Raw genomic sequence first — 57003 nt, 5'->3', positions numbered from 1 at the left:
ATCAATTGCAACAAGAGGTCGCACAACTGCGCCGGATGTTGCAGGCCCAGGCTCAAGGCCCTGTCGCCGAGCTGCACCTTCCCTCCGCGAGCTGAACTCGCCCCTGGACGCAGGCCCGGCCTGCGCTGGCTGTCCGACGGTGCCCCCGCCGCAAGGCCGCGACTGCGGCTAGACGGACAAAAATCCCACGTCGGCCTCACGAACTTTTCACACTTGCCACTCGATACTCCAGGCCATTGTGGCCGTGTTGTTATCGACGGCGGGTTTCATTGGCGGCGCGCCACCTGCGCCCAATGATCATGGAATTGTGGGGAGCACCGAATGGCTTTGTTCAAACGCAGTAACTCATCTGCGGCGGGTTTCGACTGGATGGGCCTGCTCTGGCTATTCCTGTTCTTCTGGTATTTCTCCGGCATCACCCAACTGCTGATCCAGCTGACCGACACGTCCGGCTTCGCCGGTTTCCGCCAGGCGTTCTTCATGAGTGCCATCTGGCTGGCGCCGATGCTGCTGTTCCCGGCTCGCACCAAAGTCATGGCGGCGGTGATCGGCGTGGTGCTCTGGGCCTGTTCCATGGCCAGCCTGGGCTACTTCTTCATCTACCAGCAGGAGTTCTCGCAAAGCGTCATTTTCATCATGTTCGAGTCCAACCCCTCGGAAGCCGGTGAATACCTGACCCAGTACTTTGCCTGGTGGATGGTCGCGGCCTTCCTGGCCCACACGGCCTTTGCCATCTTCCTCTGGACCCGCCTGCGCCCGGTCTACCTGCCCCGGGGCCAGGCACTGCTCGCCGCCGTGGCGATCCTGGTGGCGATTGTCGGCTACCCCCTGGTCAAGCAGATCTCGCGCGCAGATACCCTGGCCGACGGCCTGGAAAAATTCGAAACCCGCATCGAGCCGGCCGTGCCATGGCAGATGGTGGTCGCCTATCGCCGCTACCGTCAGCAGCTGGACGGCATGCAAGGCATGCTCGACAGCGTCAGCAAGATCCCGCCCCTGACCAACCTCAAGGACAGCATGGCCAACCAGCCAGCCACCCTGGTGCTGGTGATCGGCGAATCCACCAACCGCCAGCGCATGAGCCTCTACGGCTACCCGCGCCAGACCACTCCGGAGCTGGACAAGCTCAAGGACCAGCTGGCGGTGTTCAACAACGTCATCACCCCGCGCCCCTATACCATCGAGGCGTTGCAGCAGGTGCTGACCTTTGCCGATGAAGAAAACCCCGACCTGTATCTCAAGACCCCGTCCCTGGTCAGCGTGATGAAGCAGGCCGGCTACAAGACCTACTGGATCACCAACCAGCAGACCATGACCAAGCGCAACACCATGCTCACCACCTTTTCCGAACAGGCGGACGAGCAGGTGTACCTGAACAACAACCGCAACCAGAACGCCCGCCAGTACGACGGTGACGTGCTGGAGCCCTTCTCCAAGGCCCTGGCCGACAGCGCCCCGCGCAAGTTCATCGTGGTGCACCTGCTGGGCACGCACATGAGCTACCAGTACCGCTACCCGCCGACCTTCGAGAAATTCACCGATCGCCAGGGCGTGCCGGCCGGCGTGCACGACGATCAGGTGCCGACCTACAACAGCTATGACAACGCCGTGCTGTACAACGACTTCGTGGTGTCCAGCCTGATCAAGGACTACGCCAAGACCGACCCCAACGGCTTCCTGCTGTACCTGTCGGACCACGGCGAAGACGTCTTCGACTCCGCCGGGCACGACACCCTGGGACGCAACGAAGGCAAGCCCACCGCGCCGATGTACACCATTCCATTCATGGCCTGGGCCTCGCCGAAATGGCGCGAAACCCATGACTGGAACTTTGCTTCCGACCTCAGCCGGCCCTACATCAGCTCCCAGCTGGTGCATACCTGGGCCGAACTGGCCGGCCTGAGCTTCGATCAGCTGGACCCAAGCCGCAGCCTGATCAGCGACAGCTTCAAGCCGCGCCCCCTGCTGATTGGCAACCCCTACTCGCGCCAGAGCAAGCCGCTGATCGACTTCAGCCTGATGAAGCCCAAGCCCCCGGCCGATGCCGCCGTGGTACAGCAGTAAGGCTCCGCCTCGGGGGCCGCCACGGCCCCCATCCCGCAAGCCCCGGCTGACTGGCGCAAAGGCCATCGCGCCTTGCGCCAACCTCACCGACGCCTTCTCCGACACGCCACTACGCAATAGCCCCCTCCCCCCCATAACCGGCTTGCCAGCGCCTCTTGCACCGAGCTGCCCCGAGCCGCCCCACGCCCTGGCCGGCACAGCGGTTCATAACGGCCTGCACTTCGCCACGGACACATGTTGTCAAGAATGCAATTGAGCATTCCGGCTGACGTTAACCCTCACTTAATACACTTCGCTGAAACTTGCCCCATCACTTCTTGTGCAGGGACGAAACAAGTGACCGAACACTCTTAAGTAGGAAACGCAGTATGAAACTTGCAACTTTGGTATTTAGCGGTTTGCTTCTAGCCACTTCCAGTGCAGCCTTTGCCGAAGGCGGAGCCGAGCATATGCAACGCTTCTACGAGAACTTCCGGGTCAATCAGCAGCAGATTCACGGCGATAAGAACCACAACCTCGCCAAGACCGAGCAAGATAAGGCCGGTACTCACTATTCCGCGCCGGACGCCAAGAAACAACAGCCCGACGCTTGATCCATGTTCGACGCAATACCCACTCTGGACATTGTGCTCCTATGACAGAGATGGACGTTTGGCGCCCTGTTGGGCGCCTTTTTTATATCCGCGTTAAACAACTCGCTGTCACCACAATGACCCTTGCATTACAACTCTGTCATCTGCCACTGCGCGCGCGTCGATTGAATTAGGATGCCTGGGGCCGATCACCTTCCACTCATCGAATCAGCGGCTAATCATCTGAATTTATTGATCATTTTTATTGACCCTGTAGCTACTACAGACTTCATCCTTCCCCCATTCGCTACTTCCCAAGCACTTTGAAGAGAATCCGGCAATGCGCATCCTGGTGGTTGAAGACGAACCCAAAACAGCCGACTACTTGCACCAAGGCCTGAGTGAAAGTGGTTATGTGGTCGACCGTGCCAACAATGGCGTGGACGGCTTGCACCTGATTCAACAGCAGCCTTACGAGTTGGTCATCCTGGATATAAACCTGCCGGGCAAAGATGGCTGGCAAGTGTTGCAGGATATGCGCGGACAATCTCAGGCACGGGTCATGATGTTGACCGCTCGTGGTCGTCTGGAAGACAAGGTCAAGGGACTGGATATGGGCGCCGATGATTATCTGGTCAAACCCTTTCAGTTTCCCGAGTTGTTGGCGCGGGTGCGCACCCTGATACGTCGCGCTGAACCCGCAACCCCCTCGCAAGTATTGCAAGTGGCCGACCTGCAACTTGATCCACGACGTCACCGGGCTTATCGCGGTGCTCGACGTATTGACCTGACCACCAAGGAATTCACCCTGCTACATGTTTTGATGCGTCATTCGGGAGAAGTACTGACCCGCACGCAAATCATTTCCCTGGTCTGGGACATGAACTTCGACTGCGACACCAATGTGGTGGAAGTGTCCATCAGCCGCCTGCGAGCCAAGATCGACGAGGCCCACGAGGTGCGCCTGATCCACACCCTGCGCGGTGTCGGTTATGTGCTGGAAGTGCGCCCATGAAAACCCCGCCGGCCCCCGCCCCCAACAGCAGCCTGTCCATGCGCCTGGGGCTGACCGTCAGCCTGATGGGCGCGGCGCTGGTGCTGCTCCTGGCGACCCTGGCCTACCTGGCCCTGAACCACGAACTGGACAACCTGGCGCGCAAGGGCCTGGACAGCAAGCTGGAGCAGATCCGCCACAGCCTGACCAGCGACCTCAAGAGCAGCGACCTGGCCGCCCGCCCCCATTCCCTGCTGGACCTGGTGCTGGGCCATGACAACCTGCAATTGAGCATCCTGGGCAGCAACCCGTTGGCCGAGCCCCTGCTCAATGTCGGCGGTGATCAGCAATCACTGCCCGAGGCCTTGCAGCAAGTGCCCGACAGCGGTTACTTCGACTGGCGCGACCAGCGCGGCACTCAGCTGCTCGGCGCCGCCCGAACGATGAGCCTGCGCAACGGCGAGCAGGTGCGGGTGATCCTCAGCCTGGACCGCAGCAACGATCAGGCCCTGCTCAGCGCCTATCTGCGCTCCACGGTGATTGCCCTGCCGCTGTTGCTGCTGCTGATCGGCATTGGCGCCTGGCGCCTGGTGCAGCGCGGCCTGCTGCCCCTGCAGCAGTTCACCCGGGTGGCCGCCAAGGTCACCACCCAGGACCTGACCCATCGCTTGAACCTGGAGCGGTTGCCCCGGGAACTGGCGGAACTGGGCCAGGGCTTCAACGTCATGCTGCAGCGCCTGGATGGCGGGGTGCAGCGCCTGTCGCAGTTCTCCGACGACCTGGCCCATGAACTGCGCTCGCCCATCAGCAACCTGATGGGCAAGGCCCAGGTGACCCTGTCCCGGGAACGCCCGGCGGAGGAATACAGGGCCGTGCTGGAATCGAGCATCGAGGAGCTGGAGCGGGTCACCCGGATCGTCGCCGACATGCTGTTTCTGGCCCAGGTCAGCCAGCCGGCCTCCCAGGCCCGCTTCACCCGGGTGTCCCTGGCCGAGGAGGCGCGCCGGGTCATGGATCTGTTCGCCCTCAGTGCCGAGGACAAGCGGCTGGCACTTGAATTGAGCGGCGACGCCTGGGTACAGGGGGATCGCCTGATGATCCAGCGGGCGATTTCCAACCTGCTGTCCAATGCCATTCGCCATTGCCCGGAACAGGGACGCATCAGCCTGCGGATCGAACGCCAACTGCAAGACGTCAGCCTGAGCGTGGGCAACCCGGGGCCGAGCATCGCCGCCTGCCACCTGCCCCATCTGTTCGAGCGCTTCTACCGGGTCGACAGCAGTCGCACCCGGGCCGAAGGCGGGACCGGACTGGGCCTGGCGATCGTTCGCTCAATCATGAACCTGCATCAAGGACGCACCGAGGTCGCCAGCGCTCCAGAGCAGCTCACCGAGTTCCGCCTGGTGTTTCCCAAGCCCGATCCGGCCTTGCACGACGTCTAGAGCAGCCAGCCCCCGGGTGCGCCAGAGAGGCCACACGGCGAACACCCGCGAACAGCCCCAGGCGCAGGAACAGCAGGAAAACCCGCCAGGGGCTTCGAGGTGACAGCAGGCATTACAAGGCTTTGCTCCAGAACAGCATGCGGCCATGGGCCGGATCGAGCTGGGTATCGGCGAAACCGCAGGCCTGGTAGGCCGCCTGAGCCCGGGCATTGCCCTCCAGCACTTCCAGGGTGATCTTGCAGCAGCCCCGTTGCCGGGCGATGTCCTCGACCTTCTGCAGCATCCGCTTGCTCAGGCCCTGACCACGAAAGCCATCGAGCACCAGCACATCATGGACATTCACCAGGGGCCGACAAGCAAAGGTGGAAAAGCCTTCGAAGCAGTTCACCAGTCCCACCGGCTGCCCCCCGGCAAAGGCCAGCACACTGAACGCCTGAGGTCGCTTGGCCAGTTCCGCCGGCAATTGCCGGAGCAGGTCCTGCCCTAGCGGGCGACCACCGCCCATGGGGTCCTCGGCATAGTGATTGAGCAGTACAGCTATGGCTTCGGCATGCACCGGATTGCTGTAACTGGCTTGCAGCACCACGACATCGGCAACGTCCATGTTCATCCTCGATCAACGCATTGGAAGAGAGCGCTCAGGGCTCGGGCAGCCTGGATTGTAGGTCGGTGGCGTTGACCAGACGAAGATATTCTCGCCACTGACGTGCGAAAAATCCTAGGCAATGGAAACCACTCCCATCAGCGGCAAGCACTTCCCTTTCAAGCACCCGGCTGCCGGGCAAAACGCTGCAGCTGCATTTCCTGCAGGCGGCTAAGGGTGCGGCGGAAGGCAAACTCCAGGTAGCCCTCGGTATACAACTGCTCCATCGGCACCCGGGCCTCCAGGTACAGCGGCACTCCACGGTCGTAGCATTCATCCACCAGGGCGATGAAGCGCCGCACGCTATCGTCGTGGATCGACAGTTGCGGCAGTTCCCGATCTCCCGCCACCACTCGCTGGGCTCCATCCTCGGTGCCCCGGGCAATGCGCCCCGGACGTTGCCGGGCACTGAGATTGGGCACCTCGCTGAGGAGGATCGCCCGGTAGCGGTCGCACAGGGCCATGAAATCCATGGCCGAGAACGGCTGCTCGCAAAGGTCGGCAAAGCGGCACCAGATCACCGTGGTGGCCGCCTTGACCACCTGTACCGTCCGATAGCCGAGCAGCAGCGGCTCGCTGGACACCGCCTGCCCGCCACTCAACTCGCGAAACAGCGGTTCCAGGGCGCTGGGCTGGCCCTCGACGCTCAGCCAGTAGCGCTGCGCGGCGGCGCCGGGGTGCAGGCGATGGTCCTGCTCGCCGTCCACTGCCAGCACCTGCAGGTGCTGGCGAATGGCGTCGATGGCCGGCAGGAAGCGCTCGCGATTGAAGCCATCGGCATACAACTGCTCGGGAGGCTGGTTGGAGGTGCAGACCATCACCACCCCCTGTTCGAACATCACCTGGAACAGGCGCCCGAGAATGATTGCGTCGCCGATATCGTTGACGAACAACTCATCGAAACACAGCACCCGTACCTCTGCGGCAAGCTCCCGGGCCAGGGCCTGCAAGGGATCGGCAGTACCGGTGAGCTGGAACGAGCGCTGGTGCACCCAGCCCATGAAGTGATGAAAATGCTGACGCCGGGCCGGCACCCTGAGGCTCTGGTAGAACTGATCCATGAGCCAGGTCTTGCCGCGCCCGACCGCGCCCCACAGATAGACTCCCTGCACCGGCTTGCGCCCCTGATGCAGCGCCTCGTGACATTGCTGCAAGGCCTGCACCGCACGGGCCTGGGCCGGATCGGCGACAAAGCCGTCCTGCTCCAGGGCATGCCGGTAAGCGCTCATGGGTGAATCGAATGGCATGGGCCGCTGGCCTCCTGGCAAAGAGCCGCAGTATGCCACCACACGCCGCTCCAGGCCTGATCCGAGGCCGCGAGGCTGCACAAGAAGCGCCAGAGCCTGCGGCGCGCCCAAGCCCTTTGCGTGCCTGCCGGCCGTTGGCAGCCCGCGCCGGCGGCTACATCAGCGCGAGATGTCCAGGCGCTCGATCCGGCCCTGGTCGTCCAGGCGGAAAGTGTGGCGCAAGGCCTGGGAGCTGCCGGGGAAATCACCGCACACCCGGCTGTCGAGCAAGATCTTGCCGGTACGCTGCTGAACCCCGAGGACCTCCAGGCGGCGTGCGCCTGCGCCCATCCAGCGGGCAATCTGCTGGGGCCCCACGCAGTGCTCACGCTCATCGAAGATCTGCGCCCGGGCGGCGAAGATCGACGCCACCACTGTGCTGTCGCCGCGGTTGACGGCGGCGACATAGGCGGCGATGGCCGGGGCCAGGGAAGGGTCTGTGGCCGACATGACAAAAGCTCCTTGCTGTTGAATGAGGGAGGCATGCTAAAGCCTGCTTGCGTCATTTCCTGTCAGCAGTGAATCGGCCCTGCTCATCGCTCTGCATGCATTTGCGCCAGGCTCGCAGCCAGTCGCTGCGCCGCCCAGGATAGGCCTGCCCCTGCTCCTGGGCGGCGGCAATGCGGTCGGTGCGAAAGGTCCGGTAATCGCCCCGCAGCTCACACCAGGCGACGATCACCCGGGCCTCATTGAGAAAGCCCAGGGCCAGCGGCCAGATCAGCCGCTGGCTGGGGTTGCGGTTGACATCGGCATAGTCGATCAACAGCTTGGCCTGATAGCGGATCGCCTGGCGGAACACGTTCAGCGACACCGGGTTGTCCGGGAAGCCCCAGCCCGCCGGGCCCGGCAGCAGGGTCGGGTTGCGCAGCGCATCCTGGGCCGCCGGGGCCAGTACTGCGGCGATCTTGGCCATGGCATCGGCCGCCGCCTTGCTCAGCACCTCGTCACCGCGCTGATCGACATAGCGCAAGCCCAGGACCACGGCCTCGGTTTCATCGGCATTGAGCATCAACGGTGGCAGGAACAGCCCGCTGCGCAACACATAGCCGATGCCGGCCTCACCGTAGATCGGCGCCCCGAGAGAGGTCAGCTCGGCAATGTCGCGGTACAGGGTGCGCTCGGACACCTCCAGCTCCGCCGCCAGGGTGGCCGCGGTAACGGGACGGCTCTTGCCCCGCAACATCTGCAACAGGGTGAGTAAACGGCTGGCTCGCGACACCTTGGCAGGCTCCAGAAAAAATTCCGGCGCAGAATATCAGAGCCTCCTGACAACCAGTGTCAGGAGGCTGGCAGGCCCGTCCGGCAGCGAATCAGCAATCGACCTTGTGCCGGGCGGCGTAGAGACACAGCATCTCCATGGCCAGGGTCGCCCCCGCCAGGGAGGTGATCTCGGCATGGTCGTAGGCCGGGGCCACTTCCACCAGGTCCATGCCCACCAGATTGATCCCGCGCAGGCCGCCAAGGATCTCCAGCGCCTGCGCACTGCTCAGGCCGCCACACACCGGGGTGCCGGTGCCGGGTGCGAACGCCGGGTCCAGGCAGTCGATGTCGAAGGTCAGGTACACCGGGTGATCCCCCACTCGCTGGCGAATCGCCGCGACGATCGCCTCGCAGCCCAGTTGATGCACCTGGCGCGCATCCAGCACCTTGAAGCCCTGGTGATCGTCGTTGGTGGTGCGCAGGCCGATCTGCACCGAGCGCGCCGGGTCCACCAGCCCTTCCCGGGCGGCGTGCCAGAACATGGTGCCATGGTCGATGCGCTGCCCCTCTTCGTCGGGCCAGGTGTCGCTGTGGGCATCGAAGTGGATCAGCGCCAGCGGCCCATGATGGCGATGGTGAGCCTTGAGCAGCGGGTAACTGATGAAGTGGTCGCCGCCCAGGGTCAGCATCGCGCAACCGGCATCGAGAATGCGCCGGGCATGGGCCTCGATGCGTTCGGGCACCGATTGCGGGAGGCCTGGATCAAACGCGCAGTCGCCATAGTCGATCACCGACAGGTGATCGAACGGATCAAAGGTCCAGGGCCAGTGGCGTTCCCAGGCGATCGCGGTAGAGGCCGCGCGAATGCCCCGCGGGCCAAAGCGCGCGCCGGGCCGGTTGCTGGTGGCGGTGTCGAACGGCACGCCACTGACCACCAGGTCGACGCCCTGCAAGTCACGGCTGTAGCGGCGGCGCATGAAGCTGGTGATACCGGCGTAAGTGGCTTCGGCCGCGGTGCCGTACAGGCTGTCGCGGGTCAGCGCCTGGTCGTTGTGGTCAGCGATATCCATGGGTGTCTCCTCAGGGTTGGCGGCTACGGAAAGTGGTCCAGATACGCGTGCGTTGACGCATATCCTTGAGGCTCATGCTGCGGTCGGCGTACAGCCGGGCACGCATGTCGGGCCCCGGGTACAGGTTGGGGTCGTTGCGAATCGCCGCGTCCACCAGGGGCGTGGCCGCCTGGTTGGCGTTGGCAAAAAACAGCGTGTTGCTCAAGGCCGCCACCGATTCGGGGCGCAGCATGAACTCGATGAAGGCCCGGGCCGCCTCGGGGTGCGGCGCATCCTTGGGGATCGCCAGGTTGTCCTGCCAGATCAGGGTGCCGTCCCGTGGGATGCGATAGGCCACCTCAAACGCCTTGCCGGCCTTGCGCGCCTGGTCCGCGGCCATGCTGGCGTCGCCGTTGTAGGTCAGCGCCAGGCACAGGCTGCCGTTGGCCAGGTCATTGAGCTGTCGGCCACTGGCCACATAGCGCACCGACGGCTGCAGCTGGCGCAGCAGCGTCTCGACTTCGGCCAGGTCCGCCGGGGCGCTGCTGTAGGGGTCCTTGCCGAGGTAGTGCAAGGCCAGGCCGATGACCTCCTGGGGCGAGTCGAGAATGGCGATTCCGCAGTCTTTCAGGCGCTCGGCATATTCGGGTTTGAACAGCAGGTCGAGGCTGTCCAGAGGTGCATCGGGCAGCCGCTGGCGCAGCGCCTGGACGTTCACCGCCAGCCCCAGGGTGCCCCAGGTGTAGGGCACGCCGTAACGATTGCCGGGGTCCACCACGGCCAGCTTGGCCAGCAGGTCCGGGTCAAGGTTGGCGTGACCCTTGAGGCCGGCAAGGTCTATTTCCTGCAGCGCGCCCGATGCCAGCCCGCGAGCCAGGACACTGGAGGACGGCACCACCAGGTCATAGCCACTGCGGCCGGTCAGCAGCTTGGTTTCCAGCACCTCGGAGGTATCGAAGATGTCGTAACGCACCTGGATGCCGGTCTGCTCGGTAAAGCGCTGCAAGGTTTGCGGCGCCACGTAGTCCGCCCAGCTGTAGAGGTTGAGCACCGGCTCTTCGGCCCACGCCTGCGGGGCCAGGACCAGCGCCGGTAACACCAGGGGAACGCACAAGCCAAACAATGAACGCATGACAGGCACCTGCTCAAGGAAGTAGCGGCAGCTTGCCCGGATCGCTACATTAGAAAAATTCCACGTTTGTTACGCTGACATGCGCCAGAGGTAATGTTTGATGTTGGGTCAATTGCACGATCTGGACCTGCAGCTGTTGCGGCTGTTTGTCACTGTGGTGGAATGCGGCGGCTTCAGTGCCGCCCAGGGCGAGCTGGGCCTGAGCCAATCGAGCATCAGCCAGCAGATGGCCCGCCTGGAAACCCGCCTCGGCTATCGCCTGTGCAGCCGTGGCAAGGCCGGCTTCAAGTTGACGCCCAAGGGCGAGCAGCTGCTGAGCGCCACCCGTCCGCTGTTCGATTCCATCGAGCTGTTCCGCCACCAGTCCAACGGCGTGGCCGGACGCCTGATCGGCGAGGTGCGCCTGGGGCTGTCCGAAGCCCTGGATCGCTCGGTGCTGGAAAAGGTCGCCCAGGCCATCCACGACTTTCGCCAGCGTGATGAGTCCGTGCGCATCGAGTTGTTGAGCGCCATGCCCGGGGATATGGAACGCCTGCTGTTGCAACAGCGCCTGGACCTGGCCATCGGCTATTTCTCCAAGGTCCAGCGCGCCTTCGACTACCGCCAGTTGTTCAGCGAGACCCAGCACCTGTACTGCGCCGTTGGCCACCCGCTGTTCGAAACCCCCGATCCGGACCTTGGCGCCCTGTCCCAGGCCGACCGGGTCGACCACCCCTATCGGTTCCTTGGGCCGGACGAGCCATTTCAGGGCCAGCGCTGCTCGGCCCGGGCCGAACAGGTGGAAGGCACCCTGGCCTTTATTCTGTCCGGGCAGCACGTCGGCTACCTGCCCAGCCATTTCGCCCGCAGTTGGGAGCAGGCCGGCCAACTCAAGCCGCTGGGCGCGCCACATTTGAGTTTCGAGGTGGACTTTTACCTCGCCCGACACCGCGCCCAGGTGCCGGGCGAGGCCCAGCAAGCCTTTGAAGACGACCTGCTGCGGGCCTTTGCCTGAGCCTGAGGCCGGCACAAGCGCCGCAGGCGCCCGGAGCATGGGCAGGCCGACTGGCGACGAGGTGCCAGCGGCGAAGTTGGGTTTTTCCAGCGCTTTGCCCTTCTGACCGCGGCGCCTTTCTGGCATCCTGCGCCTCCTTTTTTCTGACCGGGTGCGCAAGTCTTGTCCATGCCATGGCTGTGCGACCCAAGTCCCGTCCACTTTCCGACGTGTGCCCCCGTTGTTTTCACACGCCACTGGCAGGCCTTTTCCCATGACCGCACCTGATCGCTCCCCGCCCCGCTACAAGTCCGACCTGATCTACGGCCTCGACGACCGTCCGCATTTCAGCGCGGCGATCTTCGCCGCACTGCAGCATGTGCTGGCCAGCTTTGTCGGCATCATCAGCCCGACCCTGATCTTCGGCGGCGTGCTGGGCCTGGAGAGCGAACTGCCGTACCTGATCAGCATGGCGCTGTTCGTCTCCGGCCTGGGCACCTTCGTCCAGGCCCGGCGCCTCGGGCCGATCGGTTCCGGCCTGCTGTGCGTGCAGGGCACCAGTTTTTCCTTTATCAGCGTGCTGCTCAGCGCCGGGTTCATGGTCAAGGGCCGGGGCGGCAGCACCGATGACATCCTCTCGACCATCTTCGGCATCTGTTTCGTCGCGGCCTTTATCGAGATGTTCCTCAGCCAGTTCATCGGCAAGCTGCGCAAGCTGATCACCCCGGTGGTGACCGGCACCATCATCACCCTGATGGGCCTGTCGCTGATCAAAGTGGCGGTCACCGACATGGCCGGCGGCTACGGCGCCAGCGACCTGGGCGCGGCGAGCAACCTGGGGCTGGCGGCACTGGTGCTGCTGACCATCGTCGTACTCAACCGTTTCAACCACCCGATGCTGCGCCTGGGCTCGATCGTCATCGGCCTGACCCTGGGCTTCGTGGTGGCCTGGATGCTCGGCCGGGTGGACCTGGCGGCCCTGCCAGAGGTGCCGCTGGTGAGCGTGCCGGTGCCGTTCAAGTACGGCTTCTCCTTTGACTTGATTGCCTTTATCCCGCTGGCGGTGATTTTCCTGATTTCGCCCCTGGAAGCGGCCGGCGACCTGACCGCCAACTCGATGATTTCCCAGCAGCCGGTCAAGGGCCCGCTGTACATCAAGCGCATCAAGTCCGGGCTGCTGGCGGACGGCTTCAACTCGGCGGTGGCGGCGGTGTTCAACAGCCTGCCGATGGTCACCTTTGCCCAGAACAACGGGGTGATCCAGCTGACCGGCGTGGCCAGCCGCTACGTGGCCTACTTCATCGCCGGGCTGCTGGTGCTGCTGGGCCTGTTCCCGGTGATCGGCGCGGTGCTGCAACTGATGCCCAAGCCGGTGCTGGGCGGCGCTACCCTGATCATGTTCGGCACCGTGGCGGTGGCCGGGATCAAGATCCTCGCCGAGGCGGGCCTGCATCGACGCAACGTGCTGATCGTGGCCATTTCCCTCGGCATGGGCCTGGGCGTGGCGGCGGTGCCGGAAGTGCTGCGCGAGCTGCCCAAGGCGCTGCACAATATCTTCGAGTCGCCGATTACCGTGGGCGCCTTCTGCGCGATCTTGCTCAACATCTTCCTGCCGGAAGAATTCCTCGAACTGGAAGAAGATGAATTCGACCCGGAAGCCGCGACCCTCAAGGTCATGCAGGATCCGGACATGAGCGGCAAAGCGAACTCCTGAGGCTGGCGGGCGTCTATGCTGCGTGCGCGACGCCCGTCGTCCCCCGTCCTTTTTGCAAGCAGGTGCCTCATGCGCAGATTTTTCGTCCTGATCCTGGTGTTCCTGAGCCTCAGCGCCTGCGCGCTGTTGCCCAACCGCGATCCGCTGGCGATCAACGTGGTGGGCATCGAACCGCTGCCGAGCCAGGAGCTGGAAATGCGCTTTGCGGTGAAACTGCGCCTGCAGAACCCCAACGAAACCGCCATCGACTACAACGGCGTGGCCCTGGACCTGGAAGTCAACGGCCGCCCGCTGGCCTCCGGGGTCAGCGACCAGCGAGGGCATATCGGCCGCTACTCGGAGGACATCCTGGTGATTCCGGTCAGCGTCTCGGCCTTCTCGGTGCTGCGCCAGACCCTGGGCCTGAGCCAGACCCAGACTTTGGACAACCTGCCCTATGTACTGCGCGGCAAGCTGGCCGGCGGCCTGTTCGGCACCCAGCGCTTCATCGATCGCGGACGGATCAGCCTGAGCAATCCGGACGCCTGGTAAGCCCTGGGCTCTGTACGAAAAGTTTTGAGACGAAGGTCAGGCAAGGCGAAAACGGTCGAGGAAGCGGAGTTTACGGGCTGTAAATGAGCATTCCGAGACCGTTTTCAACGCAGCATCACCGAGTATCAAGGCTTTTCGTACAAAGCCTAGAACACTGACCAGCCTATGCGCTGGCTGAGCAACTCCAGGGCCGCCATGCCCACCAGGGAGTTGCCGGCGCTGTTGAGTTCCGGCGACCACACGCACACCGTGAACTGCCCCGGCACCACCGCGACAATCCCGCCGCCCACGCCACTCTTGCCCGGCAAGCCGACCCGATAGGCGAAGTTGCCGGCCTCGTCGTACAGGCCGCTGGTGGCCATGATCGAGTTGACCTGCTGGGTCTGGCGCCGCGTGAGAATCTGCTCGCCGCTGTGCTTGCAGAAACCGTCGTTGGCCAGGAAGCAGAAGGCCCGGGCCAGATCGACACAGCTCATGCGCAAGGCGCAATGGCTGAAGTAGCTGCGCAGCACCGCCTCCACATCGTTATGGAAGTTGCCGAAAGACTGCATCAGGTAGGCCATGGCCGCGTTGCGGGCACGGTGCTGGTATTCCGAATCGGCCACCCGGCCATCCACCATCACCTGGCTGTTGCCCGACAGGCGCCGGACAAAATCGCGCATGGACAAGGCTGGAGCCGCGAAACGCGACTGGTTGATGTCGCAGATCACCAGGGCGCCGGCATTGATAAAGGGATTGCGCGGGCGGCCGCGCTCGAACTCCAGTTGCACCAGGGAGTTGAAGGGTTGTCCCGAGGGCTCGTGGCCCAGGCGTTCCCAGATCGCTTCGCCGGAATGGCCGATGGCCTGCACCAGGCTGAAGACCTTGGAAATACTTTGCACCGAGAATGGCGTGTCAGCGTCACCGGCGCTGAATACCTGGCCATCGTTGCCATATACGGCAATCCCCAGTTGGTTGGCCGGCACATCGGCCAGGGCCGGAATGTAGTTGGCGACCCGGCCTTGGCCGATCAGGGGACGGACTTCATCGAGAATCTGGTTCAACAGGGCTTGCATGTTCAGGCTCGTCATCACGGGCCCCGGTACGTCTGCGGGGCTATGGCAGCTAGACGCACGCCAAGCGTTACGCAGCACACCCAAGTGCACATTCTCCGGCAAGCCGACGCCAACCCGCCAGCTGCCCCCGTGCCGTGCGCAGCAAATCGAAATGCAATTGAGATTCGATCATTTCCCACAATCACAGAACACGCAATCGATGACCCGCATCAGCTTGAATTAAGGTTCAGACGCTAGAATGGCCTCAGGTTACGCGCGAACAAAGCTGTCATATCCCGCTATACCCCAGCGCCACACCACTCCATGCATCGCGCCGTTTGGCGTCGCTCCCATCGCAACGGGACCTTTGCGGCAGTCGATGTTCATGCCATGACGGCATTTCCTCAGCGGAGTCATGCACCCTTGAAAACCTGGCACACGATAGTCGGCGTTCTGCTGATCACCACGTTCACTCTCCTGCTGGAGATCCCTTCCACCACCTGGCTGACCTCCGCCACCCTGAGCATGGTCCTGGGCAGCACGGCCCTGGCCTACATGGCCCTGTCCTGCTTGCTGGCCGCCCGCTGGGGCGTTGTCGAGCGCCTGTTCGGCGGCCTCGACCGGGTCTACGAGGTGCATAAATGGCTGGGGATCTGGGCCCTGGCGTTCGCCAGCTATCACCTGGTGTTCAAGGCCAACCTGGATGAATGGAACAGCGTGCCGATCCTCGAACTGTCCAAGTACTGGAGCCGCCTGGTGCGCCAATTGAGCTACGTGGCCCTGGGCCTGATCGTGCTCCTGGCGCTGAACCGCAACATTCCCTACAGCCAATGGCGCTGGTGGCACAAGCTGTCCGGGCCGCTGTTCCTGATCGTGATCCTGCACGGCTTGAGCTTCAAATCGCCGATCACCCTGGACTCGCCATCGGGCCTGTGGCTTGGCGCGCTGTGCATCCTCGGGGTGCTGGGCGCCCTGTACAAACTGCTGCTCTACCCTTTGGTGGCCAAGGCCGGCGAATATCAGGTGAGCGCGGTCCGGGTGGAGAAGAACTCCCTGCACCTGGAATTGAAGCCCCTGGGCCGGGGCTTTCCCTTCAAGGCCGGGCAGTTCGCGTTCCTGTCGATGCAGGAAAAGGGCCTGCGCGAGCCGCACCCCTTCACCATCGCCAGTGCCCAGGCCGAGGACGGGCGCATCGAGTTCGTCATCCGTGCCCTCGGCGACTACACCCAACGGTTGCGCAAGCAGGTCAAGGTCGGCATGCGCGCTGATCTCTACGCACCTTATGGCCGTTTCAAGCGTCCCCAGGAAGCGGCCCGGGAGATCTGGATCGGCGGCGGCGTGGGCATTTCGCCGTTCATTTCCTGGCTGCAGGACGCCGCCGCCGGGGAGTTCAACAAGGCCACCCTGGTGTACTGCTACAACCCGTCCCGGGCCTTTCCCAGCGTCGACACCCTGCAAGGCATGGCCCAGGCCCGTGGCGTGGACTTCGTCGCCAACAGCGGCGGCACCGAGTCCCTGGCGCAGACCCTGCAGCGCACCGCGGCGCAGACCGATCCGCAGCAGATCCGCATCAGTTTCTGCGGCCCCAAGGGTCTGCTGGCCCAGGTCCGCGAACTGATGCACGAGTACCGGATTCCCGAAGCCAACCTGCACTACGAGTTCTTCGAGTTCCGCTGATCAGTTGCCGAGGCGACGCGGGTGGCGCGGCTCATGCAGCGCCACCTTGACCACCAGGGCGGCCACCAGGGTGATGACCATCAGCACCTGCAACAGCTGGCTGAAGGCCTGGGCATAGCTGTGCAGCAACGCCTCCCGGGACCAGCTCGGCAAAGCCCCGGCACTGGCCGCCAGATCACCGCCGGCCAGTTGCCGGGCGGCCAGTGACAGGGCGTCGCCCGAAGCCCCGTGGGCGCCCAGCGCCTGTTGCAGCAATGCCGCCAGCAACGCCACCACCAGGGCCAGGGCGATGCCCTCGCCCGCCACCCGGGTGGTGCTGAAGATGCCACTGGCCATGCCGGCCCGCTCCTTGGGCACCACGCTTACCGACAGACCGTCCATCAAGCCCCAGGGCAGGCCGCTGCCCAGGCCGATCACCAGCAACGGCCAGACCCGTTCGCCGGCGCCCTGCCCCGGCGCCAGGCGGCTGAGCCACCAGAGCCCGCCGGCGGCCACCAGCAGCCCCAGGCTCGACAGATTGCCGGCGCTGAACCAGCGGTTGAGCCAGCCCGCAGCCAACGGCACCACCAGCATCGGCGCGGACAGGGCCAGCATCAGCAGCCCGGCGTCGATCTCGCTGTAACCTTCGACGCCGATAAAGCGGATCGGCAGCAGGATCAGCAGCACCACGTAGCAATAGCAGGTGGCGATAGGCAGCACCTGCACCCCGACAAAGCGCGGGTAGCGAAACAGCGACAGGTCGAGCATCGGCCGCGCCGCCCGCCGCTCCACGAGGATGAACAACCCCAGGGCCAGCAGCGCTCCCAGCAGCAACGCCAGGACCCAAGGACTGCTCCAGCCGCTTTGCGGCGCCTGCAGAATGCCCCAGGTCAGCAGCACCAGGGCCAGGGTGAAGCTCAAGGTCCCGGGCCAGTCCACGCCCCGGGCCTGGGGATCCCTGGACTCCTGCATGCGTGGCACGCCAAAGGCCAGGGACAGGCCGCCGATCAGCGCTCCGGAGACGAAGATCCCGCGCCAGCCGCTGTGCTCCACCAAGACCCCCGCGAGGATCGGGCCAAAGGCCAGGCCGACGCCAAAGGTAGTGCCCAGCAAGCTGAAGGCCCGGGTGCGCCCGGGGCCGTCAAAGGCCTGGGCCAGGGCCGCCGAACCACCGGCCAGGGCGGCAGCGCCAGCCAGCCCCTGGACTCCGCGCAGCAGGTTGAGCCACAGCAGCGACGGCACGAACACCAGGGCCAGGGAGCTCAAGCCGAACAGCGCCACCCCCAGGCTGAACAGGCGCTTGCGACCGTACTCGTCGGCCAGGGTCCCGGCAGCCATCAACACACTGCCAAAGGTCAGCATGAAGGCGTTGGTGGTCCAGCTCAGGGCCAGGGGGCTGCCCCCCAGTTCGCGGGCGATGGCCGGGGTCGCCACGGCCACCCCGACAAAGGTCAGGGGCAGCATCAGCGCCGCCAGGCACACCGCCGCCAATACACCGTAGGCACCCCGCTCGCGGGTGCGGGCCGGCAACCCCAGGGATAGGTCGAGTTCAGGATTCATGGACACCTCTACGCCCCGGCAATCAGGGCTGACTGAAGAAAAATCCAGGATAGGCAGGCCGCAATCGATAAAAAACAGGGCATTATTCCGCTCTTTACGGACAAAAACGCTGCAATCGAGGTGCACCATGGACAACCTGAATGGCCTGCAAGTGTTTGTCTGCGTGGTCCAGAGCGGCAGCCTGGTGGCCGCCAGCGAGCGCCTGGGGCTATCCGCCTCGGCCGTGGGCAAGGCCCTGTCGCGCCTTGAACAACGGCTCGGCGTGCGCCTGCTCAACCGCAGCACCCGGCGCATCAGCCTGACCGACGAAGGCACGCTGTTCTACGAACGCGGCCAGCGCATCGTCGATCAGGTACAGGAAGCGGAAGCCGAACTGGCGCGGCTCAGCGATGCGCCCCGGGGGCGGTTGCGGGTCAGCCTGCCGGCCATCGGCTACCGCATGCTGCTGCCGATCCTTCCGGCGTTCTCTGCGCGCTACCCGGACATCGAACTGGACCTGGACTTCAACGACCGGCTGATCGACGTCATCGCCGAAGGGGTGGATGCAGTGATCCGCAGCGGCGAGTTGCCGGATTCCCAGCTCAGGTCCCGCAGCCTCGGTCCCTTCGGCTTCGTGCTGGTCGGTGCGCCCGGCTACTTCGCTCGCCGCGGCACACCCCGGACGCCCAGGGATCTGGAGCACCACGCCTGCCTGCGCTACAAGTTTCCAGGTGGCAGCCAACTGCAGCAGTGGCGCCTGCACCTGGCGGACAGCGCCGCGCCGCTGGTGCTGGGCAGCGCCCTGACCAGCAACAACCTGGAGGCGCTGATCCATGCCGCAAGCCAGGGCCTGGGCATCGCCTACGTGCCGGATTTCGTGGTCAGCGGCGCCCTGGCCGACGGCAGCCTGGTGTCGGTGCTGGACGACTTCCAGCAAGAGCGCGGCAAGTTCTCCATACTCTGGCCCAGCAGCCGGCACTTGCTGCCCAAGCTGCGGGTGTTCGTCGACTTTCTCGGCGAGCATCTGCTGCTCGGCAAACCTCACAAGGAGTCCTGATCATGATTGGCAGCCTGCCTACCCTGCACACCAAGCGCCTGTTGCTGCGGCCCCTGGAACTGGCGGATGCCGACGCCATCCAGCAGCTGTTTCCCCATTGGGAAGTGGTGCGCTACCTCAACGCCCTGGTGCCCTGGCCCTACCCGGCCGACGGCGCCTTGAGCTTCGTGCGTGACATGGCCCTGCCGGCCATGGACCGGGGCACGGAATGGCACTGGACCCTGCGCCTGCACAGCGACCCGGGCCGGATGATCGGCTGCATCAGCCTGATGGACCAGGTTGACGACAACCGCGGCTTCTGGCTGGCCCCGCCATGGCAGGGCCAGGGCTTCATGAGCGAGGCCTGCAAGGCGGTGGACCACTATTGGTTCGAGGTGCTGCAACGGCCCTTGATGCGCGTGCCCAAGGCAGCGCCAAACCAGGGCTCGCGGAAAATTTCCGAGCGTGGCGGCATGCGCCTGGTCAGCTCGGAAGAAGGCGAATTCGTCAGCGGGCGGTTCCCCGTGGAGCTGTGGGAAATCACCCGCGAAGAGTGGCGCCGGCTCAGGTAAAGCGCACCCCGGGGCGGGCGCGCTGGTCCACGGTCAGCTCAAATACATCCGGGCGGGCGTAATGGCCGACCACGTCGTAGTCATAACGCGCACGCAGCAGATCGGCGGTGTCGATCTCGGCGCTGATCAGCCCGGCACGGCCCACCAGCGGCCCGGCCAGCACATCGCCCATGGGCCCGACGATCACGCTGCCGCCGACAATCAACGGGCGCTGCGCCGGCCAGTTGGCAATCTCCAGCCCCAGCTCCTCTGGCGAGGCCTGGACCTGACAGGCGCTGACCACGAAACAACGACCTTCATGGGCAATGTGACGCATGCTCACCTGCCACATCTCGCGCTCGTCCACCGTGGGTGCGCACCAGACTTCGACGCCCTGGGCATACATCGCGGTGCGCAGCAGCGGCATCATGTTTTCCCAGCAGATCACCGCGCCGACCCGGCCCACCTGGGTGTCAAGCACCGGCAGGGTCGAGCCGTCGCCCTTGCCCCAGATCAGCCGCTCGGTGCCGGTGGGCATCAATTTGCGGTGCTTGCCAACAAGCCCCGCCTGCGGGTCGAAATACAGCGCCGTGCAATACAGGGTGCTGCCGCTGCGCTCGATCACCCCCAGCACCAGGTTGGCCCCGGTCCGCGCCGACAGCCCGGCCAGGGCCTCGGTTTCGGCCCCGGGGACGTCGATGGCATTGGCGAAGTAGCGGGCGAAGGCTTCGCGCCCTTCCGGCAGGCGGTAACCCAGTTGGGTACCGAAGCCTTCGCCCTTGGGATAGCCCCCCAGCAGCGCCTCGGGCATCACCACCAACTGCGCACGCGCTTCGATGATCGCGCCCTCATAGGAGAGGATCTGCTCCAGGGTGGCGGCCTTGCCTTCTGGCAAGGCACCGATTTGCAGGGCGGCGACGATGGACTTGGGCATGACATGACTCCTCGAACGATCAGGTGTTGCGCATTGTCCTGCCGCCGCTGATCATCGATAAACCCCAACTCAGTGCTTAATGATATGAACCAGATGAATATCGCCAGCGTCGACCTCAACTTGCTCAAGGCCTTCGAAGCCCTGCATGACGAGTCCAGCGCCAGCCGCGCGGCTCTGCGCCTGGGAGTCACCCAATCAGCCATGAGTGCGGCCTTGCGCCGCCTGCGCGAGTTGTATGGCGATCAATTGTTTGTTCGCACCGGCCGCGGCCTGGCGCCGACCCTCAAGGCCAATCAATTGAAGCCGGTGGTCACTGAGGCTCTGAACAAGTGTCGCCAGAGCCTGGCCATGGTTGCTCCGGACAGCGCCGATTATCAGGGGCGCTCGGTGACGGTCGGGCTATCGGATGATTTCGAGATTGCCTATGGCCGGCAGATGATCGAAGCCGTGGCCCGACGGGCGCCCAAGCTGCGGCTGATTTTCCGCCAGACCCACAGCCAGATCGTCGCCGAGGCACTATTGCAGCGCAGCGTCGACCTGGCCATCAGCGCCGGCGGCTTTGCCGAGCGCCTGCTCAGTCGGCAAGTGCTGGGGGAAGGCGACTACCTTTGCCTGGCGGACCCGGCCAGCCTGGCACCCGGGCAGCGGCAGATCGACCTGGAGGAATTTGTCCGGCGTGAACACCTGCTGGTGTCGTCGCAAGGTTTTATCGGCATCACCGATGAAGGATTGGCGAATCTGGGGCTCAGTCGCCAGGTCTGCGCCTCGACCACGCACTTTGCCGCGCTGCCCTTTCTGCTCAAGGGCAGCCAGGCGGTGGCGACCATTCCTGCCCATGCCGCGCGGCGCATTGCCGAGTTCACCGGCCTGCAATTGCTGCCCTGTCCCTTGGCACTGCCACGCTATCCGATCGAACTGGGCTGGCGCACCAGCCCACAGATCGACCCGCTGCTGGTGAAGGTACGTGAAGCGATTGTCGAGTGTTTCGCGATTACTTGTTCGCCGCCATCAGCCGATTGACTTCGCTGCGCACCATGTTGGAGAACTCCGGCGGCGACATGCCGTCCAGTTCCGCGCGGACCCACTCGGCCCACTTGCCCTTGCGCTTGCCGCGCTCGCCGAACAACCGCGCGGCCTCGCCCTTGGCCTTGCCCAGGTTGCTCTGCCACAGTTCGAACAGACGGGACTTCTCGTCCTCGATGGCGGCGCGTTCGGCCAGGGGCTTGTTAGCCAGATTGAAACTCATGGGAAATTCCTGCTGCGTAAAATAGGCGACATCTTACACTGTAGGGGCTGACGGGTTTACCCCGGGCTGGCGAGCAAGGGGCAAAATGGCTGCAACTTTTGCCACCGCAGCGGACTCCATTGCAGGTACCCGATCACTGCAGCCGCTGTCGCAGACTGCAATCGGCTTGAGCCGGCCTTCTGCTCCAGAAGGCGCGCTCATGCACCACCGTTCACATTGTCCAAGGAAAAACTTCATGCCTCGTAAATCAGCCGCGCAAGCGGAAAACGATCAAATCAAGGACCAGGCCTTCAGCGAGTTGCAGGCGCTGATCGAAGAATCGGAAAAACTGCTCAAGGGCAGCGCCACCCTGGTGGGCGAAGAAGGTGAAAGCCTGCGCCGGCAGGTGAGCCTCAAGCTCAAGCAGGCGCTGGACTCGGTGAGCCATGTGCGCGAACGCAGCAAGCCGGTGGTGGATGCCACCGAGCAATACATCGGTGGCCACCCGTGGCAGACCGTGGCCATCTCCGCCGGTGTCGGGCTGGTGGTCGGCCTGTTGCTCGGCCGTCGTTCCTGACCGATCCTGCAGGCCAGGTCCCTCGTTGGCCTGGCCTGCATTTCCATACCCTTCAGCCCCGCGCCAGATCCCGCAACTGCTGCAGTTGCGCAGCACCGATGGCAATCCCTTGTTGCAGCGAACGCTCGCGCTGCTGATGCCGGCGCTCCCCGGGCAGGCGCTTGAGCCCCACCGCGTGCATCTGTCGCACCAGTTCCTGGCTGCGCTCGGCGAAACTCTGTCCGGCAGCCTTGCTCGGATCGATGACAATCAGTAACTGCCCGGTCCAGGGCGTCTTGGCCCCGGGATGATTGGACCAGTCGAATTCAAAAGAGAAATGTCCGCCAGTCAGCGCCGCGGCCAACAACTCCACCATCATCGACAGCGCCGAGCCCTTGTGCCCGCCAAAGGGCAGCAGCGCCCCGCCTTCGAGGATCGCCTTGGGGTCCTGGGTCGGCTGCCCCAGGCTGTCGACGCCGATGCCCAGGGGCAGGCGCTTGCCCTCGCGCGCGGCAATCTGCACATCGCCATGGGCAATGGCGCTGGTGGCCAGGTCGAAGACAATCGGCTGGCCCTGGGCCTGGGGCGCGGCGAAGGCGATCGGGTTGGTGCCGAACAACGGCCGGTCGGCCCCGTGGGGCACCACGCAGGTCATGCTGTTGACCACGCTCAAGGCCACCAGCCCTTCTTCGGCAAAGGGTTCGACATCAGGCCAGAGTGCGGCGAAATGGTGCGAGTTGCGGATCGCCAGGACGGCAATCCCGGCCTCCCGGGCCTTGTGCACCAGCAGCTCGCGGGCCGCCGCCAGGGCCGGCTGGGCAAAGCCGTTGTCGGCATCGACCCGGACAAAGGCTGCGGCGACATCTTCCACCACCGGCTGCGCCTGGCCATTGACCCAGCCACTGGCCAGGGTCGAGACGTAGCCGGGAATACGGAACACGCCATGACTGTGGGCGCCGTCACGCTCGGCGCCGGCGCAGTTCTCGGCCAGGCAACGGGCGACCTCGGCGCGACAGCCGTGGCCCAGGAAAATCGTCTCCAGCAACTGCACCAGAGCCGGGTAAGACAGGTATTCGCAGGGAGTATCAACAACCGGGGACGAGGCAGACATCTGAAGCTCCAGAGTAGTTATTGGAGGGGGCAACAGGACGTGACTGGCGATTAAACAACGACCAGCCGCAACCCTGTCAACCACCGTCTGAAGCTTGCAGGGAAGGTGCCAGAATCCTCCCTTGCGGCGACATCCGCAGCCCGGTTCCCAGCGCCTGACAAAGGGCATCGCGGGCGAAATTCACCCCAGATGACTGGGTAATCGCCATCATGGTTGTTCTCCAAGGCTTGTCGCGAAGGGTAGAATGCGCGAAATCAGGAAGAGTCAATGAGCCAACAGATCCTCTCAGAAGCCGAGTACGACGCCATTACCCAGGCTGCGGCGCAATGGTGCATGCGCCTGCACGAAGCAGACTGCAGCGATGCCGAGCGCCTGGCCTTTCAGCAATGGCATGATGCCGACCCACTGCACGCCTTCGAATACCAGGCCATGCGGGAAATCTGGGAAGTGGCCGATCAACTGCCACCCTCCGCCCTGTCGACCCCGGCGCCCCAGCCGGCGCCACGACGCAGCTGGCAACGTTACGGCCTGGCCGCGGCCATTGCCCTGTGTGCCCTGCCCCTGGCCGCCTACAGCGGCTGGGAACTGGGTTGGCTGCCCTCGTCCTACGAACGCTTCGAAGCCGGCGACAGCCTGCGCAGCGTGACCCTGGCCGATGGCAGCCAGGTCGAGCTGAACCTGGGCAGCGCCCTGACCTACAGCAACTACAAGGACCAGCGCCGGGTCACCCTGAACAAGGGCGAGGCCTTCTTCAAGGTCAGCCATGACAGCGCCCATCCTTTCGTGGTCAAGGCCGCCCGCGGCCAGGTCAAGGTCACCGGCACCCAGTTCAACGTGTGGATGTATGAAGATCAGGTGCGGGTCACCCTGCTGCAGGGCTCGGTGCTGGTCAACAGCAATACCGCCCAGCCCGGCGAGGGCTTCCGCCTGGAGCCCGGCATGCAGGCCCGCTACCAGGAAGGCGACTACGCACCGCAGATCAGCCAGACCTACAGCAACGACAGTTCCCTGGCCTGGCGCAGCGGCAAGCTGGTGCTGGACAACCTGTCCCTCACCGAGGCCCTGCCGCTGATCAATCGCTATCTGGACAGCCCGGTACAGCTGGCTGACAGCCAGACCGGCAACATCCGCGTCGGCGGCATCTACAACACCCGGGAGATCAAGAGCCTGCTGACCTCGCTGCCCAAGGTGCTGCCGGTGTATCTGACGCGCAATCGCCAGGGCAACCCGGTGATCAACGCCCTGCCCCAGTCGCCGCCAAACAGCTGAAGGCCGCCCGGTTCCCGGGGCGGCCTCGATTCACTGACTGACACTCACTGCGCGGGCATCGACTCAGGCTCCCGGCGCGGCTCCTGGATCCGTTGCACCTGATACTGGCCGTCGGCGCGGATCTGCGCCTCGGTAAAGGGCAGCACCTGCCACTGGTTGGCGGCAAACGCCTCGGTCTGGTCGCGAAAATGCCCCGAGGCCGGGTCGCTGGACAGGGAGAACGCCAGCAACCCCAGGGCCCGCGGGCCGTGCTCATCGAAACTGACCACATTCAGGTAGCTGGTGCCGCTCACCACCTCGCGCTTGCCGTCGTCCCCCGGCACGCTCTGGATGGCGTTGTACACCCCCAGGCTTTCCGGGCCACCGGGCACCGGGGTCGGCCGCCCGCCCCGGCTCACCTGCTGCAACTGGCCCCAGCGCACGTCATTCGCCAGCCCGGCGGCGTCCACCTCCTGCGCCGCTGCCAGCATGGCTGCACGCAGGGCCTGGGCCACCGGTTCGCGGCCGATGGCCAGGCCCCGCGGCGTGTGCTGCGGGTCCCTGGCATCGAAAGCCACCCGCCAGATATCGGGGTTCTGCAACAGCGGCTGCATGATGCCCTGGAAGTACACCAGGCCCAGGCCGCTGTGCAGGCCGGCACTGCGGTCCCAGGAGGCGAGGCTGCCACACAGCCGCGCCAGCTGCCGGGTATCGGCGCCCAGGTCCTGCGCACAGAACTGCAGCAGGTCCGGCATCACCAGGCCGGCCAGGTACACCTGGTTGTCGCTGACCATGTGCAGCAGGTCGGCCGCCTTTATCTGCTGCATCCGGCTCAGGCGCTCCAGAGCGAAACGCGCGCGCATCTTCAGCGGCACGTCCTGCTGGCTGATCACCGGCGAGAAGCCTTGCAGCGGCGCCGCCGGGTTGACCATCCAGGCCGAGTCATTGGAATGCTGCAGGTAGTCGTTGCGCGTCAGCTGCGGCAACTGGCTGGCGGCGAAGATACCCGGCTGCGCCGCGGCCGGATCGATGTCCCAGGCACAGGCGCTGCGCGAGCCATCAAGAACGATGACCCGGGTCCCGGCCCGCGGGTCGCTGCACTGCGCCAGCTTGGCCTGGGTCACGTTGGGCACCACCGACTGGTTCATGTACAGCGCACGGCCCTGATCATCCACCGCCAGGGTGTTGACCCAGGGAATGCCCTGCAACCGGTGCACGCTGTCTTGCAGATCGCTGACGCTGGTGGCCTGGTTCATCGCGTACCACTGGGCCAGCACGCGGCTGTTGTCGAGGTTGGCGTCGCGCAGGCTGTAGGCGTACTGGCGATTCCAGTCCAACTCCCCCGGCCATTGCACGATGGGGCCGAACACCGAGCTGTAGAGGGTGCGCGACTGGGGTTGCACACTGCCGTCCGCGCCTTTGCCCTGCACCGTCACCACCTGACGCTGCATTGGCAGCGAGCGACCGTCCAGCAGGTAGCGGGTCGGGTCCTTGGGGTCCAGTTGCAGGCGGTACAGGGTGAAGTGCTTGGACGCATCCACGGTGTGGGTCCAGGCCAGGTGCTGGTTGAAGCCGATGTTGATCAGCGGCAGGCCGGGCAAGGCGGCGCCCATCACATCCAGCTGGCCGGGGATGGTCAGGTGCATCTGATAGAAGCGCATGCCGCCGACCCAGGGAAAGTGCGGGTTGGCCAGCAGCAGACCGCGACCATTGAAGGAACGCTCGCCACCCACCGCCACCGCGTTGCTGCCCCGGTCCAGGGCGAAAGCCTGTTGCCGGCTCGCCGCCAGTTGCCACTGCCTGGGGCTCAAGGCCGCCTGGGCGGCGTCTCCCGGGGGCGCGGCCAGGGCCAGGGCCTCGACGAACTGGCCGGCACCGCCCTCGACCAGCAGGCGTCGGGTCAGCTTCACCAGGTCGGCGCTGGTCAGCGGCCGCAGCCAATCGCCCTGGCACTGCTCCGGCAAGCCCTGAGCGCGGCGCTCAAGCAACTGCCGGTTGAAGCCTTCGACATAACCCTGCATGCGTTCGCGCAGCGCCGGGGTCTGCGCCTGCCAGAAAGCCGCCACCGCCTCAGGGCTGTTCAGCCAACTGAAAAACACATCGCTGGCCAGATTGTCGCGCTGCTCCGGGGTCTGGCCCTGCGCACCGAAATACCTGGAGCGCTCGGCGTTGACCGTCAGCACTTCATTGGCCAGCAGGCACAGATTGTCCTGGGCATAGGCGTAACCGATGCCATAGCCCAGTCCGCGCTCATCGGCGGCACGGATATGCGGCACACCAAAGCTGGTGCGGCGGATCTCGGCCCGGACCGGGTCCGGGTCCGGCTGCGCCTGTGCCTGTGCCTGAACGCCACAACCGAGGCTCAGCAACGCGGCGGCAAGGGCTAAATGCGGAAATTGCCTGGAAATGATCACACCGACTCCTGATACAAAAAAACACAACCAGGACTGGTGCGCAGGCGGGGTACGGCAATGCCGCCAGTCTGGGAATCCAGCCGCGCACGGATCAACCGGCGCCTGCCTGCCCATAAAGACGAAGACCGGGGAAAAAATTTAAGCCCACAACGCCGGCCGCTGCGGTCATCACATGTCAGCGACTCGATACTGACAATTTTTCTACATTCTGGGCCTCATGATTGGTCATCCTCGCTCGTCTAGTACTTAGAGCACCCATCATTCTTTTCCTGATCAGGCTCTGATAAGGAGTTCTTGCATGTACAACCCGCAACTGCCAATGGATGGCACCCCCGTGAACAACCCGCCTGCGCTGAATGCCGGCGCCTTCAGCCGCAGCGCCGAGCGCAACAGCAACGAACGCATCAAGCAGCTGCTGAAGAGCTTTGGCCTGCGCACCAGTCTGATTCGCCTGAAAGTCATCGACGCCCTGCTCACCGCCGCCCAGAGCGAGCGCTCCCTGGGCGTGCGCGGAATCCACAGCCAATTGCTGGAACTGGACATTCCGCTGTCGTTTCTCAGTGTCCGGGAAGTGTTGAAACGCCTGTGCAGCGAGGGCGTGTTGACCCTCAATGCAGACAAGAGCTACAGCCTGCACCAGCAGGCCGCAGCGGTGCTCGACGGCCTCTCCTGAGGCCGCCGGCGGCTCAGGGCTTGACCTTGCGGCGCATCACGCCATTGATCACCACCACGACCACCGCCACGCCAATGGCGATGTACTGAAAGAGTTTTTCGCTGATGACGCCGTGGTTCTGCAGGTAGGAAAGGCCAAGCATGATCCCCAGTACCACCAGGGAAATCAGAATCGAGTATTTCAAGCGTTGTGACTGGGTCATTGCGGGGTCCTGAAGCTGAAAATGTATCCGCCGTGTATCAAGGTCGATGCCAAGCACATACCAGGATTTGGGGATGGGCCGGGGAAATCGGGGTCACATGGTACAGGCGCCAAGGAGATTTTGCTTCCTTGCCGGCCTGTTGCGTTTTCCGTGCCCCTTGAGGATTGATAAATGTTTCGTCGAATCACGCTGCTGATTCCCCTGCTGGCCATCCTGACCCTGTCTGGCTGCATCATCATGCCCCGCGATGGCGGCCATCATCGTTACTACGACGGCGGCCCCGGCTACTACCACCGCTGAGACATGCGGCCAATCCATCGGCCACAGCGCATCGCCCACCACCAACGCCCGCCCCGTCGCGGGCGTTTTGCTGCCAGGGCCGGCGGTTTCAGGGGCGTGAGGTCAGGTTGCCGGGACGGGCGAACAGCTCCACCAGCCAGTCGACCAGCACCCGCACCCGGGTCGACAGATGGCGCTGGGGCGGATACAGCGCGGTCAAGGGCAGCGTCGGCGCCGGGCAATCCTGCAGCACCTCCTGCAGCAGGCCTGCCTGCAACTGCCGGGCAACGTTGTAGTACGGGGTCTGCACCAGCCCGTAACCGGCCTCGCAGGCCGCCAGGTAACCGTCGGCGCTGTTGACCGCCACCTGCTTGGGCAACTGCATCTGGCGCAACTGGCCGTCAACGAAGAATTCCAGGCCGTAGCGCTTGCCACTGACGCTGGAGAAGTACTCCACCATCTGATGCCCCTCCAGCTCTGCCGGGGACCGTGGAATTCCCCGCTGGCGCAGGTAGCCGGGGCTGGCGCACGTCACCTGCTGCAATTGCACCAACGGCCGCGCCACCAGACTCTCGTCCAGGGTCGGACCGCCACGCAGGGCGCAATCGACGCCTTCGCGGATCAGATCCACCGGACGGTCGTTGAGGCCGATTTCCAGCTCGATCAACGGGTAGCGGGCGGAGAATTCCGGCAACGCCGGAATCACCATCAGGCGACCGATGCCCACCGGCATGTCGATGCGCAACAGCCCCCGGGGATGGTGCCGGGTCAGGGAAAACGCCGCCTCGGTTTCCTCCAGGTCCGCCAGCAGTTGCAGGCAGCGCCGGTAATAGGCGGCGCCGTCCAGGGTCGGGCTGACCTGGCGGGTGGTGCGGTGCAGCAGTTGCACCCCCAGGTGAGCTTCCAACTGCTTGATCAGGATGGTCACCGAAGCCCGGGGCATTTGCAGGTCGTCGGCGGCGCGGGCAAAGCCGCCAAGCTCGACGATGCGGGTGAAGACGCGCATGGCGTTGAAACGGTCCATGGAACACGGGCTCGCAATTATTTAGAAAATACCAATAGTGATAGCGTTTTTAGCCTGTTTATCGGTTTTTTGTCGAGTAGCAAACTGCACGCTCTTCCCCACTCACCGGAGCAATCACCGATGCACACTCGACAACTGGGTCATAACGGTCCACAGGTTTCCGCCATCGGCCTGGGCTGCATGGGCATGAGCGACTTCTACGCCCCAGGCAGCGATCCCCGGGAAGCCATCGCCACCCTGCACCGCGCCCTGGAACTGGGGATCAACCTGTTGGACACCGCCGACATGTATGGCCCCCACAGCAACGAAGAACTCATCGGCCAGGCGATTCGCGGCAAGCGCCAGCAGGTGTTCCTGGCCAGCAAGTTCGGCATCGTCCGCGATCCGGGCGACGCCACGGCCCGCGGCGTCAATGGCCGCCCGGACTACGTGCGCGCCTCCATCGACGGCAGCCTGCGTCGCCTCGGCGTGGACACCCTGGACCTGTATTACCTGCACCGGGTCGACCCGCAGGTGGCCATCGAGGAGACGGTCGGCGCCATGGCCGAGCTGGTCCAGGCCGGCAAGGTGCGCTACCTGGGCCTCAGCGAAGCCTCGGCCGCGACCCTGGAGCGGGCGCACAAGGTGCATCCCATCAGCGCCCTGCAAAGCGAATATTCGTTGTGGAGCCGAGATCAGGAAGACAACGGCTGCCTCGCCGCCTGCCAACGCCTGGGGATTGCCTTCGTGCCCTACAGCCCCCTGGGCCGGGGTTTTCTCACCGGTGCCCTGCAAAGCCCGGACGATTTCGCCGCCGACGACTACCGGCGCCTGAGCCCGCGTTTCCAGGGGCAGAACTTCCAGCGCAACCTGCAACTGGTGCAACAGGTGCAGCAACTGGCGGCGGACAAGCAGGTCACTGCCGGGCAACTGGCCCTGGCCTGGGTACTGGCACAGGGCGACTACCTGATTCCGATTCCCGGAACCAAGCAACGGCGCTATCTGGAGGAAAACCTGGGGGCACTGGAGGTGCGCTTGAGTGCGCAGGAGCTGGCGTCGCTGGAGCAGATATTCAGCCCGGGCAACACGGCGGGCAATCGCTATCCCGAAGAGGTCATGGCGTTGCTGACGCGCTGAAGCCGACAACCTGCGCGCTCGCTGAGCGAGCGCGCAGGCGTACTGCAATCAGGCTTTGGCGGAAACGTTCTTGTCGGTCACAGTGGTGCCGTTGCCTTTGCCGTAGTTCTGCAGGTTCTGCAGCACGTAGATGGCCTTCTTGTATTCGGGCACCAGGTAGTTGGCGTACTTGTTGCCCTTGATGTTGTTGTTCTGGATGTCTTCGAGCTTCATGGCGAAGTATTCCAGCGCATTGAAGGGCTCGTCCGGGTTCTTCGGAATGCCGAAGCGATCGAACTTGTCACCGGCGTTGATCAGATTCAGCGCTGTGACGTCGGAAATCAGCCCATTGTTCTTCAAAAAGGTGCTCATGCCGCCCAGTGACTTTGCGGTCACGTTGGTTGGATCAAAGCCCTTGATCTGCTTGTGCAGTTTCAACTGGTCCATCTTGCGGATGTCCAGCACCGTGGGGTCGCTGCCCACCTGGCTCAGCATCTGCCGCACCTTGGCGCTCTGCGAAACCGGTTTGGAGGAACTGCCGCCACCTTCCCGCACCAACAGACCCGCCTTGCTGGTCCAGCCTCCAACGTATCCGACTGCCATGCTGACACTCCTGTAGTCCGGCTTGCCGATCCCCCTGTTTCACCTGTCGACCGCCAGACTTCGAAAGCTCTGATGGGGTACCTGAAACTGGGTGGAAGCCGTGTTGAATCATCTGAATGGGCGCAAGTATCAACGCCGGGGGAGCCCGGCAACAACGCTTTATTTCGACAATTTACAATTTCTGTACAAACTCGACACATTTCGCCCAAAGGCCCGATTTAAAGGGTGGACGGAGGGTCGGCCATGCTCGAACCGTCATCTTTTCCTGCTCTGATCGAGGCTTTTCACCGCCGCCCGGTGCCTTTGCCAACCAGCGCCGATCGCGGTTTTTAAAGCCGTCGCGACTTTTTTGGACGATCGTACTAAAGAGCTGAAAAACCGCGCCGACATCCTGTGGATGCCCTGACACGGCTCCCCCCCGAAAAATAAGAAACGCTCGGAAAGGACAGGTCCCATGCCCGCTTTGCGCACCATTCAAACCCGCTACACGCTGTTTCTGGTCCTGTTCATTGTCCTGATGCTGGTACTCACCGTCGTGGGCATCAGTCAGTTGGTCGCGCCCAAGCTGCGCCACACCGAAGAACAGGTGGCCCTGAACCGCATCGCCGAAGTGGCGGAACACATCCAGGGCGAACTGAACAAGGTCCAGGCCCAGCAGCGCAGCATCACCCAGACCATTCCCCTGCTCGACAGCGACAGCATCGACCGGGTCCTGCCGGGGCTGGTGGACCAGTACGGCGAGCAGAAAGTCTTCGGTGGCGGCATCTGGCCCCTGCCGGGCCAGCGCACCCCGGGCCGCAACAAGCACAGCACCTTCTGGCACCGCGACGCCTCCGGCAAGCTGGTGGTCAACACCTTCTGGAACAGCGACCCGGCCCCCAATTACTACGACCAGTCCTGGTACCAGGGCGGCATGCAGACCGCTCCCGGCCAGTGCGCCTGGGCCGCGGCCTACAAGGACGACGCCAGCGCCGAACCGCGGACCAACTGCGCCATGGCCATCCGCCGCGACGGCCAGCCCTGGGGCGTGGCCACCATCGACGTGACCCTGGGCTTCTTCAACGACCTGGTGGCCCGCCAGGAAAAGGAACTCAACGCGCAGATGCTGATCGTCGAGGCCGACGGCAAGATCATCAGCAACAGCTCACGCATCAGTGGCCCGATCGTCCTCAAGAACATTCGCGAACTGGCCGCCGCCTCGCCCTTCGCCGCCCGGATCCAGGCCGCGCTGGAGCAGCGTGACAAGGGCCCCCAGCGCCTCGAATTCGATAACGCCGGGGTGCCCAGCACCTTCTTCATGCGCGCCATCGAAGGCACTCCCTGGTTCCTCGCCAGTACCCTGCCCACCCAGCAGATCACCGCCCAGCGCGACGATGTACTGAGCACCCTGAGCCTGTTGCAGATCCCCATGGTGATCCTGCTGGTGCTGCTGCAGGTCTATGCGATCCGTCAACTGGTGCAACGGATGAAGATCCTCAAGGGCAACATCGATGCCCTGGCCACCGGTGATGCCGACCTGACCCGACGCATCGTGATCCGCGCCGAAGACGAGCTTGGCGCCATCGGCCATTCGGTCAACCACTTCATCCAGTACCTGCAGACGATGATCGGCGAAGTGACCCAGGCCACCGACGCCATGGCCGGCAGCCTGGTGCAGTTGCAACAGAGCTCGACCCACAGCCAGCAGATCCTGCTGCGTCACGCTTCGGAAACCGACCAGACCGTGACCGCCATCACGCAGATGAGCAGCACCGCCGACAGCGTCGCGGCCAACGCCGCGCAGACTGCGGACTTCACCCGCCGCGCCAACGAGCATGCCGAGCATTCGCGGGTGGTGGTGGGCCAGGCCTCCGGCAGCGTCATCGCCCTGATCGACGAAGTGGCCGATGCCACCCACAAGGTCGAAGCCATGCAGGCCGATGCCCAGCGCATCACCGAAATCCTCGGGGTGATCGGCGACATCGCCGGACAGACCAACCTGCTGGCCCTCAACGCCGCCATCGAGGCGGCCCGGGCCGGAGAGCAAGGACGCGGCTTCGCGGTGGTTGCCGACGAAGTCCGGGCATTGGCGGCGCGGACCCAGGACAGCACCTCGCAGATCAACGAAATGCTCAGCCGCTTGAGCCAGGGCGTCAGTTCTTCGGTCAGCGCCATGGAGAACACCCAGGCCAGTTGCCAATCGGCGGCGGACGCCACCGCGCGGGTCAACAGCGGCCTTGACCAGATGGCCGATTCGGTGAGCCAGATCAACAGCCTCAGCACCCAGATCGCCACCGCCGCCGAACAGCAGAGCGCGGTGACCGAGGAGATCAACCGCAGCATGGTGAGCATCCGACACATGGTCGAGGAACTGGTGGAAAGCGCCCGGGCCGGCGAAAGCAATACCCAGAGCCTGCTGCAGGCCAATGCCCAGGTCAGCCACCTGATGAGCCGCTTCAAAGTCCGCTGAACGGCTGCCCGTCGCCGCTGGCAGGCCCCGGCGGCGGGACTATATTGGAGGCTCCGGTCACAAGGAAGTGGGGTGCGTCATGGGCCAGCGCCAATCACATCTATTGCAGGAACAGATCCGCCACGAGCTGTACATCCGGGCCGGCATCGACACCGTCTACTACTACCTGAGCCAGCCGGACCGCTGGCCGGAATGGCATCCGTGCAGCCTGCGGGCCGACACCGGGCTCGGCGGCTCACTGCCGGCTGGCCATCGCTTCAGTGAAACCATGAACCTGCTGGGGGTGCAGATCCCCACAAGCTACCGGGTGCTGGTCGCGCTGTTTCCCAAGGAGTTCAAGGTCCTGTTCAGCTCCGCCGCGCTGGATGGCTCGATTCGCTACCAGTTGAGCAAACAGGGGGACGGCACACTGCTGCAGCGTACCCTGGCGTTCTCCACCGACCTGCATCTGAGCGGCCTGGGCCCACGCATGGAGCAGCTGTCGGCCCAGGCCCTGGGCAATCTCAAGCAACGCCTGGAAGCCACGGCCGGCTGATCAGAAGGCGCCGTTGGCGTTGGCGGCCTTGTCCGGCAACACCTGGCTGGTGTCCCAATGCTCGACGATCTTGCCCTGCTCCAGGCGATAGATATCGATGATCGACTTGACCACCCCCGGTTCGCGGCCGGTGTTGCGCACATGCACGATCACGAAGTCGCCATCGACGAACAGGCGTTTGATCTCGCTGCGCGATTGCGGGTAGTGCTGCTTGAGAAATTCGATGAAGGTCCGAAAGCCCTCGATGCCATCCGCCACGGCCGGATTGTGCTGAATGTAGTGCGCGCCCAGGTAAGGTCGGGCAGCGGCGAAGTCCTTGTCGTTCAGGGCCAGTTGATAGAACGCCAGCACATTGCGCCGGTTCTCCTGCTCCTGGGCGCTGTACTCGGCCAGCGCCGGAGTGGCCAACAACAGCAGGAACAACAACGTCAGGTAGGGTTTCATGGAGCCTCGCTGGTGTGCCGCGGGCCGTGCGCCCGGCCCTGTATGAGATGGTTCACCCTGGCTGCCAGTCCACCTGACAAATCTGTAACCCAGACCTCAGGTTGCTGACAGCCGGCGCCGTTTAGGCTTTGCCAAACCTGCGCGACTCTATCGGCATGCAGGGCCTTCCAACAAGCCGCCGGGGCAACAGGTCCCAAGCCCGCGCAGCGGTTTTGTATCACCTTGATACATACGCGCGTGCCGCAAACCGGCAAAAACCGCAAAAATGCGCCGCACCCGGCAATGGCCCGCGCACCCACACGAGATATTCCATGAAACACAGACTGCGTCTGGCGGCCCTGTCCGCCCTGTTCATCACCTCCCTGGCCCAGGCCGCCGGCAGCATCGACATCGATGTCCACCGGGACGCCAACTGCGGCTGCTGCAAGAAGTGGATCGAGCATTTGCAGGCCAACGGCTTCAACGTCCGCGATCACGTCGAGGCCGACATGAGCGCGGTCAAGCAGCGCCTGGGCGTGGCACCGCGCCTGGGCTCCTGCCACACCGCGGTCATCGACGGCAAGTTCGTCGAGGGCCATGTCCCGGCCGAACAGGTGCTGGCCCTGCGCAAGCGCGACGACCTGCTGGGCATCGCGGCCCCGGGCATGCCCATGGGCTCCCCCGGCATGGAGATGGACGGCATGGGCGCCGAAGCCTTCCAGGTCATCGGCCTGACCCGTGACGGCCAGGACGTGGTGGTTGCGGACTACCCGGCCCGTTGATCCTCGGCGCCTACTTCGGGCTGTTCCTGGCGGCCTTCGCCGCCGCTACCCTGTTGCCCATGCAATCGGAAGCGCTGCTGGTGGGCCTGCTGCACAACGGCCAGTTGAGCGTGCTCGGGCTGTGGCTGGTGGCGACCCTGGGCAATGTGCTGGGCTCCCTGGTCAACTGGTGGCTGGGCCGTCGCCTGGAACAGTACAAGGAGCGCCGCTGGTTCCCCGTCGGCCCGCGGCACCTGGAACGAGCCCGCCGGCACTACCAGCGCTATGGCCACTGGTCGCTGCTGCTGAGCTGGATGCCACTGATCGGCGACCCGCTGACCCTGGTGGCCGGCGTCATGGGCGAGCCCCTCAAGCGTTTCCTGCTGCTGGTCAGCCTGGCCAAGGGCGCTCGCTACGCCGTATTGGTGTGGCTGACGCTGGGCTGGCTGGCCAGCCCGGGCACTTGACGGCCAGCCCCTAGCGGCCTGGCCATCCGCCTCCCGCGACCTACTTGCCGACAGGCCGGCGCCGATGAATATCCGCGTGCGCATGGCCACAAATCTGCGCCATGATCGGCAACCTCAGCAGGCCCCACCGGGCCGCTTGATCCGTCCCCCGAATCAGGAGCCCGAACATGACGCTGCAGATTGCGGTAATCGACGATTGGCAAGACGTGGCCCGCGAGGTGGTGGACTGGTCGGTGCTGCAGAGCATCGGCCAGGTCAGCTTCCTGCATGACTACCCCGGCCAGCGCGAGCTTCTGGTGCAGCGCCTGCTGCCGTTCCAGGTGATCTGCGTGATGCGCGAGCGCACGCTGTTCGACGCCGATCTGCTGCAACGCCTGCCCCGACTCAAGTTGCTGCTGACCGGCGGCATGCGCAACGCCGCCATCGACCTTGAGGCCGCCAAGGCCCTGGGGATCCAGGTCTGCGGCAGCGACAGCTATCGGCAGGCGGCCCCGGAACTGACCTGGGCCCTGCTCATGGCCCTGACCCGCAACCTGCTCAACGAAGCCAATGCCCTGCGTGCCGGCCACTGGCAACAGGGCCTGGGCGGCGATCTGCACGGCAAGACCCTGGGCCTGCTGGGCCTGGGCAACATCGGCCAGCGGGTAGCGCAGTTCGGTCAGGTGTTCGGCATGCGGGTGATTGCCTGGAGCGAGAACCTCAGCGCCGAACGCGCGGCGGCCGCCGGGGTGATCCACGTCGACAAGCAAGCCCTGTTCGAACAGGCCGATGTGCTCTCGGTGCACCTGGTGCTCAGTGAACGCAGCCGTCACCTGGTGGACGCCCAAACCCTGGCCTGGATGAAGCCCGACGCCCTGCTGATCAACACCGCCCGGGGGCCGATCGTCGACGAGGCGGCGTTGATCGCCGCCCTGGAACAGGGCCGGCTGGCCGGAGCCGCCCTCGACGTGTTCGCCGAAGAACCCTTGCCCGCCGAGCATCCGTTCCGGCACCTGCCCAATGTCCTGGCCACGCCCCATATCGGTTACGTCACTCGGCAGAACTACCGGCTGTTCTTCAGCCAGATGATCGAGGACCTGCAGGCCTGGCACGCCGGCCGGCCGATCCGCCTGCTCAACTGAGCCGCCGCTGCCCATTTTCGGGCAAGGCGCCCCAGGCCCTGCACCAGCCGCAGGCAGGGCCTCACCGTTTTCGCGCCGCAGGCTGGACAGCCGCGCTCGCCGACGGTGCAGCCACGACCTTTCGTCGGGAGAGCCCCCTGCTCCCGCCAGCCCCCCGGGGGAAAGCCCGAGTGACCACAGCGACGCTCTAGGTTGTGTCCTAGACTGAAATTCGCCCCGTGACCGACCGGTCACTTTGGTACTGAAAAAGTCGAAACTTTTCGCTTCGGCCCAGAGTCAGGTTAAAGGTAGGGTCGCTGCCACTGGTGCATTCCTTGCAACGGCTCCTCCACCCTTTCTGCTTCAGCGCTCGAGCAGCTCAGGCTGATCGATGTGTGGTGCGTTTGCGCCCGGCCACAGGATTTGGCCGACAGCACTTCAATAAAAACCGGAGAGACCTATGATCAGCGCCGTATTGAATACTCAGGGAGAGCATCCTCAACCGCAGGCCGGTGAACGCACCGCCCAGCCGACTTCGGGGAGCAAGACGGTGCTGCCGCTGGCCCGGCACAATCCCAACCGCAAGCGGGTGCTGTTCGTTACCTCGGAAATCGCCGATCTGGTCAAGACCGGCGGCCTCGGCGATGTCTCCGCGGCCCTGCCCCGAGCCATGGCCCACCTGCACGATGTGCGGGTGCTGATCCCCGGCTACCCCCAGGTGCTGCACAGCGAGAACCCCATTCACATCATCGGCGAGCTGGGCGGCCACGCGGCGCTGCCGGCGTGCAAGATCGGGCGCATGGACATGCCCGACGGCCTGGTGATCTACGTGCTGATCTGCCCGGAACTCTATGAGCGCGAAGGCACGCCCTACGGCGCCAACAATGGCCGCGACTGGCCCGACAACCATATTCGCTTCGCCCGCCTGGGACTGGCCGCCGCCGACATCGCCGCCAACCTGGCGCAGATCCACTGGTGCCCCGATCTGGTGCACGCCCACGACTGGCCCGCCGGCCTGGCCCCGGCCTACATGCACTGGCGCGGACAACGCACGCCCACCCTGTTCACCATCCACAACCTGGCCTACCAGGGCGTGGTCAGCCTGGCTTCCTGCCCGGAGCTGGGCATTCCCGAACACGCCCTGCAACAGGAGGGCATGGAGTTCTACGGCAAGCTGTCGTTCCTCAAGGCCGGCATGGCCTACGCCAGCCACATCACCACGGTCAGCGCCACCTATGCCCGGGAAATCACCACCCCGGCCTTCGGTTGCGGGCTGGACGGATTCCTGGCCAGCAAGACCCAACAGGGCCTGCTCAGCGGCATTCCCAATGGCATCGACGAGAGCTGGGACGCCGCCACCGACAGCCACCTGTTCCGCCCCTTCAGCATCGGCGACTGGCAAGGCAAGGCGGCCAATGCCGCCTACGTGCGGCAGATGTTCGGCCTCGACCCCAGCAATGGCCCGCTGTTCGCCGTGGTTTCGCGGCTGGTCTACCAGAAGGGCCTGGACCTGACCGAGGCGGTGGCCGAGTTCATCGTGCAAGCAGGTGGCCAGATCACCATCATCGGCCGTGGCGAACCGGAGGAGGAACAATCCATGCGCGCCCTGGCCCGGCGCTTCCCCGGGCGCATCGGGGTGCATATCGGTTTCAACGAAACCGACGCCCGGCGCATGTTCGCCGGCAGCGACTTCCTGCTCATGCCGTCGCGCTACGAGCCTTGCGGCCTGAGCCAGATGTACGCCCAGCGTTTCGGCTCGCTGCCGGTGGCGCGCAACACCGGTGGGCTGGCGGACACCATCGACAATGGCGTCACCGGGTTCCTCTTCGACGAGTCCACGGTCCCCAGCTACCAGCAGGCCCTGACCCGGGCCTTCAAGGTGTTCGCCTACCCGGGGCTGCTCAATGCCATGCGCTGCCGGGCCATGGCGGCGCCGTTCAACTGGTGCAAGGCGGTGGAACCCTACGCCGAGCTCTATGAGCAACTGGTGGCCAAGGCCCTGGGACAGGCCGCGAGGTCGTAGGGGCCGGCAGCCATGTCACTCAGCCCCCCTGCACGCCACGGTGCGGTTGTCCTGGACGCTGCGCGCACCCGCTTCGCCCTCTGGGCCCCGGATGCGCGCAGCGTCAGCCTCGAACTCGACCAGGGCCGGTCGCTGCCCATGCAGGCCGAGGCCGATGGCTGGTTCGTGCTCCAGGCGCCCAGTCCTGCGGGCAGCCGCTACCGCTTCAGGATCGACCAACAGCTGCTGGTGCCGGACCCGGCGTCCCGGGCCCAGGACGGCGACATCCACGGCCCGAGCCGGGTGGTCGCCGCCGATGCCTATCAGTGGCAGCACCCCGCCTGGGCTGGCCGGCCCTGGCACGAAGCGGTGATCTACGAGCTGCACGTGGGGGTCATGGGCGGCTACCAGGCGGTGCAACAAGCCTTGCCGGGCCTGGTGGAACTGGGGGTGACCGCCATCGAGCTGATGCCCCTGGCGGAGTTCCCCGGCGCACGCAACTGGGGTTACGACGGGGTTCTGCCCTATGCGCCGGAAGCCTCCTACGGCCCGCCCGAAGCGCTCAAGGCGCTGATCGACTGCGCCCACGGCCTGGGCCTGGCGGTGATTCTCGACGTGGTCTACAACCACTTTGGCCCCGACGGCAACTACCTGCCGCACTACGCCAAGGGCTTCTTTCGCCAGGACCGGCACACCCCCTGGGGCGCGGCCATCGACTTTCGCCGCCGCCCGGTGCGCGACTTCTTTATCGACAACGCGCTGATGTGGCTTCTGGAGTACCGCTTCGACGGCTTGCGCCTGGACGCGGTACACGCCATCGACGACCCGGACTTTCTCCTCGAACTGGCCCAACGGGTACGCCAGGCCGTGCCTCCCGAGCGCCATGTATGGCTCAACCTGGAGAACGAACGCAATCAGGCCAGCCTGCTGCAACAGGGCTTCGATGCCCAGTGGAACGATGATGGCCACAACGCCCTGCACGTGCTGCTGACCGGGGAAACCGAGGCCTACTACGCCGACTTCGCCGACGACCCGACCACGCAACTGGCCCGCTGCCTGAGCCAGGGCTTCGCCTTCCAGGGCCATGCCGACCGCCACGGCAAGGCCCGCGGCGAACCCAGCGGCCACCTGCCCCCCAGCGCTTTCGTGCTGTTCCTGCAGAACCACGACCAGATCGGCAACCGGGCCTTCGGCGAGCGCCTCAACCAACTGGCGCCGCCCCAGGCCCTGCACGCCGCGACGGCGCTGTTGCTGCTGTCACCGATGATTCCGCTGCTGTTCATGGGCGACGAGGTCGGCGCCGAGGAACCCTTCCTGTTTTTCACCAGTCATCAGGGGCCACTGGCCGAAGCGGTGCGCGAGGGCCGGCGCAACGAGTTCGCCGCCTTCAGGGCCTTTGCCGATGCCCAGCAGCGCCAGCGCATCCCCGACCCCAACGCCCTTTCGACCTTCCAGGCCTCGCGGCCGCAGCCACGCTCCGACCAGGCCGCCGCGACCCGGGCGCTGTACCGCAGCCTGCTGCAGATCCGCCATCGCCAGTTGCTCCCGCGCCTGCCCGCCGCCCGGGCCCTGGGCACCCGGGTTCTGGCCGAGGGCGCCCTCAGCGCATGCTGGCGCCTGGGGGATGGCAGCCGCCTGCGCATCGACCTCAACCTGAGCCCGCACCGGGTCGAGCTGGCGCCCGAGCCCCCGGGGCAACTCTGGTTCGAACATCCGCCCCACAGCCTCGACCACTGGCGCCAGGGCTGGCTGCCGGCCTTCAGCGTAGTGGTGCAACTGGACGACATGCATGCCCCGACAGCCCCTGATGGAGAACGCCGATGAGCGATGCGCAACTGGAACTGCTGGCCAGCCGCGCCGGCCTGACCGTGGATTGGATCGATGCCAACGGCCGTGGGCAGAAGGTCGAGCCCCGGGTCTTGCGGGCCGTGCTGGCGGGCCTGGGCCACCCGGCCGGCAACGACCAGGAAATCCGCCACAGCCTGGAGCAATTGCAGCAACTGCAACAGAGTCGCCACCTGCCGCCGCTGCTCACCGTCGACGTCGGCCAGGGGCTGGATCTGGCCCGCTACTTTGCGGCGCACACGCTTTGCGCCATCCAGCTGGAAGACGGCAGCCAGCTGTCGCTGTCCCTGGATGAGGCCGGCGTGCTGCCCGGTGTACTGCCTGTGGGCTACCACGGGATACAGGTGGATGACGAACACTTCGTCCTCGCCGTAGCCCCCGAACGCTGCTACAGCGTGGCCGACGCCGTAGACCAGGCCACGCCCCGTGCCTGGGGCCTGGCGGTACAGTTGTATGCCCTGCGGCGCCCCGGGGATGGCGGCTTTGGCGACACCCAGGCCCTGGAAGACCTGGCCCGCCAGGCCGCCGAGCGCGGCGCCGACGCCCTGGCCATCAGCCCGCTGCACGCCATGTTCGCCAGCGATCCCCAGCGCTACAGCCCCTATTCGCCCTCCAGCCGGCTGTTTCTCAACAGCCTGTATGCGGCGCCGGCGGCCATTCTCGGCGACCGGGCCTGGCGCAACGCCATCCAGTCCTGCGGCCTCGGCGAACAGCTGCAGGCCCTGGAGCATGCGCCACTGATCGACTGGCCTCAGGCCGCCAAGGCCAAGCAACTGGCATTGCGGGCCCTGTATGAGGGTTTCTGTCACGGCCAGCACCCGCTGCACGAGGACTTCGCCAGCTATCGCCGGGCCGCCGGCGAAGCCCTGGAAAACCACTGCCGCTTCGAAGCCATCCAGGCCCAGCGAGCGGCCCGTGGCGAAGACCTGGACTGGCGCCACTGGCCGGAACAGTGGCGCAACCCGGCCAGCCCGGCCCTGGCCCGGTTTGCCCAGGAGCATGCCGAGGAAATCGGCTTTCACGCCTTCTGCCAGTGGCTGATCGCCCGTGGCCTGGAACGGGCGCAGAGCGCGGCCCGCAGCGGCGGCATGGGCATCGGTCTGATCGCCGACCTGGCAGTGGGCGCCGACGGCGGCGGCAGCCAGGCCTGGAGCCGCCAGGAACAGCTGCTGGCGTCCCTGACCGTGGGCGCACCACCGGACGTGCTCAATCGCCAGGGCCAGGGCTGGGGCATCTGCGCCTTCTCCCCCGAGGGACTGCAGCGCCATGGCTTTCGCGCCTTTATCGAGATGCTGCGGGCCAACTTCGCCCACGCCGGCGGGCTTCGAATCGACCATGTCATGGGCCTGCAACGCCTGTGGGTGATTCCCCTGGGCGCGCCGCCCAGCGACGGCGCCTACCTCAACTACCCGGTGGACGACCTGCTGCGCCTGCTGACCCTGGAGTCCCACCGCCATCAGGCCATCGTGCTCGGCGAAGACCTGGGCACGGTGCCCGACGGCCTGCGCGACAAGCTCGCCGCCCGGGCCATGCTCGGCATGCGCGTGCTGCTGTTCGAACAGGACCACGGCTGCCACTTCAGGCCGATCCTCGACTGGCCGGACAACGCCCTGGCCACCACCAGCACCCACGACCTGCCGACCCTCAATGGCTGGTGGCAGGGCCGCGACATCGACTGGAACCTGCGCCTGGGCCTGGTGGACGAACACGGCGCCCGGCAATGGGCCGAGCATCGCCAGCGCGAGCGTGACGGCCTGCGCCAGGCCCTGGCCCGGGACCCGCAGAACTTTCGCCAGGACTGCCACGAAACCGAGCAGGTGATCGACGCAGCCGTGCGCTTTCTCGGCCATACCCGGGCGCCGCTGGTGCTGCTGCCCCTGGAAGACGCCCTGGGCATCGATGAACAGGCCAACCTGCCCGGCACCCTCGACAGCCATCCCAACTGGCGCCGGCGCCTGGCCAGCGCAAGCCGCCGCCTGCTGGAGGACAGCGACGCCGCCCGGCGCCTGGAACTGCTGGCCTGTGCCCGGCAGCAAGCCCTCGAGCGTGACCGATGAGCCCCGGCACCCTGCCCCCGCTGCGCGCCACCCTGCGCCTGCAGTTTCACCAGGGTTTCAGCCTCGACGACGCCGTGCCCCTGGTGCCCTACTTCGCCCGCCTGGGCATCAGCCACCTGTATGCCTCGCCGCTGCTGTGCGCCCGGGCCGGATCGATGCACGGCTACGACGTGGTCGACCCGACCCGGGTCAACCCGGAGCTGGGTGGCGAAGCGGCCCTCAGGCGCCTGGTGAGCGCCTTGCGCGCCCATGGCCTGGGCCTGATCCTCGACATCGTCTCCAACCACATGGCGGTGGGCGGCAGCGACAACCCCTGGTGGCTGGACCTGTTGCAGTGGGGGCGCCGGAGCCCCTACGGCGAGTTCTTCGATATCCAGTGGCACTCCCCCGACCCGCTGCTGCAAGGCCAGTTGCTGCTGCCCTTTCTGGCCAGTGACTACGGCGTGGCGCTGCAGCAAGGCAGCCTGCCATTGCAGCTGGACGAGGATCTGGCGGGCTTTCATGTGCAGCACCACGCGCATCGCTTTCCTATCTGCCCCGCCGACTACGGGGAGCTGCTACAGGTCGAACCGCCCCTGGCTGCGGCGACCGCGGCCGAACTCAAGGCCCTGGCCGACGCCTTCGGCGCCCTGCGCTTGCGCGACGATGCTCACGCCCAGGCCCGGCCCCTGCAGCAGGCCCTGGCGCGCCTGCTGCAACAGCCAACGCTGCGCCAAGCGCTCACCCTGCGGTTGCAAGGCTACGACGGGCGGCAGCCCGAAGGCCTGAGCCGCCTGCATCAGTTGCTGGAGCGCCAGCATTACCGGCTGGCCAGCTGGCGCACCGCCGCCGACGACATCAACTGGCGGCGCTTCTTCGACGTCAACGAACTGGGCGGCCTGCGTGTCGAGCGCCCGGCGGTGTTCGAAGCCACTCACGCCAAGATCTTCCAGTTGATCGAGGAAGGCCTGGTGGACGGCCTGCGCATCGACCATATCGACGGCCTGGCCGATCCCCGAGGCTACTGCCGCAAGCTGCGGCGCCGGGTCGAGGGCCTGCGCCCCGGCCAGCACCTGCCGATCTACGTCGAAAAGATCCTCGGCGCCGACGAAACCCTGGCCCGCGACTGGCAGGTGGACGGCAGCACCGGCTACGAATTCATGAACCAGCTGTCGCTGCTGCAACAGGCCGCCACGGGCCGGCCACTGCTGGCCGGACTGTGGAGCCGGCACAGCCGGCGGCCGGCGCAGTTTGCCCGGGAAGCGCTGCTGGCTCGTCAGCAGATCCTCAACGGCTCCCTGGCCGGCGACTTCGAGAGCGTGGCCCAGGCCCTGCTGCAAGTGGCACGCCTGGACCTGATGAGCCGCGACCTGACCCTGGGCGCCATTCGCCGGGCACTGCAGGAGCTGATCGTGCACTTCCCGGTGTATCGCACCTACATCAGCGCCCGAGGCCGCGGCCCCCAGGACCAGCGGGTGTTCCAGCAGGCCCTGCAGGGCGCCCGCGCCAGCCTGGGCGAAGCCGACTGGCCGGTGCTCGATTACCTGGAGCGCTGGCTCGGCGGCCAGAGCTGGCGCCAGCAACCGCCGGGCCGCCCACGCAAACTGCTGCGCCACGCCTGCGTACGCTTCCAGCAACTGACCTCGCCGACAGCGGCCAAGGCGGTGGAGGACACCGCGTTCTATCGCTCGGCGGTGCTCCTGGCACGCAATGACGTGGGCTTCAATACCGAGCAGTTCAGCGCGCCGCCGGCGGCCTTTCACTGCGCCTGCGAACAACGCCTGGCGCAGTTCCCCGACAATCTGCTGACCAGCGCCACCCACGACCACAAGCGCGGCGAGGACAGTCGCGCGCGCCTGGCGGTGCTCAGCGAGCGCGCCGCCTGGTATGTGCGCCAGGTGCAGGCCTGGCGGCCGCTGGCCGAGCCCCTGCGCCAAGGCCGCGAGGGACCATCGGCGGCGGATGAGCTGATCCTGTACCAGATCCTCCTGGGCAGTTGGCCCCTGGACCTGCAGGCAGACGATCAACCGGCCCTGGCCGACTACGCCCGGCGAATCGGCCAATGGCAGCTCAAGGCCCTGCGCGAGGCCAAGCTGCACAGCAGTTGGGCCGCGCCGAACCTGGAATACGAAGAGGCCGTGCAAGGGTTTATCGACAGCCTGCTGTGCGCGCCCGAGGGCCTGCCCTTGCGCCGCTCGATCGCCGACGCGGTGAATGCCATCGCCCCCGCCGGCGCCGTCAACAGCCTGGCGCAAACTTTGCTGCGCATGACGGTGCCGGGGGTGCCGGACCTGTATCAGGGCAACGAGTTCTGGGACTTCAGCCTGGTGGATCCGGACAACCGCCGGCTGGTGGACTACGAGGCGCGGGAACAAGCACTCGACCGCCTGGGCGAGCCCCGCCAGTGGCTGGCCAGTTGGCGCGACGGGGGCATCAAGCAAGGCCTGATCGCCCGGACCCTGGGCCTGCGCAGCCAGTATCCGGAGCTGTTCCGGCGCGGCCACTACCGGCCCTTGCCGGTGCTCGGCCAGGAGGCGGGACGGGTTCTGGCCTTCATGCGCGAGTACCGCGAGCAACGGCTGGTGGTGATAGTGCCGATCCAGGTCGCCGCGCTGCTGGATGACAGCGCAGTGCCCATGGTCGATGCACAACGATGGGGCGATACCCGGGTGCAACTACCGTTCACCGCCTCGCGCCGCAACATGAATGGACTTTTTTCGACCGGAGCAGTCACACCCCATAAGGAGTTGCTGATCAGCGCGGTATTGCACGACTTTCCGCTCAACCTATTGATTCAACATTGAGTCCAGCCCAGGAGCATTGCGATGAGTACCGACGACAAACGCATTCGTGAATTCGCCTATCAGATCTGGGAATCGGAAGGCCAACCCCACGGCCAGGAAGCCCGCCACTGGGAGATGGCGCGCAAGCTGGCCGAGGCCGAAGCCCTGGCGCCGCCGCCCCCGGCCAAGGTCGCCAAGCCCAGGACCCGGACCGCCGCCGCCAAGCCCAAGGCCAAGCCGGCCGCCGCCGTGGTCCTGCCTCCGGGCGAGAAGCCGGCGCCGAAGAAACCTCGGGCCCCGCGCAAGCCACCCGCCCACTGACGCCGTACCCAGCCCGTTGATCACCCTCGCCCGTGGCGCGCTATGGCGCCACAAGGGGCTTGCTTGGCCCGAAAAAAGTCGGGGGAGCACGGGTATCAGCCCTTGTCATCAGACCTGCAGGAGCAACCATGAGCCGATCCAAGCAGACTCCCGAACACGAACCCTCGCGCATCCGTGAAGGCCTGCCCTTCCCCCTGGGCGCCACCTGGGATGGCCTGGGCGTCAACTTCGCGCTGTTCTCGGCCAACGCCACGCGGGTTGAACTGTGCCTGTTCGACGCCACCGGTGAGGTGGAACTGGAACGTATCGAACTGCCGGAATACACCGACGAGATCTTCCACGGCTACCTGCCCGACGCCCACCCGGGGCTGATCTACGGCTACCGGGTGCATGGCCCCTACGACCCGGCCAACGGCCACCGCTTCAACCCCAACAAACTGCTGATCGACCCCTATGCCAAGCAACTGGTGGGGGAACTGAAATGGTCCGAGGCGCTGTTCGGCTACACCATCGGTCACCCGGACGCCGACCTGAGTTTCGATGAGCGCGACAGCGCGCCCTTCGTGCCCAAGTGCAAGGTCATCGATCCGGCCCACACCTGGGGCCACGACCAGCAGATCAAGGTGCCCTGGGACAAGACCCTGATCTACGAGACTCATGTGCGCGGCTTCACCATGCGCCATCCGGCGGTGCCGGAGCACCTGCGGGGCAGCTTTGCCGGGCTGATGGTCGACGAGGTGCTGGAGCACATCCGCAAGCTGGGGGTGTCGTCGGTGGAGCTGCTGCCGATCCACGCCTTCGTCAACGATCAGCACCTGCTGCACAAGGGCATGACCAACTACTGGGGCTACAACAGCATCGCCTTCTTCGCCCCGGACCCGCGCTACCTGGCCAGCGGCAAGATCGCCGAGTTCAAGGAAATGGTCGCGCACCTGCACGAGGCCGGGCTGGAAGTGCTGCTGGACGTGGTCTACAACCACACCGCCGAAGGCAACGAACAAGGCCCGACCCTGTCCATGCGCGGCATCGACAACGCCTCCTACTACCGCCTGATGCCCGACGACAAGCGCTTCTACATCAACGATTCGGGCACCGGCAACACCCTGGACCTGAGTCATCCCTGCGTGCTGCAGATGGTCACCGACTCCCTGCGCTACTGGGCCACGGAAATGCATGTGGACGGCTTCCGCTTCGACCTGGCAACCATCCTCGGCCGTTACCACACGGGTTTCGACGAACGCCACAGCTTCCTCGTGGCCTGCCGCCAGGACCCGGTGCTGCGCCAGGTCAAGCTGATCGCCGAGCCCTGGGACTGCGGCCCCGGCGGCTACCAGGTGGGCCGCTTCCCGCCGGGCTGGGTGGAATGGAACGACCGTTTCCGCGACACCGTGCGCGCCTTCTGGAAAGGCGACGACGGCCAGTTGGCGGGCTTCGCCGGGCGCATGACCGCCTCCGGCGAGATGTTCAACCAGCGCGGCCGCCGGCCCTACGCTTCGGTCAACTTCGTCACCGCCCACGACGGTTTCACCCTGCGTGACCTGGTGTCCTACAACGACAAGCACAACCAGGCCAACGACGAGAACAACCAGGACGGCAGCGACAACAACCTGTCCTGGAACCATGGCGTCGAAGGCCCCACCGACGACCCCGAGATCAACGCCCTGCGCCTGCGCCAGATGCGCAACTTCTTCGCCACCCTGCTCTTGGCCCAGGGCACGCCGATGCTGGTGGCCGGCGATGAGTTCGCCCGCACCCAGCACGGCAACAACAACGCCTACTGCCAGGACAGCGAGATCGGCTGGGTCAACTGGGAGCTGGACGCCGACGGCAAGGCGCTGCTCAAGTTCGTCAAGCGCCTGATCAAACTGCGCCTGAACTACCCGATCCTGCGTCGCGGGCGCTTCCTGGTGGGCAGCTACAACGAAGACCTCGGGGTCAAGGACGTCACCTGGCTGGCCCCGGACGGCAACGAGATGAGCACCGAACAATGGCAAGACCCCCACGGCCGTTGCCTGGGCATGCTGCTGGACGGCCGCGCCCAGGAAACCGGGATCCTGCGCCCCGGGGCCGACGCCACGCTGCTGCTGGTGGTCAATGCCCATCACGACATCGTCAATTTCCGCCTGCCCGAGGTTCCGGCCGGCGAGTTCTGGAGCTGCATGCTCGACACCCATCAGCCGGCGGTGCACGGCCAGGAGCGCTTCGCCTTCGGCCACAGCTATTCGGTGACCGGGCGTTCGCTGCTGCTGTTCGAGTTGCAGCACGAGGAAGAGGCCTGAAATCGACCCGCAAGCCTTACTGCGCCTTCGCCCCCGGCACCAACTGGGGCTCCCAGCCGCCCCGGGCGGCTTTGGCGATGCCCGGTAAAGCCTGGTGCAGCCTTGCAGGGCGCTGAAACAAAGCACGACGTTCGTCTCATGACCTCCTCGGGGGAACAATTGCCGTCTACCCTGTGACAGGGTTCGTAATGTTGCAACAAGCCTGGGCCGCCCCTGCGTGGACGGTTTCAGGGCGTGTATGATGAGCCTCGGATCGCGGCGCCCCAAAGGGATGGGGCGCCGGTACTTCACGCTGAGGCGGATGCCATGGAATCAGCGTGCGGACAAACCCAGGGCACGACTCGACGGTTGTTCAACCGCCCAGGCCGTGACCCGACCAACAGGGACGTGACACTTCATGAAAGCCATACCCGCAATAGACAGCAGCTGGCCCAGCCAGATATGGAACAGCGCCCGCCAACTGGCAGAGGTCCCGGCCATCAACCTGGCCAATCTGGTGCCGCCAGGCTCACGGGCGGTGATCGTCGCCCCCCACCCCGGTGACGAGGTGGTCGCCAGCGGCGGACTGCTGCAGGTGCTGGCCCATCACGGCCACCCTTTGCAGTTGATCTCCATCAGCGACGGCAGCGCCAGCCACCCGGGTTCGGAACGCTGGCCCAAGCGCCGCCTCAGCGTGTTCCGCCCCCAGGAAAGCGCCGAAGCCCTGCGCCGCCTGGGCTTGCCGCTGCACAGCCTGAAGTGGATTCGCGGCGGCTTTGCCGACAACGCCCTGAGCGGGCGCGAGCAGCAGCTGGTGCCCTTCATCGGCCGCTACCTGCGCGACAGCGATGTGGTGTTCAGCACCTGGCGCGCCGACGGCAACCTCGATCACGAGGCGGTCGGCCGAGCGACCGCCAAGGCGGCGGCCCTGGTGGGCGCGCGCTTTTACGAAATTCCGCTGTGGGCCTGGCACTGGTCGTCGCGGGAAGAGCATCAGATCCCCTGGCAACGAGCCCGCAAGCTGCGCCTGGACACCTGGACCGTGGCCCGCAAGCGGCATGCCGCCCACGCCTATGCCAGCCAGTTGCAGGGCGAGCCGGAGATCGGCCTGGAGCCTTCGCTGTCGCCGGTGCTGCTGGAACGCCTGCGCCTGCCCTACGAGATCATCCTGATGTAGAGCGTGGCCTGCTTGCCGGCAAGCCACGGTTGCGCGGGCAATGACCCGCTTCTACGGGGTATTGCCGGTGTCGGGACGCAGGACCAGGACCGCCAGGGGCGGCAGGTTGAGCACCAGGGACAGGGCCTGGCCATGGCTGCCCTGCTCTTCGCTGAACGCCTCGCCGCCGTTGCCATAGTTGGAGCCGGCATACAGCTGCGAATCGCTGTTGAGCAGTTCGCTCCAGCGCCCGGCCTGGGGCACGCCGACCCGGTAGGCCTGGCGCGGCACCGGGGTGAAGTTGGCCACCACCAGCAACGGTTCGCCATTGCGGCTCCAGCGCAGCCAGGCATAGACGCTGTTGATCGCGTCATCGCCAATCAGCCATTGGAAGCCCTGGGACACGTGGTCCTGGTCATGCAGCGCCGGGTACTGGCGATACAGCTGGTTGAGGTCCTTCACCAGCCTTTGCACCCCACGGTGCTCGGGGTACTGCAACAGGTACCAGTCCAGCTGCTGATCATGGTTCCACTCGCGCCACTGGCCGAACTCGCAGCCCATGAACAGCAGCTTCTTGCCCGGATGGGTCCACATGAAGCTCAGGTAGGCCCGCAGGTTGGCGAACTTCTGCCAGCGGTCGCCGGGCATCTTGTCGATCAGCGAATGCTTGCCGTGCACCACCTCGTCATGGGAGATCGGCAGGATGAAGCGTTCGGACCAGGCGTACACCAGGCCGAAACTCAGCTCGTTGTGGTGATGGGCGCGGTACACCGGGTCCTGCTGGATGTAGTGCAACGAATCGTGCATCCAGCCCATGTTCCATTTGTAGGCAAAGCCCAGGCCGCCCTGGTCGGTAGGCCGACTGACCCCGGGCCAGGCCGTGGACTCTTCGGCGATCACCAGGGCCCCTGGCGCTTCCAGGGCCACCACGTCGTTGAGGTGGCGCAGAAAATCGATGGCCTCCAGATTCTCGCGACCGCCATGGCGGTTGGGCACCCATTCCCCGGCCTTGCGCGAATAGTCGCGGTAGAGCATCGAGGCCACGGCGTCCACCCGCAGGCCGTCGACGTGGAAGTGCTTGAGCCAGTGCAGCGCCGAAGCCAGCATGAAACCGTGCACTTCACTGCGCCCGAGGTTGTAGATCAGGGTGTCCCAGTCCTGATGGAAACCTTCCAGGGGATTGCCGTATTCATACAGTGCGGTGCCGTCGAATTGCGCCAGGCCGTGGGCATCGGTGGGAAAATGCGCCGGCACCCAGTCGAGGATCACCCCGAGCTGCGCCCGGTGGCAGGCATCGACAAAGGCGGCGAAATCCCGCGGGCTGCCATAGCGGGCGCTGGGGGCGAACTGTGACAGCGGCTGGTAGCCCCAGGAGCCGCCGAAGGGATGCTCCATGATCGGCATCAGTTCGATATGGGTGAAGCCCAGGTCCTTGACGTAGGGAATCAGCCGCTCGGCCAGCTCGGCCCAGCTGTACTGGCGGGCCACCTCCCCCAGGTCGTCCACCTCGCACTGCCAGGAGCCTGCGTGCAGCTCGTAGATCGACAGTGCCGCGTCGGACCGCTGCAACTGGCCGCGTTGCGCCATCCACGACTGGTCCTGCCAGTCGAAATCCAGCGGCTCGGCGACCCGCGAGGCGGTATCCGGCGGCAGTTGCGTGGCCAGGGCCATGGGATCGGCCTTGAGCGGCAGGATGCCCTGGGCCCCGAGAATCTCGTACTTGTAGGCTTCGCCAGCCTGCAGCCGTGGGATGAACAGCTCCCAGACCCCGGAGGGATGGCGCAGGCGCATCGGGTGGCGGCGCCCGTCCCAGATATTGAAATCCCCCACCACCGAGACGCGCCGGGCATTGGGCGCCCAGACCGCGAAGCGCACCCCGGCAACGCCGTCCACGCACATCACCTGGGCTCCGAGACAGGCGCTCAGATCGCGGTGATTGCCTTCGGCGAACAGGTACAGGTCCATCTCTCCCAGCAATGGGCCGAAGCTGTAGGGATCCTCGCTGACCTGCTCGCCACCGGCCCACTGCACCCGCAGCAGGTAGGCCCGGCAGTCGTCGAAATGCCCGACAAACAGCCCCGGCGCCTCGGTGGCCTGCAGGCTGCCCAGCACCTGCTGCTGGTCCCGGTCCAGCACCTGCACACTCAGCGCCCCGGGCACAAAGGCGCGGATGAACTGGCCGCCGGCGCCGTCGCCGTGGGGGCCGAGAATGGCGAACGGGTCCTGATGTTCCGCCCGTACCAGGGCTTCGATGGCCTTGGCCGAGGGCAGCAATGCCGCTGTGGGCTTTCCCTGTTCCTTGTTCGAGACACTCATGACTGCTCTCCACCACGCTCAAGTTCGGAAAAAGCTTGCAGCTCACTCAACAACCCCACTAGGCCGTGCAAAGGCACGTGCAGCCAGGTGGGCCGGTTTTGCGCTTCATAGGCCACCTCATAGGCGGCCTTCTCCAGGCTGAACAGGGCCAGGGCGGCATCCGCGGCGCCCGGTTCCTGCCAGCCATGGGCAAGCGTAGCCGTCGCCAGCCGATACGCCTGGACAAAGGCCTGCCGCGCTTGCTCCAGGTAACGCCGCAGCACCCGCTCCCGCGCCGCCGCGGCCGCCGGCGAGCCATCGACCAGCGGCGCTTCGCGGGCCATGGCCGCGGCATAGTCGAAGGAGCGCAACACCCCGCTGACGTCCTTGTACGGACTGTGCTTGCCCCGGCGCTCGGCCAGGGACCGCGCCGGCTCGCCCTCGAAGTCGATCAGGTAGGCGTCGCCCTTGACCACCAGCACCTGGCCCAGGTGCAGGTCGCCATGGACCCGGATGCGCAGGCCACCTACCAGCTGTTTGGCCAACTGCCGGATATGACCGAGGATCTGCGCCTTGTGCTGCAACAATCGACTCACCCACTGCCGGTCCTGGGTGCTCAGTGCACCTTGATGCTGCGTGAGCAACTGCAACCCTCGTTCCACTTGCCCGGCCACCTGCCGACTCCAGGCCTGGGTGTCCTTGAGCGTGCTCACTTGCGGTGCAAAGTCCGGGCCGCTGCCCGGGGCCGCCAGCAACCGGTGCATTTCGCCCAGGCGCTGGCCCAGCAGCCCGGCAAACTGCCGCAGTTCGCCAAGGGCGTGGTAATGCTGCTCCTGCTCGGACATGGCGTCCGCCAGCTCATCGTGGATGGCCCGTTGCAGCGTGTTCTGCGTCCACTCCCAGGCGTCGCCCTGATTGCTCAGGTAGCCCTGGGCGATCATCAGCAGATGATCCTCGCCCTGCTCATCACGGCGCACCACCGAGCCCAGCAAGGGCGAAATATGGCGGAACCCGGCACGGGTGAGGAAGGCGCCCATTTCCAGTTCCGGGTGCACCCCGGCGGACACCCGGCGCAGCAGCTTGAGCACCAGGCTGCCGCCCACCACCACCGAACTGTTGGACTGCTCCGCCGCCAGGTAGCGCACCTCGGACTCGGCCCCCAGGCCCAGCCCGTCCAGGGCCGGGCTGCCCTCGAAGCGGATCTGCCCGGCCTCGCACTCCAGCCGGGTGCGGGCCTGCAGGGCCTGGAGTACGTCGCGCACGAAACTGTCGAGAACGAAGGCATCGGTGATCAGCCCGACCTGGCGCCCGCGGCGCACCCGGGCCATGGCCAGTTGCTGGGCCAAGGCACTGCCGGAAGGCTCTTCACCGAGCAGGCCGAAGGGCAACTGATAGCGCTCGGACTGGCCGTCGCGGCTGACCTCGATCTCGCCGAGCAGCACCGGATGCCGAGGGTCGCCAAAGCGCACGGCGTAGGCGATGCGCAGCGCTTGCAGGGCGCCGTCCTTGCCGGCGAACCAGCGGCGCTTGGGCAGCCAGAGGGGCAGCACTTCGTGCTCCAGGGTGGTGCGCGACGGTGCTTCGAGCAATTCTTCGAGGCGTTTTTTCAGTACCAGGGTGCAAAAGTCCGGCAGGCTCTGCACCGGTTCCACGTGCCAGCTGGGCATCTGCTGCTCGGCGGCCAGGACGAACCAGTAGAAACCGTAGGGCGCCAGGGTCAGCAGAAAAGGCAACTGGCCGATGGGCGGGAAGGCATTGCCGCCGAGCATTTCCACCGGGACCCTGCCGACGAATGCCGACAGGTCCAGTTCCGCGGCCTGGGCACTGCGCGAGACGTTGGCCACGCACAGGATGATTTGCTGATGGCCGTCGGCGTCGGTGTATTCCCGGGTGTAGGCCAGGATCCGTCGGTTGCTCGGCGACAGCATCTTCAGGCTGCCACGGCCAAAGGCCCTGGATTGCTTGCGCACCGCCAGCATGCGCCGGGTCCAGTTGAGCAGGGAGTGAGGATCGCCGGACTGAGTCTCGACATTCACCGACTGATAGCCATACAGCGGATCCATGATCGGCGGCAGCACCAGGCTGGCCGGGTCGGCACGGGAGAAACCGCCATTGCGGTCGATGGACCACTGCATCGGCGTGCGCACGCCGTCGCGGTCCCCCAGGTAGATGTTGTCGCCCATGCCGATCTCGTCGCCGTAATACAGGGTCGGGGTGCCGGGCATCGACAACAGCAGGCTGTTGAGCAGTTCGATGCGCCGCCGGTCGCGCTCCATCAGCGGCGCCAGACGCCGGCGGATACCCAGGTTGATCCGTGCCCGGCGGTCGGCGGCGTAGTAGTTCCACAGGTAGTCGCGCTCCTGGTCGGTGACCATCTCCAGGGTCAGCTCATCGTGGTTGCGCAAGAAGATCGCCCATTGGCAGTGGGCCGGGATCTCCGGGGTCTGGCGCAGGATATCGCTGATCGGGAAGCGATCTTCCTGGGCCAGGGCCATGTACATGCGCGGCATCAGCGGGAAGTGAAAGGCCATGTGGCACTCATCGCCCTCGGCGCCGTTGCCGGCCTGCCCGAAGTACAGCCGGGTGTCTTCGGGCCACTGGTTGGCCTCGGCCAGGAGCATGCGGTCCGGGTAGTGGGCGTCGATCTCGGCGCGAATGCGCTTGAGCACGTCGTGGGTTTCCGGAAGGTTCTCGTTGTCGGTGCCATCGCGCTCGATCAGGTAGGGAATGGCATCCAGGCGCAGGCCGTCAATGCCCATGTCGAGCCAGTAGCGCATCACCGACAGCACCGCCTTCATCACCTGGGGGTTGTCGAAGTTGAGGTCCGGCTGGTGGGAATAGAAGCGGTGCCAGAAGTACTGGCCGGCCACCGGGTCCCAGGTCCAGTTGGACTTCTCGGTGTCGAGAAAGATGATCCGGGTGCCGGCGTACTTCTGGTCGTCATCGGACCACACATAGAAATTGCGCGCCGCCGACCCCGGTTTGGCCTTGCGTGCCCGCTGGAACCAGGGGTGCTGGTCCGAGGTGTGGTTGATCACCAGTTCGCTGATCACCCGCAGCTCGCGCTTGTGGGCCTCGGCGATAAAGCGCCGGACGTCGGCCAGGGTGCCGTAGTCGGGGCTGACCCCGCGGTATTCGGCGATGTCGTAGCCGTCGTCGCGCCGTGGCGAGGGGTAGAACGGCAACAGCCAGAGGGTGTTGACCCCCAGGTCCCTGATGTAGTCGAGCTTGGCGATCAGCCCGGAAAAGTCGCCGATTCCATCGTTGTTGCCATCGAAAAACGACTTCACGTGTACCTGATAGATCACCGCGTCCTTGTACCAGAGCGGGTCCTTGGTGAAGGTCGCGGTGCGGGATTTCTTGGCCATGTCCGACTCCTGAAAAAATCAATGGGCGCCGACGCACCCGCCGATGCGCCACGACAACCGTAGGAGCTGGCTTGCCAGCGAAGGCGTCAGCCAGCCCGGCGCAAGGCTCAAAGGCCTGTTCGCCGGCAAGCCGGCTCCTACAGGGGACTGATGCGCCAGATGCCGAAGGGCTGCGGCGGTTCCAGGCGCATGAACTGGGTCTTGCCGTGCCAGGTCCAGCGGTGGCCGTTCATCAGGTCTTCGCCCTGGGTCTGGGCGTCGTCAGGCAGGCCCATTTCCCACAGCGGCAGCTCGAAATGGGCCTCCTGCGGGTTGAACGGATCGAGGCTGACCGCCACCAGCACGAAGTTGCCGCCGTCGCGGCTGCGCTTGCCGAAATACAGGATCTGGTCGTTCCAGGCGTTGTACAGCTTGAGCCCCAGGTGGCTGTGCAGTGCCGGGTTCTGCCGGCGGATGCGGTTGAGCTGGGCGATCTCGGCAATGATGTTGCCCGGGGCGCTGAAGTCCCGGGGGCGGATCTGGTACTTCTCCGAATCCAGGTATTCCTCCTTGCCCGGCAGCGCCGCCGACTCGCAGAGCTCGAACCCGGAGTACAGGCCCCAGAGCCCGGAGCCCATGCTGGCCAGCACCGCGCGGATGAGAAAGCCCGGGCGCCCGGAGTCATGCAGAAAGCCCGGGTTGATGTCCGGGGTGTTGACGAAGAAGTTCGGCCGGAAACACTCGCGCCACGGCGACTGGTTGAGCTCGCTGAAGTAGCTGGCCAGCTCGCTCTTGGTGTTGCGCCAGGTGAAGTAGGTGTAGCTCTGGGAGTAACCGATCTTGCCCAGGCGCGCCATCATCGCCGGGGTGGTGAAGGCTTCGGCGAGGAAGATCACCTCCGGGTGCCGGCCGCGCACATCGGCGATCAGCCACTGCCAGAACGGCAGCGGCTTGGTGTGGGGGTTGTCCACGCGAAACAGCTTGACCCCCTCCTCGACCCAACCGAGGACGATGTCCCGCAGTTCCAGCCACAGGCTGGGGATGGCTTCGGCGGCATAGAAGTCGACATTGACGATGTCCTGGTACTTCTTCGGCGGGTTCTCGGCGTATTTGATGGTGCCGTCCGGGCGCCAGTTGAACCAGCCCGGATGCTGGGTCAGCCAGGGGTGGTCCTGGGAACACTGGATGGCGAAGTCCAGGGCGATTTCCAGGCCATGGTCGGCGGCGGCGGCCACCAGCCGGCGAAAGTCCTCCAGGCTGCCCAGTTGCGGATGGATGGCCTCGTGGCCGCCCTCCTCGCTGCCAATCGCGTAAGGGCTGCCGGGGTCGTCCGGCGCGGCGCTGAGGGCATTGTTGCGGCCCTTGCGATGGCGGCGGCCAATGGGGTGGATCGGCGGGAAGTACAGCACGTCGAAGCCCATGTCATGGATCATCGACAGCCGCCCATGGACATCGTCGAAGGTGCCGTGGCGCTGGGGATCATCGGTGATCGAACGGGGAAACAGCTCGTACCAGCTGGCGAACTGCGCGCGCTGGCGCTCCACATCCACCGGGTACTCGGGGCTCAGGCTCAGGTAGGGACGGTGATCGGCCTCGGCCATCAGCCGGGCGCTGCGCTCAGCGAGAAACAACGCCACCTGCTCGGCCTCCAGCAATCCGGCCAGTTGCTCGCGCAATTCCAGCAATTGCTCGCGCAACGGCTCCTCGCTGCGTTCGGCGGCCTGCTGCACCTGATTGCGCCCCTCCTGCAGCTCCAGGCTCACCGGCACCCCGGCCTGGTGCTTTTTCTGCAGTTCGTGGCAGAAGCTGGCGAACTGATCGATCCAGGCTTCGATGCAGAAGCGGTAGCGGCCCACCACCGGCACCGGGAAGCGCCCCAGCCAGCCATCGTTGCCCTGATCCTCCAGGGCCTGGCTGTACCAGCGATCCTGGCACTCGTTGCGCCAGCGCACGCGCACCGCCAGCCGCTCGTGACCGTCGGCGAACACCTTGCAGGTGACCTCGACCTCCTGGCCCTCCACCGCCTTGACCGCGAACTGCCCGCCATCGAGCACCGGACGGGTGTTCTCGATGGCGATCCGCGGCAGCAGCAAGGCCTCGGACAAGGGCAGCTGCGCCTGCTGGCAGTGCTGTTGTGTCGGTTTCTCTGCAGTCATCGAACATCCCCCCTCTAACACGTCCAAGACGCTCTGGTTGTGGAGTCGGCGGCCCCCCGGTGAATCCATGCACCTAGTGTCCGAGCCACAGGCCGCGGCGAAAGTTCAGCGCGATTGCTCGGCCAGGCGACGGGAATCAAATCCGTCAGCGCAGGGTCCACCGCAAGAGCCTGTGCATCGACAAGCACAAAGGAGGCCATAGCGATGAATATCCCGATCCCGGCAGAAACCCCCGACCCGAACCTCGACCAGCCGCCCCTGCCCCCCAGCGATCCGCCGCTGCCCGAGC

General features: G+C 65.5%; 48 protein-coding genes and 1 pseudogene (1 of these 49 only partly in view). 30 read left to right on the top strand and 19 right to left on the bottom strand.

Annotated elements, in window-relative coordinates; genetic code table 11:
* The 5 genes from DNK59_RS29085 to DNK59_RS29065 all read left to right on the top strand — a co-directional run.
* Positions 1 to 95 carry the 3' portion of a DUF6026 family protein gene (locus DNK59_RS29085; protein ID WP_110725535.1) on the top strand. It extends 88 nt beyond the left edge of the window, so 95 of the gene's 183 nt are visible here — the last part of the coding sequence; the start codon falls outside the window, past its left edge; the stop codon is at positions 93 to 95.
* 226 nt (positions 96 to 321) lie between these two features.
* Complete coding sequence (locus tag DNK59_RS29080; RefSeq protein WP_110725534.1) at positions 322 to 2064, top strand: phosphoethanolamine transferase CptA; 1743 nt, start codon at positions 322 to 324, stop codon at positions 2062 to 2064.
* A gap of 368 nt (positions 2065 to 2432) precedes the next feature.
* The gene (locus tag DNK59_RS29075; RefSeq protein WP_110725533.1) at positions 2433 to 2657 is read left to right on the top strand and encodes a hypothetical protein; all 225 of its coding nucleotides are present in this window, start codon (positions 2433 to 2435) and stop codon (positions 2655 to 2657) included.
* Between the two features lie 319 nt (positions 2658 to 2976).
* Positions 2977 to 3651 carry a heavy metal response regulator transcription factor gene (locus tag DNK59_RS29070; RefSeq protein WP_110725532.1) on the top strand — a complete coding sequence of 225 codons (675 nt, stop codon included), beginning with the start codon at positions 2977 to 2979 and terminating at the stop codon, positions 3649 to 3651.
* Positions 3648 to 5072 carry a heavy metal sensor histidine kinase gene (locus tag DNK59_RS29065; protein WP_110725531.1) on the top strand — a complete coding sequence of 475 codons (1425 nt, stop codon included), beginning with the start codon at positions 3648 to 3650 and terminating at the stop codon, positions 5070 to 5072. The genes DNK59_RS29070 and DNK59_RS29065 overlap by 4 nt, the downstream gene beginning before the upstream one ends.
* A gap of 112 nt (positions 5073 to 5184) precedes the next feature.
* Here DNK59_RS29065 and DNK59_RS29060 read toward each other — a convergent pair whose 3' ends face one another.
* The 6 genes from DNK59_RS29060 to DNK59_RS29035 all read right to left on the bottom strand — a co-directional run bounded on the left by DNK59_RS29060 (position 5185) and on the right by DNK59_RS29035 (position 10382).
* The gene (locus DNK59_RS29060) at positions 5185 to 5676 is read right to left on the bottom strand and encodes a GNAT family N-acetyltransferase (protein ID WP_110725597.1); all 492 of its coding nucleotides are present in this window, start codon (positions 5674 to 5676) and stop codon (positions 5185 to 5187) included.
* Between the two features lie 158 nt (positions 5677 to 5834).
* Positions 5835 to 6962 (bottom strand): cell division protein ZapE, encoded by a 1128-nt coding sequence (gene zapE / locus DNK59_RS29055; RefSeq protein ID WP_110725530.1) that lies wholly within the window; start codon positions 6960 to 6962, stop codon positions 5835 to 5837.
* Positions 6963 to 7121: 159 nt separating this feature from the next.
* Complete coding sequence (locus tag DNK59_RS29050; RefSeq protein WP_110725529.1) at positions 7122 to 7451, bottom strand: nuclear transport factor 2 family protein; 330 nt, start codon at positions 7449 to 7451, stop codon at positions 7122 to 7124.
* Between the two features lie 52 nt (positions 7452 to 7503).
* Entirely contained in the window at positions 7504 to 8220 is a 717-nt protein-coding gene (locus DNK59_RS29045) for a YafY family protein (protein ID WP_092314633.1), read from the bottom strand.
* Positions 8221 to 8311: 91 nt separating this feature from the next.
* Positions 8312 to 9271: an agmatinase gene (speB, locus tag DNK59_RS29040; RefSeq protein ID WP_110725528.1), complete on the bottom strand. Its 960-nt coding sequence runs from the start codon at positions 9269 to 9271 to the stop codon at positions 8312 to 8314.
* 10 nt (positions 9272 to 9281) lie between these two features.
* Positions 9282 to 10382, bottom strand: a complete 1101-nt coding sequence (locus DNK59_RS29035) for a polyamine ABC transporter substrate-binding protein (protein ID WP_110725527.1) — start codon at positions 10380 to 10382, stop codon at positions 9282 to 9284.
* A gap of 100 nt (positions 10383 to 10482) precedes the next feature.
* Between DNK59_RS29035 and DNK59_RS29030 the strand changes: the two genes are divergently transcribed.
* The 3 genes from DNK59_RS29030 to DNK59_RS29015 all read left to right on the top strand — a co-directional run bounded on the left by DNK59_RS29030 (position 10483) and on the right by DNK59_RS29015 (position 13600).
* Positions 10483 to 11376, top strand: a complete 894-nt coding sequence (locus tag DNK59_RS29030; protein WP_110725526.1) for a LysR family transcriptional regulator — start codon at positions 10483 to 10485, stop codon at positions 11374 to 11376.
* A 253-nt stretch (positions 11377 to 11629) separates the two neighbouring features.
* Positions 11630 to 13069, top strand: a complete 1440-nt coding sequence (locus DNK59_RS29020; RefSeq protein ID WP_092314625.1) for a nucleobase:cation symporter-2 family protein — start codon at positions 11630 to 11632, stop codon at positions 13067 to 13069.
* Between the two features lie 69 nt (positions 13070 to 13138).
* Positions 13139 to 13600, top strand: a complete 462-nt coding sequence (locus DNK59_RS29015) for an LEA type 2 family protein (RefSeq protein ID WP_110725525.1) — start codon at positions 13139 to 13141, stop codon at positions 13598 to 13600.
* Between the two features lie 146 nt (positions 13601 to 13746).
* Here the strand turns inward: DNK59_RS29015 and glsB are convergent, their stop codons facing one another.
* Positions 13747 to 14655 (bottom strand): glutaminase B, encoded by a 909-nt coding sequence (glsB, locus tag DNK59_RS29005; RefSeq protein ID WP_092314620.1) that lies wholly within the window; start codon positions 14653 to 14655, stop codon positions 13747 to 13749.
* A 402-nt stretch (positions 14656 to 15057) separates the two neighbouring features.
* Between glsB and DNK59_RS29000 the strand changes: the two genes are divergently transcribed.
* Entirely contained in the window at positions 15058 to 16311 is a 1254-nt protein-coding gene (locus DNK59_RS29000; protein ID WP_110725524.1) for a ferric reductase-like transmembrane domain-containing protein, read from the top strand.
* Here DNK59_RS29000 and DNK59_RS28995 read toward each other — a convergent pair whose 3' ends face one another.
* Positions 16312 to 17850 (bottom strand): MFS transporter, encoded by a 1539-nt coding sequence (locus tag DNK59_RS28995; RefSeq protein WP_110725523.1) that lies wholly within the window; start codon positions 17848 to 17850, stop codon positions 16312 to 16314.
* A 127-nt stretch (positions 17851 to 17977) separates the two neighbouring features.
* On the opposite strand from DNK59_RS28995, the gene DNK59_RS28990 reads away from it, so the two are divergent.
* Positions 17978 to 18886: a LysR family transcriptional regulator gene (locus DNK59_RS28990; protein ID WP_110725522.1), complete on the top strand. Its 909-nt coding sequence runs from the start codon at positions 17978 to 17980 to the stop codon at positions 18884 to 18886.
* A 2-nt stretch (positions 18887 to 18888) separates the two neighbouring features.
* On the top strand, positions 18889 to 19437 hold the full coding sequence (locus DNK59_RS28985; protein WP_371920325.1) for a GNAT family N-acetyltransferase: 549 nt from the start codon (positions 18889 to 18891) through the stop codon (positions 19435 to 19437).
* On the opposite strand, the gene DNK59_RS28980 is transcribed toward DNK59_RS28985, so the two are convergent.
* Positions 19430 to 20350: a carbon-nitrogen hydrolase family protein gene (locus DNK59_RS28980; protein ID WP_110725521.1), complete on the bottom strand. Its 921-nt coding sequence runs from the start codon at positions 20348 to 20350 to the stop codon at positions 19430 to 19432. The genes DNK59_RS28985 and DNK59_RS28980 overlap by 8 nt on opposite strands.
* Before the next feature lie 84 nt (positions 20351 to 20434).
* Between DNK59_RS28980 and DNK59_RS28975 the strand changes: the two genes are divergently transcribed.
* Positions 20435 to 21370: a LysR family transcriptional regulator gene (locus DNK59_RS28975; protein ID WP_110725520.1), complete on the top strand. Its 936-nt coding sequence runs from the start codon at positions 20435 to 20437 to the stop codon at positions 21368 to 21370.
* Here DNK59_RS28975 and DNK59_RS28970 read toward each other — a convergent pair.
* Positions 21342 to 21596, bottom strand: a complete 255-nt coding sequence (locus DNK59_RS28970) for a hypothetical protein (protein WP_016962601.1) — start codon at positions 21594 to 21596, stop codon at positions 21342 to 21344. The genes DNK59_RS28975 and DNK59_RS28970 overlap by 29 nt on opposite strands.
* Before the next feature lie 235 nt (positions 21597 to 21831).
* Here DNK59_RS28970 and DNK59_RS28965 point away from each other — a divergent pair, with 235 nt between their 5' ends.
* Entirely contained in the window at positions 21832 to 22152 is a 321-nt protein-coding gene (locus DNK59_RS28965) for a YqjD family protein (protein WP_016962600.1), read from the top strand.
* 52 nt (positions 22153 to 22204) lie between these two features.
* Here DNK59_RS28965 and DNK59_RS28960 read toward each other — a convergent pair whose 3' ends face one another.
* Positions 22205 to 23242: an Ldh family oxidoreductase gene (locus DNK59_RS28960; RefSeq protein WP_110725519.1), complete on the bottom strand. Its 1038-nt coding sequence runs from the start codon at positions 23240 to 23242 to the stop codon at positions 22205 to 22207.
* Positions 23243 to 23509: 267 nt separating this feature from the next.
* Here DNK59_RS28960 and DNK59_RS28955 point away from each other — a divergent pair, with 267 nt between their 5' ends.
* Positions 23510 to 24511 (top strand): FecR family protein, encoded by a 1002-nt coding sequence (locus DNK59_RS28955; protein ID WP_110725518.1) that lies wholly within the window; start codon positions 23510 to 23512, stop codon positions 24509 to 24511.
* Between the two features lie 44 nt (positions 24512 to 24555).
* On the opposite strand, the gene DNK59_RS28950 is transcribed toward DNK59_RS28955, so the two are convergent.
* Positions 24556 to 26904 carry an acylase gene (locus DNK59_RS28950; protein ID WP_110725517.1) on the bottom strand — a complete coding sequence of 783 codons (2349 nt, stop codon included), beginning with the start codon at positions 26902 to 26904 and terminating at the stop codon, positions 24556 to 24558.
* A 298-nt stretch (positions 26905 to 27202) separates the two neighbouring features.
* On the opposite strand from DNK59_RS28950, the gene DNK59_RS28945 reads away from it, so the two are divergent.
* A complete protein-coding gene (locus DNK59_RS28945; RefSeq protein ID WP_092314596.1) occupies positions 27203 to 27577 on the top strand; it encodes a fe2+ zn2+ uptake regulation protein in 375 nt (124 codons plus the stop codon).
* A gap of 13 nt (positions 27578 to 27590) precedes the next feature.
* Here DNK59_RS28945 and DNK59_RS28940 read toward each other — a convergent pair whose 3' ends face one another.
* Positions 27591 to 27779, bottom strand: a complete 189-nt coding sequence (locus tag DNK59_RS28940) for a hypothetical protein (RefSeq protein WP_042941707.1) — start codon at positions 27777 to 27779, stop codon at positions 27591 to 27593.
* A 171-nt stretch (positions 27780 to 27950) separates the two neighbouring features.
* Between DNK59_RS28940 and DNK59_RS32205 the strand changes: the two genes are divergently transcribed.
* Complete coding sequence (locus DNK59_RS32205; protein WP_256596732.1) at positions 27951 to 28079, top strand: hypothetical protein; 129 nt, start codon at positions 27951 to 27953, stop codon at positions 28077 to 28079.
* A gap of 88 nt (positions 28080 to 28167) precedes the next feature.
* On the opposite strand, the gene DNK59_RS28935 is transcribed toward DNK59_RS32205, so the two are convergent.
* Positions 28168 to 29082, bottom strand: a complete 915-nt coding sequence (locus tag DNK59_RS28935; protein ID WP_092314592.1) for a LysR family transcriptional regulator — start codon at positions 29080 to 29082, stop codon at positions 28168 to 28170.
* A 120-nt stretch (positions 29083 to 29202) separates the two neighbouring features.
* Between DNK59_RS28935 and DNK59_RS28930 the strand changes: the two genes are divergently transcribed.
* Entirely contained in the window at positions 29203 to 30198 is a 996-nt protein-coding gene (locus DNK59_RS28930) for an aldo/keto reductase (RefSeq protein ID WP_092314590.1), read from the top strand.
* Positions 30199 to 30246: 48 nt separating this feature from the next.
* Here the strand turns inward: DNK59_RS28930 and DNK59_RS28925 are convergent, their stop codons facing one another.
* Positions 30247 to 30780, bottom strand: coding sequence for a hypothetical protein (locus DNK59_RS28925; RefSeq protein ID WP_110725516.1), 534 nt, complete (start codon positions 30778 to 30780; stop codon positions 30247 to 30249).
* A 454-nt stretch (positions 30781 to 31234) separates the two neighbouring features.
* Between DNK59_RS28925 and DNK59_RS32625 the strand changes: the two are divergent.
* The 3 genes and pseudogenes from DNK59_RS32625 to DNK59_RS28915 all read left to right on the top strand — a co-directional run.
* Positions 31235 to 32368: pseudogene (locus DNK59_RS32625) on the top strand (cache domain-containing protein); the annotation flags it as partial.
* A gap of 15 nt (positions 32369 to 32383) precedes the next feature.
* Positions 32384 to 33229 (top strand): methyl-accepting chemotaxis protein, encoded by an 846-nt coding sequence (locus tag DNK59_RS32620; protein ID WP_371920327.1) that lies wholly within the window; start codon positions 32384 to 32386, stop codon positions 33227 to 33229.
* Between the two features lie 79 nt (positions 33230 to 33308).
* Positions 33309 to 33764 carry an SRPBCC family protein gene (locus DNK59_RS28915; RefSeq protein WP_110725514.1) on the top strand — a complete coding sequence of 152 codons (456 nt, stop codon included), beginning with the start codon at positions 33309 to 33311 and terminating at the stop codon, positions 33762 to 33764.
* On the opposite strand, the gene DNK59_RS28910 is transcribed toward DNK59_RS28915, so the two are convergent.
* Positions 33765 to 34208, bottom strand: a complete 444-nt coding sequence (locus DNK59_RS28910; protein ID WP_092314582.1) for a nuclear transport factor 2 family protein — start codon at positions 34206 to 34208, stop codon at positions 33765 to 33767.
* 311 nt (positions 34209 to 34519) lie between these two features.
* Here DNK59_RS28910 and DNK59_RS28905 point away from each other — a divergent pair, with 311 nt between their 5' ends.
* From DNK59_RS28905 to DNK59_RS28860, 10 genes are all read left to right on the top strand, one after another.
* A complete protein-coding gene (locus tag DNK59_RS28905) occupies positions 34520 to 34969 on the top strand; it encodes a DUF411 domain-containing protein (protein ID WP_110725513.1) in 450 nt (149 codons plus the stop codon).
* Positions 34966 to 35415: a YqaA family protein gene (locus tag DNK59_RS28900; RefSeq protein WP_110725512.1), complete on the top strand. Its 450-nt coding sequence runs from the start codon at positions 34966 to 34968 to the stop codon at positions 35413 to 35415. The genes DNK59_RS28905 and DNK59_RS28900 overlap by 4 nt, the downstream gene beginning before the upstream one ends.
* A 167-nt stretch (positions 35416 to 35582) precedes the next feature.
* Positions 35583 to 36536, top strand: a complete 954-nt coding sequence (locus DNK59_RS28895) for a D-2-hydroxyacid dehydrogenase family protein (RefSeq protein WP_110725511.1) — start codon at positions 35583 to 35585, stop codon at positions 36534 to 36536.
* A 439-nt stretch (positions 36537 to 36975) separates the two neighbouring features.
* A complete protein-coding gene (gene glgA, locus DNK59_RS28890) occupies positions 36976 to 38538 on the top strand; it encodes a glycogen synthase GlgA (RefSeq protein ID WP_110725510.1) in 1563 nt (520 codons plus the stop codon).
* Between the two features lie 12 nt (positions 38539 to 38550).
* On the top strand, positions 38551 to 40341 hold the full coding sequence (gene treZ / locus DNK59_RS28885) for a malto-oligosyltrehalose trehalohydrolase (RefSeq protein WP_110725509.1): 1791 nt from the start codon (positions 38551 to 38553) through the stop codon (positions 40339 to 40341).
* Positions 40338 to 42419, top strand: a complete 2082-nt coding sequence (gene malQ / locus DNK59_RS28880) for a 4-alpha-glucanotransferase (RefSeq protein WP_110725508.1) — start codon at positions 40338 to 40340, stop codon at positions 42417 to 42419. Before treZ ends, malQ begins: the two co-directional genes overlap by 4 nt.
* On the top strand, positions 42416 to 45202 hold the full coding sequence (locus DNK59_RS28875; protein WP_110725507.1) for a malto-oligosyltrehalose synthase: 2787 nt from the start codon (positions 42416 to 42418) through the stop codon (positions 45200 to 45202). Before malQ ends, DNK59_RS28875 begins: the two co-directional genes overlap by 4 nt.
* A gap of 21 nt (positions 45203 to 45223) precedes the next feature.
* Positions 45224 to 45502, top strand: coding sequence for a DUF2934 domain-containing protein (locus tag DNK59_RS28870; protein WP_110725506.1), 279 nt, complete (start codon positions 45224 to 45226; stop codon positions 45500 to 45502).
* Between the two features lie 128 nt (positions 45503 to 45630).
* On the top strand, positions 45631 to 47781 hold the full coding sequence (gene glgX / locus DNK59_RS28865) for a glycogen debranching protein GlgX (protein WP_110725505.1): 2151 nt from the start codon (positions 45631 to 45633) through the stop codon (positions 47779 to 47781).
* A 397-nt stretch (positions 47782 to 48178) separates the two neighbouring features.
* A complete protein-coding gene (locus DNK59_RS28860) occupies positions 48179 to 48937 on the top strand; it encodes a PIG-L deacetylase family protein (protein ID WP_110725504.1) in 759 nt (252 codons plus the stop codon).
* Positions 48938 to 48988: 51 nt separating this feature from the next.
* Here the strand turns inward: DNK59_RS28860 and glgB are convergent, their stop codons facing one another.
* From glgB to DNK59_RS28840, 3 genes are all read right to left on the bottom strand, one after another.
* Positions 48989 to 51232, bottom strand: a complete 2244-nt coding sequence (glgB, locus tag DNK59_RS28855; RefSeq protein ID WP_110725503.1) for a 1,4-alpha-glucan branching protein GlgB — start codon at positions 51230 to 51232, stop codon at positions 48989 to 48991.
* Positions 51229 to 54579, bottom strand: a complete 3351-nt coding sequence (gene treS, locus DNK59_RS28850; protein ID WP_110725502.1) for a maltose alpha-D-glucosyltransferase — start codon at positions 54577 to 54579, stop codon at positions 51229 to 51231. Before treS ends, glgB begins: the two co-directional genes overlap by 4 nt.
* Positions 54580 to 54716: 137 nt before the next feature.
* Entirely contained in the window at positions 54717 to 56714 is a 1998-nt protein-coding gene (locus tag DNK59_RS28840) for an alpha-1,4-glucan--maltose-1-phosphate maltosyltransferase (RefSeq protein ID WP_110725501.1), read from the bottom strand.
* Between the last annotated feature and the right edge of the window lie 289 nt (positions 56715 to 57003).

Origin of the sequence: Pseudomonas sp. TKO26 (genome assembly GCF_003225665.1) — a bacterium.
Taxonomy (GTDB): domain Bacteria; phylum Pseudomonadota; class Gammaproteobacteria; order Pseudomonadales; family Pseudomonadaceae; genus Aquipseudomonas; species Aquipseudomonas saponiphila.
The sequence above is the reverse complement of the archived record's forward strand: the minus strand, read 5'-3'. Positions and strand labels throughout refer to the sequence as shown.

What these genes read in the sequence shown, in the direction of transcription:
- DNK59_RS29080 (WP_110725534.1), top strand. Translation starts at nt 322, where the DNA reads ATGGCTTTGTTCAAACGCAGTAACTCATCTGCGGCGGGTTTCGACTGG.
- DNK59_RS29075 (WP_110725533.1), top strand. Translation starts at nt 2,433, where the DNA reads ATGAAACTTGCAACTTTGGTATTTAGCGGTTTGCTTCTAGCCACTTCC.
- DNK59_RS29070 (WP_110725532.1), top strand. Translation starts at nt 2,977, where the DNA reads ATGCGCATCCTGGTGGTTGAAGACGAACCCAAAACAGCCGACTACTTG.
- DNK59_RS29065 (WP_110725531.1), top strand. Translation starts at nt 3,648, where the DNA reads ATGAAAACCCCGCCGGCCCCCGCCCCCAACAGCAGCCTGTCCATGCGC.
- DNK59_RS29060 (WP_110725597.1), bottom strand. Translation starts at nt 5,676, where the DNA reads ATGGACGTTGCCGATGTCGTGGTGCTGCAAGCCAGTTACAGCAATCCG.
- zapE (WP_110725530.1), bottom strand. Translation starts at nt 6,962, where the DNA reads ATGCCATTCGATTCACCCATGAGCGCTTACCGGCATGCCCTGGAGCAG.
- DNK59_RS29050 (WP_110725529.1), bottom strand. Translation starts at nt 7,451, where the DNA reads ATGTCGGCCACAGACCCTTCCCTGGCCCCGGCCATCGCCGCCTATGTC.
- speB (WP_110725528.1), bottom strand. Translation starts at nt 9,271, where the DNA reads ATGGATATCGCTGACCACAACGACCAGGCGCTGACCCGCGACAGCCTG.
- DNK59_RS29035 (WP_110725527.1), bottom strand. Translation starts at nt 10,382, where the DNA reads ATGCGTTCATTGTTTGGCTTGTGCGTTCCCCTGGTGTTACCGGCGCTG.
- DNK59_RS29030 (WP_110725526.1), top strand. Translation starts at nt 10,483, where the DNA reads ATGTTGGGTCAATTGCACGATCTGGACCTGCAGCTGTTGCGGCTGTTT.
- DNK59_RS29020 (WP_092314625.1), top strand. Translation starts at nt 11,630, where the DNA reads ATGACCGCACCTGATCGCTCCCCGCCCCGCTACAAGTCCGACCTGATC.
- DNK59_RS29015 (WP_110725525.1), top strand. Translation starts at nt 13,139, where the DNA reads ATGCGCAGATTTTTCGTCCTGATCCTGGTGTTCCTGAGCCTCAGCGCC.
- glsB (WP_092314620.1), bottom strand. Translation starts at nt 14,655, where the DNA reads ATGCAAGCCCTGTTGAACCAGATTCTCGATGAAGTCCGTCCCCTGATC.
- DNK59_RS28995 (WP_110725523.1), bottom strand. Translation starts at nt 17,850, where the DNA reads ATGAATCCTGAACTCGACCTATCCCTGGGGTTGCCGGCCCGCACCCGC.
- DNK59_RS28990 (WP_110725522.1), top strand. Translation starts at nt 17,978, where the DNA reads ATGGACAACCTGAATGGCCTGCAAGTGTTTGTCTGCGTGGTCCAGAGC.
- DNK59_RS28985 (WP_371920325.1), top strand. Translation starts at nt 18,889, where the DNA reads ATGATTGGCAGCCTGCCTACCCTGCACACCAAGCGCCTGTTGCTGCGG.
- DNK59_RS28980 (WP_110725521.1), bottom strand. Translation starts at nt 20,350, where the DNA reads ATGCCCAAGTCCATCGTCGCCGCCCTGCAAATCGGTGCCTTGCCAGAA.
- DNK59_RS28975 (WP_110725520.1), top strand. Translation starts at nt 20,435, where the DNA reads ATGAACCAGATGAATATCGCCAGCGTCGACCTCAACTTGCTCAAGGCC.
- DNK59_RS28970 (WP_016962601.1), bottom strand. Translation starts at nt 21,596, where the DNA reads ATGAGTTTCAATCTGGCTAACAAGCCCCTGGCCGAACGCGCCGCCATC.
- DNK59_RS28965 (WP_016962600.1), top strand. Translation starts at nt 21,832, where the DNA reads ATGCCTCGTAAATCAGCCGCGCAAGCGGAAAACGATCAAATCAAGGAC.
- DNK59_RS28960 (WP_110725519.1), bottom strand. Translation starts at nt 23,242, where the DNA reads ATGTCTGCCTCGTCCCCGGTTGTTGATACTCCCTGCGAATACCTGTCT.
- DNK59_RS28955 (WP_110725518.1), top strand. Translation starts at nt 23,510, where the DNA reads ATGAGCCAACAGATCCTCTCAGAAGCCGAGTACGACGCCATTACCCAG.
- DNK59_RS28945 (WP_092314596.1), top strand. Translation starts at nt 27,203, where the DNA reads ATGTACAACCCGCAACTGCCAATGGATGGCACCCCCGTGAACAACCCG.
- DNK59_RS28940 (WP_042941707.1), bottom strand. Translation starts at nt 27,779, where the DNA reads ATGACCCAGTCACAACGCTTGAAATACTCGATTCTGATTTCCCTGGTG.
- DNK59_RS32205 (WP_256596732.1), top strand. Translation starts at nt 27,951, where the DNA reads ATGTTTCGTCGAATCACGCTGCTGATTCCCCTGCTGGCCATCCTGACC.
- DNK59_RS28935 (WP_092314592.1), bottom strand. Translation starts at nt 29,082, where the DNA reads ATGGACCGTTTCAACGCCATGCGCGTCTTCACCCGCATCGTCGAGCTT.
- DNK59_RS28930 (WP_092314590.1), top strand. Translation starts at nt 29,203, where the DNA reads ATGCACACTCGACAACTGGGTCATAACGGTCCACAGGTTTCCGCCATC.
- DNK59_RS28925 (WP_110725516.1), bottom strand. Translation starts at nt 30,780, where the DNA reads ATGGCAGTCGGATACGTTGGAGGCTGGACCAGCAAGGCGGGTCTGTTG.
- DNK59_RS32620 (WP_371920327.1), top strand. Translation starts at nt 32,384, where the DNA reads ATGATCGGCGAAGTGACCCAGGCCACCGACGCCATGGCCGGCAGCCTG.
- DNK59_RS28915 (WP_110725514.1), top strand. Translation starts at nt 33,309, where the DNA reads ATGGGCCAGCGCCAATCACATCTATTGCAGGAACAGATCCGCCACGAG.
- DNK59_RS28910 (WP_092314582.1), bottom strand. Translation starts at nt 34,208, where the DNA reads ATGAAACCCTACCTGACGTTGTTGTTCCTGCTGTTGTTGGCCACTCCG.
- DNK59_RS28905 (WP_110725513.1), top strand. Translation starts at nt 34,520, where the DNA reads ATGAAACACAGACTGCGTCTGGCGGCCCTGTCCGCCCTGTTCATCACC.
- DNK59_RS28895 (WP_110725511.1), top strand. Translation starts at nt 35,583, where the DNA reads ATGACGCTGCAGATTGCGGTAATCGACGATTGGCAAGACGTGGCCCGC.
- glgA (WP_110725510.1), top strand. Translation starts at nt 36,976, where the DNA reads ATGATCAGCGCCGTATTGAATACTCAGGGAGAGCATCCTCAACCGCAG.
- treZ (WP_110725509.1), top strand. Translation starts at nt 38,551, where the DNA reads ATGTCACTCAGCCCCCCTGCACGCCACGGTGCGGTTGTCCTGGACGCT.
- malQ (WP_110725508.1), top strand. Translation starts at nt 40,338, where the DNA reads ATGAGCGATGCGCAACTGGAACTGCTGGCCAGCCGCGCCGGCCTGACC.
- DNK59_RS28875 (WP_110725507.1), top strand. Translation starts at nt 42,416, where the DNA reads ATGAGCCCCGGCACCCTGCCCCCGCTGCGCGCCACCCTGCGCCTGCAG.
- DNK59_RS28870 (WP_110725506.1), top strand. Translation starts at nt 45,224, where the DNA reads ATGAGTACCGACGACAAACGCATTCGTGAATTCGCCTATCAGATCTGG.
- glgX (WP_110725505.1), top strand. Translation starts at nt 45,631, where the DNA reads ATGAGCCGATCCAAGCAGACTCCCGAACACGAACCCTCGCGCATCCGT.
- DNK59_RS28860 (WP_110725504.1), top strand. Translation starts at nt 48,179, where the DNA reads ATGAAAGCCATACCCGCAATAGACAGCAGCTGGCCCAGCCAGATATGG.
- glgB (WP_110725503.1), bottom strand. Translation starts at nt 51,232, where the DNA reads ATGAGTGTCTCGAACAAGGAACAGGGAAAGCCCACAGCGGCATTGCTG.
- treS (WP_110725502.1), bottom strand. Translation starts at nt 54,579, where the DNA reads ATGGCCAAGAAATCCCGCACCGCGACCTTCACCAAGGACCCGCTCTGG.
- DNK59_RS28840 (WP_110725501.1), bottom strand. Translation starts at nt 56,714, where the DNA reads ATGACTGCAGAGAAACCGACACAACAGCACTGCCAGCAGGCGCAGCTG.